Genomic DNA, 56,379 nt, shown 5'->3' on the forward strand with positions numbered 1-56,379 from the left:
GCGCAAGATCATCGTCATCCTCAATGCCATGGTCCGCGACGGCAAGCCCTGGGAGCACGCCACCGGGTAACCTCAACAACATGGTTGCTCCCCCGCTTCGCGGTGGAGGGGGCCGAGCGGCGGAGTTCCCTCCACCGCGAAGCGGGGGAGGGCTAGGGAGGGGGCAACAAGATACCCCTACTCCTCCTCCCCCAGCGACACCAGCGAGGCGTTGCCGCCGGCCGCGGTGGTGTTCACCGTCAGCGTGCGCTCGGCCGCGAAGCGGTAGAGATAGTGCGGGCCGCCGGCCTTCGGGCCGGTGCCGGACAGGCCCTCGCCGCCGAACGGCTGAACCCCGACCACCGCGCCGATCATGTTGCGGTTGACGTAGGTGTTGCCCACCGCCATGCGCTCGGTGATGCGGCGCGCCGTGCGGTCGATGCGGGTGTGGATGCCCAGCGTCAGGCCGTAACCGGTCGCCTCGATGGCGTCCAGCACCGCGTCCAGCCGGTCGCCCTGCCAGCGGATCACGTGCAGGATGGGGCCGAACACCTCGCGCTCCAGCCGGTCGAGGCGGTCGATCTCGAAGGCGTGCGGGGCGACGAAGCTGCCGTGCGCGCAGTGCGGCGGCAGGGTGCCGGCGAACAGCGGCGTGCCCTCGCGGGTCATGCGCTCGGTGTGGCGCATCAGCATGGCCTGGGCGTCCGCGTCGATCACCGGGCCGACGTCGGTGGACAGCAGCCCCGGATCGCCCAGCCGCAGCTCCGCCGCCGCGCCCTGGAGCATGCGGATCACCTTCGGCGCGATGCCGTCCTGCACGAACAGCACGCGCAGGGCCGAGCAGCGCTGCCCGGCCGAGCGGAAGGCGCTGGTCACCACGTCGTCCACCACCTGCTCGGGCAGGGCCGAGTTGTCGACGATCATGGCGTTCTGGCCGCCGGTCTCGGCGATGAAGGGCACCATCGGGCCGCCGCGCTGCATCAGCGTCAGGCCGATGCGCTGCGCCGTCTCGGTCGATCCGGTGAAGGCGACGCCGGCCACCCGGCGGTCGGCGACGAGGCGCCCGCCCACCGCGGCACCGTCGCCCGGCAGCAGGTGCAGCACCTCGGCCGGCACCCCGGCGCGGTGGGCCAGCGCGGTGGCGTGCGCGGCGATCAGCGGAGTCTGCTCGGCCGGCTTGGCGACCACCGCGTTGCCGGCGACCAGCGCCGCCGCGACCTGCCCGAGGAAGATCGCCAGCGGGAAGTTCCACGGGCTGATGCAGACGAAGACGCCGCGGCCGGTGAGGCGCAGCTCGTTGCGCTCGCCGGTCGGGCCGGGCATGAGCTTCGGCTCGAAGTCGGCGCGGGCGCGGGCGGCGTAGTAGCAGCAGAAGTCCACCGCCTCGCGCACCTCGGCCAGCGCGTCGGGGATGGTCTTGCCGGCCTCGCGGACCAGCAGGGCGACCAGCTCGTTGCGCTCCGCCTCCAGAAGGTCACCGAGGCGGTCAAGGCAGGCGGCGCGCTCGGCCACCGGGCGGGCGGCCCAGGCGCGCTGCGCGGCCACGGCGACGGACAGCGCGCGGTCGGCGTCCTCGGCCGTGGCCTCCACCACGTGGCCGACGATGCGGCGGCGGTCGGCGGGATCGTGCAGAGCGGTCGGCAGGCGGTCGGCCGCGAGGCCGGCGACCAGCGGGGTGGCGGACCAGCGGCGCTCCGCCGTCACGTGGTCGAGCAGCGGCGTGGTCTGCGCGGCGTCGCTGAGGTCGATGCCGTCGCTGTTGCGGCGCTCGGCGCCGAACAGGGCCGCCGGCAGCGGGATGCCGGGGTGCGGCTTGGCCGGCAGCGACGCCACGCGCGCCACCGGGTCGGCGACGATGGCGGCGACCGGCACCTGCTCGTCCTGGATGCGGTTGACAAACGACGAGTTGGCGCCGTTCTCCAGCAGGCGGCGGACCAGATAAGCCAGCAGGTCCTCGTGGCTGCCCACCGGCGCGTAGATGCGCACGGGCGTGTCCGGTCCGACGACCTGGTGGTACAGCGGCTCGCCCATGCCGTGCAGGCGCTGGAACTCGTAGCCCTCGTTATCCCCGGCCATCTCGCGCACCGAGGCGACGGTGTGCGCGTTGTGGGTGGCGAAGGCCGGGTAGAAGGCGTCGCGCGCCGCCAGCAGCCGCCGGGCGCAGGCGAGGTACGAGACGTCCGTCGATGCCTTGCGGGTGAAGACGGGATAGCCGTCCAGCCCGCGCTCCTGCGCGCGCTTGATCTCGCTGTCCCAGTAGGCGCCCTTGACGAGGCGCACCATCAGCCGGCGCCCGACCGAGCGCGCGAGATCCTCCAGCCAGCCGACCAGCGGCAGCGCCCGCTTCTGGTACGCCTGCACGGCGAGGCCGAAGCCCTCCCAGCCGTTCAGAGCGGGGTCGCGGAACACCGCCTCGATGAGGTCGAGCGACAGGTCGAGGCGGTCGGCCTCTTCGGCGTCCACGGTCAGGTGGATACCCTGCGCCTTCGCCATCAGCGCCAGGTCCTTCACCCGCGGCAGCAGCTCGGCCATGACACGGTCGCGCTGGGCCAGTTCGTAGCGCGGGTGCAGGGCCGACAGCTTCACCGAGATGCCCGGCGAACGGAACACGTCGCGCCCGTTGCGGGCGCCGCCGATGGCGCCGATGGCCATGGCGTAGAGGTCGAAGTAGCGCTGCGCGTCGTCGGCGGTGCGCGCCGCCTCGCCCAGCATGTCGAAGGAGTGGGTGTAGCCGAGCTTCTCGTCGTCGCGGGCGCGGCCCAGCGCCTCGTCGATGGTGCGGCCGAGCACAAACTGGCGGCCGAGGATGCGCATGGCCTGCATCATCGCCTGCCGGATGATCGGCTCGCCGACCCGGCCGACGAGGCGGTCGAGCACGCGGGTCGGCTCGTCGCCGCCGTCGAGGTTCACCACCCGGCCGGTCAGCATCAGCGCCCAGGTCGAGGCGTTGACGAACAGGCTGTCCGCCTTGCCCAGGTGGCGGCGCCAGTCGGCGGCGCCGATCTTGTCGCGGATGAGCGCATCGGCGGTCTCGGCGTCGGGGATGCGCAGCAGCGCCTCGGCCAGGCACATCAGCGCCACGCCCTCCTGCGAGGACAGGCCGAACTCCTGCAGGAAGGCGTCCAGCACGCCGAACCGGATGCGCGACGCGCGCACGCCCTCGACCAGCCGGGCAGCCTCGGCCTGCACGCGGCGGCGCGCCTCCTCCGGCAGCGCCGCGGCGCGCGCCAGCGCGGTCACGACGGCGGTCTCGTCGGCGCGGTACAGCCGGTCGATGGCGGCGCGGTCGTGGAAGGCGGACGGCTGCGGCAGAGCGGACATGCGGCGGAATTCCCAGGGGTGGACGATATGTTCACCGTAACTGGAGAAACGCCGGATTTGTGATGGATGTGTCGCGCGTTTAACGAATTATCTGCGGCGCAAGCGCGGCTGCGGAAAATTCCCTCTCCCGCCCCGGGAGAGGGTGGTCGCGCAGCGGCCGGGTGAGGGTAAAATCAAGGATCCTTGAACGTACCCTCACCCTCCCGCGCTCCGCGCGGGCCCCTCCCTCTCCTGGGGCGGGAGAGGGGGTAGAGGTCACGGCAGCGGAATCGCCGTGACGTTCTTCACCTCCTCCATCACCGGGTAGGTGTGCGTCTCGCGCACGCCGCGGGTGATGGAGAGGAAGCGGCCGAGGAAGGCGCGGTACTCGCCCATGTCCTTCAGCCGCGCCTTGACCAGATAGTCGAAGCCGCCGGCCACCATGTGGCACTCCATGATCTCCGGCATGCCGGCGATGGCGCGGCGGAAGTCGTCGAAGGCGTCGGGCGTGGTCCGGTCCAGCACCACCTCGACGAACACCAGCAGGCCGGCGTCCAGCTTCGCCGGGTCGAGCAGCGCGGTGAACTGCTGGATGTAGCCCTCGGTGTGCAGGCGCTTGGTGCGCTCCAGGCAGGCGGCGGGGCTGAGGTGGACCCGCTTGGCGAGGTCCACGTTGGTGATGCGGCCGTCCTCCTGCAAGGCCCGCAGGATGTTGAGGTCGATGCTGTCCAGCGGGCGCGTCATGGAACCTGGGAGGCGGAGGGAAACGGCGGCGCCATTATCCCCTCCGCCCGCCCTCGCGGCAACGCCTAGCCGAACGCGTAGTCGCGGCCGGCGGTCAGCCCCGTGCTGTCCACCGTCAGCGCCGAGCCGTCGGTGAACGAGAAGGTCGTCGCCGAGCCCGACACCGAGACGCTGAGGTCGGCCGCCGTGTAGCCGATGAAGGTGATGCGGTCGATGCCGGCCTCGAAGTACGCGATGTCGTCGTGCCCGAAGCCGCCCGCGGCGTGGCGCATCAGGAAGGTGTCGGCGTTGCCGTCGCGGTAGCTGATCATGTGGTCGTCGCCCGCGCCCGGGTCGAAGCGGTCGATGCCGCCGTCGCGCAGCGTGTCGATCAGCGTGTCGTTGCCGTCGGCGCCGATCAGCGTGTCGTTGCCGGTGCCGCCGTTGATCGTGTCCTGCCCCGCCCCGCCGTCCAGCGAATCGTTGCCCACCCCGCCGTACAGGTGGTCGTTGCCCCAGCCGCCGTACATGCGGTCGTCGCCGGCGTCCCCGGCGTAGGGGTCGCCCAGCCAGTCGTCGCCGTTCCCGCCGTACAGCGTGTCGTTGCCGGCCCCGCCGATCAGGGAGTCGTTCCCGTCCTCGCCGTACAGGACGTCGGCGCCGCCCTGGCCCTGGATCCAGTCGTCGCCGGCGCGGCCGTAGATGGTGTCGGCCACCTCCGTCCCGGTCAGCCGGTTGTTGCTGCTGTTTCCCCAGAAATTCGGCATGCGACCCTCCAATAAGACACTGACGGGATGCTGCACGCGGACAAATCCCAAAATCGAATCAGCATTCGGGTTAAATCCGAGGGAGTCGATGGAGTCGGTAGCCTATGCCTCGACACAATTTCTTCGGCTCACACCAGAGATCGCTCGCCATGGCGACTCACCGATTACTTTCAAGAATCAAAGCAGTGACAAATTTGCGGCGACGTCGAGAGACCGCGGCAGGGTGACGCGGCGGAGTACCGGGGGGCGGCGGGGCCGGTCTATACTCGGGCCGAACCAGGGCGGCGGGGCGACGTGTTCGAGGACGGCTTCATCGGCAAGATCGAGATGCTGCGGCAGCGGGCCATGCCCTCGCTGTTCGAGGCCATGGAGCGGCAGTCCCAGGGAACCGTGGCGGTCGACCGCGACGCCCGCATCGTCTGGATGAACGAGAAGTACGCGCGCATGCTGGGCGTCCCCGACGCCGCGTCGGCGCTGGGCCACGACGTCGAGGACATCATCCCGAACAGCCTGCTGCGCCAGGTGGTCACCACCGGGCAGCCGATCCTGCTCGACGTCATGTACTTCGGCGCGCAGCGGCTGGTGGTGTCGCGCTTCCCGCTGACCGACGAGGACGGCGGCATCATCGGCGCGGTGGGGTTCGTGTTCTACGACAACCTGCAGCGCCTCAAGCCCCTGCTGAGCGAGCTGTCCCGCCTGGAGGCGGAGTTGGAGACGGCCCGGCGGCGGCTCAACGAGAACCGGCAGCCGCGCTACACGCTGCAAAGCTACGTCGGCGAGAGCCCGGCCTGCCTGGAGGTGAAGCGGCGCGCCCGGCTGGCGGCGCACCACGACGCGCCGATCCTGCTGCTGGGCGAGACCGGCACCGGCAAGGAGCTGATCGCCCAGGGCATCCACGGCCTGTCGGCGCGCGCCGGCAAGCCCTTCGTCGGCGTCAACGTCGCCGCCATCCCCGACACGCTGCTGGAGGCGGAGTTCTTCGGCGCGGTGCCCGGCGCCTACACCGGCGTCGACCGGCGCGGCCGCGAGGGGCGGTTCAAGAGCGCCGACGGCGGCACCCTGTTCCTCGATGAGATCGGCGACATGCCGCTGGCGTTGCAGGCCAAGCTGCTGCGCGCGCTGCAGGAGCAGGAGATCGAGCCGCTCGGCTCCGACCGGCCGGTCAAGGTGGACGTGCGGGTGATCGCCGCCACGCACGTGGACCTGGAGCAGCGCATCCGCGACGGCCGCTTCCGCTCCGACCTGTACTACCGGCTGAACGTGCTGACCATCCGCCTGCCGTCGCTGCGCGAAATGGGCCGCGGGCTGGAGGCCATCGCCGAATCCATCCTGCAGGAGATCGCGCTGCGCACCGGCATGCCGGGCCGGGCGCTGACCCCCGACGCGGCGGAGGTGCTGGCCCGTCACCCCTGGCCCGGCAACGTGCGCGAGCTGCGCAACGTGCTGGAGCGGGTGTGCATGCTGACCGACAACCTGCGGTTGACCGTGGACGATCTGGCCGAGGCGCTGCCGGCCATGCGGCTGGTGGAGGCGGGGGAGCCCGCCGCGCCGGTCCCGGCGGTTCCCGCGACGGCGGTGCGGCCCTACGAGGAGGCGTTCGCGGCGTTCGAGCGCGACCTGCTGCAACAGGCGCTGGAGGCGTCCGGGCAGCGCGCCAGCGAGGCGGCGAAGCGGCTGGGGATCTCGCGGGCGGCGTTCTACAAGAAGCTGGCGAAGGCGGGGTTGCGGGCAAAATAAAGCCCCTCTCCCTTGAGGGGAGAGGGGTTGGGGAGAGGGTGGCTTACGGCTCGGGAGAGCCGGAAGAGAATGGCTTCATCAGCGTCCTGCCGGGCGCCGTTCCCCCTCTCCCCAACCCCTCTCCCACAAGGGGAGAGGGGCTTATGGAAAGCGCGCGCCTTACCGCGCCAGCCAGCCGCCATCCATGTTGATCGCGGCGCCGCGCATGTTCGAGCCGGCGTCGGAGCACAGGAAGACCGCCAGCTCGCCCAGCTGCGCCGGGGTGACGAAGGTCTGCGACGGCTGCTTCTCGCTCAGCAGCTCGCGGCCGGCCTGCTCGTTGCTCCAGCCGTTCTTCTCGGCCAGGGCGTCGATCTGCTTCTGCACCAGCGGGGTCAGCACCCAGCCGGGGCAGATGGCGTTGCAGGTGACGTTGGTCTGCGCGGTCTCCAGCGCCACGGTCTTGGTCAGGCCGACGACGCCGTGCTTGGCCGCCACGTAGGCCGACTTGTTGACCGAGGCCACCAGCCCGTGCACCGAGGCGATGTTGACGATGCGGCCCCAGTTGCGCGCCTTCATGCCCGGCAGCGCGTAGCGCGTGCCGTAGAAGACCGCCGACAGGTTGATGGAGATGACCCGCTCCCAGGCCTCCTCGGGGAACTCCTCCACCGGGGCGACATGCTGGATGCCGGCGTTGTTGACCAGGATGTCGACCTTGCCGAACGCGGCTTCCGCGGCGGCGACCATGGCCTTGATCTCGGCCGGCTTCGACATGTCGGCGGCGTCGTAGCCGACGCGCACGCCGAACTCGCGGCCGAGGTCCTCGCACAGCCTGGCGATCTCGCCCTGGTCGCCGAAGCCGTTGAGCATGACGTCGGCGCCCTGCGCCGCCAGGCAGCGGGCGATGCCCAGGCCGATGCCGCTGGTGGAGCCGGTGACGATCGCCGATTTGTTCTTGAGCATTCCTGTTCCCCCCTTACAGCGGCATGACCGGCACGTCGGCCGGGACGATCAGTTCGGCGGCGGTGTTGGCCAGCACCTGCTCGACGGTGACGCCGGGCGCGGTCTCCCTGAGCAGGAGGCCCTTGTCGGTCGGCTCGATGACCGCGAGGTCGGTGACGATCAGGCTGACGCGGCGGACCGAGGTCAGCGGCAGCGTGCAGCGCTTGACGATCTTCGACTCGCCCTTGGCGGCGTGCTGCATGGCGACGATCACGCGCTTGGCGCCCGTCACGAGGTCCATGGCGCCGCCCATGCCCGGCACCATCTTGCCCGGCACCATCCAGTTGGCGAGCTTGCCCTCCTCATCCACCTGCAGGCCGCCCAGCACGGTCACCGCCAGATGGCCGCCGCGGATCAGGCCGAAGGACATGGCGCTGTCGAAGGACGCCGCACCGGGCAGCGCGCTGATCGGGTTGCCGCCGGCGTCCGACAGGTCCGGGTTTTCCGCCCCGGCGATCGGGCCGGACATGCCGAGGATGCCGTTCTCCGACTGGAAGAACACGTGGCGGTCGGACGGCACGTAGCGCGCCACCAGCGTCGGCAGGCCGATGCCGAGGTTGACGAGGTCGCCGTCGTTCAGCTCCAGCGCGACGCGCTTGGCGATCAGGGTTTTCTCATCCATTGCGCTTCTCCTGCGCGACGACGTAGTCGACCAGGACCGACGGGGTCACCACCGCGTCCGGCGGGATGACGCCCAGCGGCACGATGTCGTCGGCCTCGACGATGACGGTCTCGGCCGCCATCGCCATGATCGGGTTGAAGTTCCGCGCAGTCAGCGCGTAGGCGAGGTTGCCGTAGTAGTCGGCCTGCTTCGCCTTGATCAGCGCGAAGTCGGCCTTGACCGGCGTCTCCAGCAGGAAGGTGCGGCCGTCCACCTCGACGGTCCGCTTGCCCTCCTCCACCACGGTGCCGACGCCGGTCGGCGTCAGCACGCCGCCCAGGCCGAAGCCGGCGGCGCGGATGCGCTCGGCCAGCGTGCCCTGCGGGCACAGCTCGACCTGGATGTCGCCCTCGATCATCTGCTTCTGCGTCTCGGGGTTCAGGCCGATGTGGGTGGAGATCACCCGCGCGACCCGCTTCTCGACGATCAGCTTGCCGATGCCCTGGTGCGGGCGGGCGGTGTCGTTGGCGATGATCGTCAGGTCCCTCTTGCCCTGGCGGATCAGCTCGTCGATGACGCGGAGCGGGCTGCCGACGGCCATGAAGCCGCCGATCAGGAGCGAGGCGCCGTCGGGAATCTTCTCGACGGCCTCGGCCAACGGGATGATTTTCTTCATGTCAGACGATCCCGGTCAGGTAGTACAGGGCAATGACGACGAACACCGCCATCGTCTTGATGCAGGTGATGGCGAAGATGTCGCCGTAGGACTGGCGGTGGGTCAGGCCGGTGACCGCCAGCAGGGTGATGACCGCGCCGTTGTGCGGCAGCGTGTCCATGCCGCCCGACGCCATGGAGGCGACGCGGTGCAGCACTTCCATCGGGATGCCGGTGGCGTTGGCGGCGGCGACGAACTGGTCGGCCATGGCGGCCAGCGCGATCGACATGCCGCCCGAGGCCGAGCCGGTGATGCCGGCCAGCGCGGTGACCGAGATCGCCTCGTTGACCAGCGGGTTCGGGATGGCCTTCAGGCCGTCGGCGATGACCAGGAAGCCCGGCAGCGCCGCGATGACCGCGCCGAAGCCGTACTCCGACGCCGTGTTCATGGAGGCGAGCAGCGAGCCGCCGATGGCCGCCTTGGTGCCCTCGGCGAACTTCGCGGTCACCGGCTTCCAGGCGAAGGCCAGCACGGTCAGGATGCCGGCGAGCAGCGCGCCCTCCACCGCCCAGATGGCGGCGATGGACGAGACCTGGGTGGTCAGCGGCTTCGCCCCGGCGGTCAGCGCGACGTTGCTGGTGGCGCCGTAGAAGCTCGGGATCAGCAGCGTGAACACCTTGTTCAGCACGCCGACCATGACCAGCGGCAGGACGGCGATGGCGGCGTTCGGCAGGTTGGTGTCGGCGACCGGCTCCGGCTCGTTGGTGTGGCCCTCGCCGTAGCCCTCGTCACCGGCGGCGCGGCGGCGCCACTCCAGGTACAGCAGACCCATGGCGATGATGAACAGGCCGCCCAGCGTGCCCAGAATCGGAGCCGCCCAGGTGTCGGTCTTGAAGAAGGTGGTCGGGATGATGTTCTGGATCTGCGGCGTGCCGGGCAGCGAGTCCATGGTGGCGGTGAAGGCGCCCAGCGCGATGGTGCCGGGGATCAGCCGCTTGGGGATGCCGCCCTGGCGGAACATCTCGGCCGCGAACGGATAGACGGCGAACACCACCACGAACAGCGACACGCCGCCGTAGGTCAGCAGCGCGCAGACGAGCACGATGGACATCATCGCCCGCTCGCGCCCGACCAGCTTGATGACGGCCGAGACGATCGCCTTGGAGAAGCCGGACAGCTCGATCACCTTGCCGAACACGGCGCCCAGCAGGAAGACCGGGAAGTACAGCTTCACGAAGCCGACCATCTTGTCCATGAACAGGCCGGTGAAGATCGGCGGCACGGCGGACGGGTCGGTCAGCAGGACGGCGCCGAGCGCCGCGACCGGCGCGAAGAGGATGACGCTGTAGCCGCGGTAGGCCACGAACATCAGGAACGCGAGCGCTCCCAGACAGATGAGGAAGCTCATTGGACGATCAACTCCCGGTATGATGTGCATTGGGGCCGTGGGGAAGCCCGGCCCTGGCTGTCGTGTCATCCGCGCCGACAGGGTCGGCGAGGAGGGTGAAGAGGGTGTCGAAGCCGGCCTGGTAGAGGCGGCGGATGAAGGCTTCCGCCTCCTCCTCGCCGACGCCGGCCGGCTGGAAATTCGCGGTCCAGACCAGGGTGGCGCGGCCGTCCGCGTCGTGCGGCAGCACGCGGACCTGCGCCAGGCACCCGGCGACGGGATAGGGGCCGTCGATGATCGAGTAGGTGTAGGCGTCCTCGATCCGGCTGAGGTGGTCGAGGCGCTGGACGAGGTCCGCTCCGTCGCGCAGCCGCAGCCGGCGCAGGGCGCCCTTGGCGGTGCCGGCCACCTCGCACGCCACCGCGCCGGGGTACCAGTCCAGCCAGCGGCCGTCCCAGCGCACCAGCGGCCACAGCCGCGGTGCGGTGACGGGAAGCAACGCCTTCATGGTGACCCGCGCCATGACCCTTGGCCCTATGCCGTTCGTTCGAACGCCATCTGTTCAGCAAGGGCCGTGCCACCCGGCCACGGCGAGTGGATATGCGGGTTTGGCGGATTGTGCAGGTGCGAAGAAGTCTCGATTGGGAGACACAATGCGGGATCGAACGTCTCCACTCGGAGACGCTGTCTCGATTGGGAGACGCTGGACCTACATCGCCGTGAGGAAGATGCGGACGTTTTCCAGCAGGACGAACACGCCGACCACGCCGCAGCCGGCGACGGCGAGGTTGGTGGTCAGCACGCGGCCGAAGTCCGGGGCGTGCTGCTCGCGGGCGACCTGGATGCGGGTCAGCGGCAGCGCGATGGCGAACACCACCCAGGCCGCGAAGGCCACCACCTTGCCGGCCGCGGTCAGCAGCAGGAAGAGCCAGTAGGCCGCCGTGACCATCATGCGCGCTCCTCCGCCGGGGCTTCTCCCAAAGACGTGGTCCTTCCGCAGCCCCCCGGCAACCGGCATAGGGGCCGTCCTAACCGGAAGCGGCAACTGGACGGCTCCGGCCGCGAATGCGATATTCCCGCCCATGGACACACGCGACGGTGGAGGGAGCCCATGGGCGTGTCCGGGGTGTCTGATGTCCATGTCCTCGTGGTGGACGACGAGCCGCTGGCGGTCGCCGCGCTGCGCGACATGCTGGAGTGGCGCGGCCTGCGCGTCACCACGGCGGAGAACGGCGAGGCGGCGTTGCGCGCCTTCGCGGAATCGCCGGCCGACCTGCTGCTCACCGACCTGAAGATGCCCCGCATGGACGGCGCGACGCTGATCCGCCGCCTGCGCGAGACGCACCCCTGCCTGCCGGTGATCGTGATGACCGGCCAGCCGCCGGCCGGCGGCGCAGCGACGCTCGATGGCACGGCGCATGGCGCCACCCTGCTGCTGCTGAAGCCGATCAGCCCGCAGGCGCTGCTGAAGGACATCGAGGCGATGACGGAGGCCCGCGGCTGCCCCGGCGCGCCGGATCGCCCGGCCCTCGCGCCCGGCCAGCCGGGGCGGATCTAGGCCGTCACACGTCGCTGCACCGGTCCCCCACCCATCCCTCCCCCACTCTCGGCGGATCCGGAGGATCCGCCTGTCGCGTCAGCGCAAGCTTCGCTTGCGCGAGAGCTTCGCGGGGGAGGGGGCAGTACGGCGGAGTTCCTCCCCCCGTCGCAGATGGGGGAGGTCAGGAGGGGGGACCGGCGCGGAGGCCCCGTCACCCGCTGTTGCGCAGCCCCGCCGCCACGCCGTTGATGGACATCAGCACGCCGCGCTTCACGCGGTCGTCGGTGCTGCCGCCGCGGTGGCGGCGGATCAGCTCGATCTGCACGTGGTTCAGCGGGTCCATGTACGGGAAACGGTTGCGGATCGAGCGCACCAGCAGCGGGTTCTCCGCCAGGAAATCGCTCTGCCCCATGATCGCCAGCAGGTGCCGCTTGGTCAGCTGCCACTCGTCGCGGATGCAGCCGAAGATGCGCTCGCGCAGCTCGGCGTCGTCCACCAGCTCGGCGTAGCGGGACGCGATGGCGAGGTCGCTCTTGGCCAGCACCATGTCCATGTTGGACAGCAGCATGCGGAAGAACGGCCACGCCCGGTGCATGCGCTGCAGCAGCTCAAGCCCGTTCGGCTCCTCCTTCAGCCACGCCTCCACCGCGCTGCCGAAGCCGTACCAGCCCGGCAGCATCAGGCGGCACTGCGCCCACGAGAACACCCAGGGGATGGCGCGCAGGTCCTCGATGCGGTCGGACTTGGTGCGGGAGGCCGGGCGGCTGCCGATGTTCAGCGTCGAGATCTCGGAGATCGGCGTCGCCTGCCGGAAGTACTGGGTGAAGCCCGGCGTCTCGTAGACCAGCCCGCGGTAGGACTCGAAGGCCAGCTGCGACAGCCGCTCCATGGCGGCGTAGAAGCCCTCCGCCGGCTCGACGTTGTTCTCGACGTCGAGCAGCGTCGCCTCCAGCGTCGCGGCGGTCAGGACCTCCAGGTTGCGGCGGCCGACCTCGGGGTTGGAGTACTTGGACGCGATCACCTCGCCCTGCTCGGTGATGCGGATCTGGCCGGACACGGCGCCCACCGGCTGCGCCAGGATCGCCTGATAGCTGGGACCGCCGCCGCGGCCGACCGAACCGCCGCGGCCGTGGAACAGCCGCATGCGCACCTTGTGCCGGGCGAACAGCTTGGCCAGCTCGATCTCCGCCTTGTACAGCTCCCAGCCCGAGGTAAGGAAGCCGCCATCCTTGTTGGAGTCGGAATAGCCCAGCATCACCTCCTGCTCGTCGCCGCGCGAGCGGACCAGGGAGCGCCAGTTCGGCAGGGTGAACAGCCGCTCCATGGTGGCCGGGGCTTGCTGCAGGTCGCCGATGGTCTCGAACAGCGGCACGATGTTCATGGCCATGGCGGGCTCGGCCCCCGGAGTCAGCAGGCCGGTCTCCTTGAGCAGCAGCGCCACCTCCAGCAGATCCGACGCGCCGTCGGTCTTCGAGATGATGCAGGTCGGCAGCGCCGCGGGGCCGTAGGTGCGGCGGATCTCGCGGGCGGTGTCGAGGATCGCCAGCTCGCCGGCGGTCTCCTCCGAATAGCTGTGGAAGGGTGAACGCAGCGGCCGGGGATAGCCGATCTCCTTGGCCAGCAGCGCGATGCGCTCGTCCTCCGACAGCGCCTTGTAGTCGGTGCAGCGGCCGGCGACCGCCAGCAGCTCGGCCACGGTGCGCTCGTGCACGTCGGAGTTCTGGCGCAGGTCGATGGGCGCCAGATGGAAGCCGAACACCTGCACCGCCTTGATCAGCCGGCGCAGGCGGCCGTTCGCCAGCTTGGCGGCCCCCATCGCCTTGAGCGCCGAGGCCATCACCTCCAGGTCGGCCAGCAGCTCGGCCGAGGAGGCGTAGGGCTCCGCCTCGGCCACCGCGTGGCGCAGCGCCTCGTGCCGGTCGAGCTGGCGGGCGGTGGCGGCGGTGCGGGCGTAGACGCCGCTGAGCGCGCGGCGGAACGGCTCGTCCTCGCGGTGCGGCGACGTGTCGGGCGAGCGCGCCGCCAGCTCCGCCAGCCCCGGCGCGATGTCGTGCAGCAGCTTGGACAGCGGCAGCTCGCCGCCCAGCTCGTGGATCTCGGTCAGGTAGTGGTCGAAGGCGGCGGCCGACTGGCGGCGCACCGCCTCGCGCAGGATGGGGGCGGTGACGAACGGGTTGCCGTCGCGGTCGCCGCCGATCCACGAGCCGATGCGGAAGAACGCCGGCAGCTCCCATTCATGCTCCGGATAGCGGCGGCACAGCAGGTCCTCGAACCGGCAGTACAGCTTCGGCAGCTCGGTGAAGAAGGTGTCGGTGTAGTAGGAGATGCCGTTCTTCACCTCGTCGATCACCGCAAGGCGCTGCGGGCGCAGCATGCGGGTGCGCCACAGCGTCAGGATGGCGGCCTGCAGCGCCTCGTCGTTCTCCGCCGCCTCCTCCGGCGTCAGGCGCGAGCGGTCGCGGGCGTCGAGCAGAGCCGCCACCTTGTGCTCCAGGCCGAGGATGCTCTTGCGCTGCACCTCGGTCGGGTGGGCGGTCAGCACCGGGCTGACCAGGGCGTGGCGGACGAACTCGGCCAGCTTGCCGGTATCGACGCCGGCCTGCTCCAGTCGGTCGAGGGCGTGCGGCAGCGTGCCCTCGCGCGGCGGCGAGCCGGCCATGGCGTGCTCGCGGTTGCGGCGGATGTGGTGCTGGTCCTCGGCGATGTTGGCGAGGTGCAGGAAGTAGGAGAAGGCGCGCACCACCGACATCACGGTGTCGCGCGGCAGCCCGTTGAGGATCTCCGCCATCTCGCGCCCGGCCGAGGCGTCGTCGTCGCGGTTGAAGCGGACCGAGGCTTGGCGCACCCGCTCGATCACGCCGAAGACCTCGTCGCCCTCCTGCTCGCGCACGGTGTCGCCGAGCAGCCGGCCGAGCAGCCGGATGTCGTCGCGCAGCGGGCCGTCCTTGTCGGAATCGTCGACAGCCAGGGGAGCGGCGGACGGGGCGGAATTGAGCAGGGTCTGGGACATGGCGGTCGCTCTGGCGTGGGCAGGGTGTAATACGGAGAGTTATCCGTGTGCGGCAGAATGTCACGTGCTGCATTGCAGTGAGCAGCCATCTTTTTACGGTGTGGTGCGCCGCCGTGCTACGCTCGCCGCATGATCGACACCGCCGACGACGATGGAACCCGGACGCGCGGCCGGCTGGCGGCCTTCGGCGGCGGCGCCGTCATCGGCGCGCTGGGCGGGCTGATCGGGCTGGGCGGGGCGGAGTTCCGCCTGCCGCTGCTGATCGGCGCCTTCCGCTTCGCGGCGCTGGAGGCGGTCATCCTCAACAAGGCGATGAGCCTCGTCGTCGTCGCGGTCGCCCTGCCCTTCCGCATGGGCGCGGTGCCGCTGGACGCGGTGGCGGCGCGCTGGGACGTTGTCGCCAACCTGCTGGCCGGCAGCCTGCTCGGCGCGTGGTGGGGGGCCGGCTGGGCGACGCGGCTGCACAGCGGGACCCTGTACCGGGTGATCGCCGCGCTGCTGGTGCTGATCGCCGGGGCGCTGCTGTTCGGGCACGGCGGCGCCGGCGGCGCGGCGCTGCTGGACGGCTGGGCGCAGGCGGCGGCCGGCGTCGCCGCCGGGCTCGGCATCGGCGTCGCCGCCTCGCTGCTCGGCGTGGCGGGGGGCGAGCTGCTGATCCCCACCCTGGTCCTGCTGTTCGGCGCCGACATCAAGCTGGCCGGCAGCCTGTCGCTGGCGGTCAGCCTGCCGACCATGCTCGCCGGCTTCGCCCGTTACAGCCGCGACCGCAGCTTCGCCGTGATCGGCCGCAACCGCGGCTTCGTCCTGGTGATGGCGGCGGGGTCGGTGCTCGGCGCCTTCGTCGGCGGCCGGCTGCTGGGGATGGTTCCCGGCGCCGTGCTGTTGCCGGTGCTGGCGGCGATCCTGCTGCTCTCCGCCGCCAAGATCTGGCGCCACGCCCAACCACGGAGACCCTGATGCTGTCCGACGCCCGCCTCGACGAGCTGCTGCTCCAGGACGCCCCGCACGGCGACCTGACCACCGAGGCGCTGGGCATCGGCGGGATCCGGGGGCGCATCACCTTCGCGGCGCGCGCCGACATGGTGGTCTGCTGCGGCGAGGAGGCGGCGAGGATGCTGGAACGCTGCGGCGCCACCCCCGGCGCGGTGGCGGCGAGCGGCACGGCGCTGGCCGCGGGCGACGTCTTCCTGACCGCCGAGGGGCCGGCGGCGGCGCTGCACTGCGCCTGGAAGGTGGCGCAGACGCTGGTCGAGTACGCCTCGGGCATCGCCACGCGCACGCAGCGCATCGTCGCGGCGGCGCGCGCCGTCGCGCCGGACGTCGCCGTCGCCTGCACCCGCAAGAACTTCCCCGGCACCAAGGACGTCGCCGTGCGCGCCGTGCGGGCCGGCGGGGCGCGCATGCACCGCCTGGGGCTGTCGGAAACGCTGCTGGTGTTTCCCGAGCACCGCGCCTTCCTCGATCCCGCCGACGGCGACTGGCTGCGCGCCCTCAAGGCCCGCGAGCCGGAGCGCAAGGTGGTCGTCGAGGTCGCGGACGCCCACGACGCGCTGGACCTGCTGCGCGCCGGGGCCGACGTGCTGCAGCTGGAGAAGCTGGCGCCCGACGCGGTGGCCGCCGTGGTGGCGCTGACCCGCGACCGGATGCCGCCGCCCATCGTCGCCGCGGCCGGCGGCATCGACGAGGGCAACGCCGCCGCCTACGCCGCCACCGGCTGCGCGGTGCTAGTTACCTCCGCTCCCTTCTTCGCCCGGCCGAGCGACGTGAAGGTCACGCTGACCGCCGCCTGATTCCCTTCGCACACCTCCCTTTGCGCTTGCATTGCCGCCCTGTTCGCGGTAAGTGCGATTGAGAGTTATTCTCAATAAACAAAGGGAGAGGCGAGACATGCGGAAGACGACGACGAAGCTGTGGATCGGGATCGGCACCGTGGCGCTGCTGGGCGCCGGGGCGGCCCAGGCGGCGACTATGGGCGCGGCGGACCACGGAACGCACCACCCGGCGGCGCAGGCGCCCTACCAAATGGCGGCCACGCAGGGCGGCGAGGGTGGCGAAGGCGGTGAGGGCGGCGAGGCCGGCCACGAGCACGACGTCTTCTCCAAGGTCTCGGCCGACGAGGCGCTGGTCGGGCGGCTTCTGATGCTGAAGGGCCATCTGCAGGTGGGCTGGAGCCTGTACGAGGCCGGCCGGCCGGACGACGCGGCGCCGCACTTCCTGCACCCGGCCGAGGAGATCTACAAGGACATCAAGAAGCCGCTGTCCGGCAAGAAGATCCCGCAGTTCGAGAAGGAACTGGGCGCGCTCGCCACCCTGGTCAAGCAGAAGAAGCCGGCGGCCGAGGTCGCGCCGAAGCACGCGGCGGTGCTGGAAACCGTCAACAAGGCGATCGGCAAGGCCGGCAAGGACAACGCGCGCTTCGTGATGAACGTGGTCCCGGCGGTGCTCGACCAGGCGCAGGACGAGTACAAGGAGGCGCTGGAGGGCGGCCGCATCGCCAACGCGGTCGAGTACCAGGATGCCGGCGGCTTCGTGCTCGCCGCCCGCGACTACGCGAACGGCCACGCCAAGGCGCTCGGCGCCAAGGACGCGGCGGCGCAGGGCAAGCTGACCGAGTACCTGGGCGAACTGGCGAAGGCCTTCCCCGCCGCCGTGCCGCCGCAGGCCCCCGTCATGGAGCACGGCGCCTTCCAGGCCACCGTGTCCCGCATCGAACTGCTGAAGGGGTCGTTCCGCTGAACCGTCGGACCACCTGTAGAGCCCCTCTCCCCTTGCGGGAGAGGGGTTGGGGAGAGGGGAAAAAGCTCCTCTCATCCCGGGACCGGGTCACCACGAAGACACGAAGGCACGAAGGCGGCGGGCCCGCGCTCCCCACCTTCGTGCCTTCGTGTCTTCGTGGTGAAAGAGGTCTTCGGCGCTCCACGCCGCTTCTCTCCGCCCTACACCTCCGCCCAGCGGCGCAGGAGGTTCGCGAGGCTCTTGGAGATCAGGTCGAACTCGGCCGTCTTGCCCTGCGCCTGGAACAGCGCGCGCCGCGCGCGGTCGATGTCGAACAGGATCTCACGCTGGCCGGCGTCGCGGACGTAACTCTGCGCCCAGCCGACCACCACCAGCCGCTCGCCGCGGGTCACCGGGGCGACGCGGTGCAGCGCGCCGGACGGGTAGACGATGCCGGCGCCGGGCGGCAGCTTGTAGGCCTCCTCCCCGGCGCTGGTCTCGATCACCAGCTCGCCGCCGTCGTAGCTGTCGGGATCGTTGAGGAAGATGGTGAACGACACGTCGGTGCGCAGGCCGTGCATCACCGCGTCGTCCACGTGCGCGCCGTACTGCATGCCTTCCTTGTAGAGCGAGACGATCACCGGCGTCAGCGCCTTCGGCCGCACCGCCAGCTCGAACAGCTCGTGCCGGCGCACGGTGTCGGTCAGGTGCGCGCGCAGGTCCGCAATCGTCTTGTCGGCGCTGGAGAGCTGCAGGTTCTCCTTCACCAGCCGGGCGTGCCAGCCCGCCGTGCTGCGGCCGTCGACGAAGGGCGCGTCGGCCAGCGCCTCGCCCAACGCTTGTACCTCGCCCGGCGGCAGGAGATCGGCTATGCACAGGATCATGGGTCCTCCTCGATCGGGGGGCGAGCATTCCACGCCGCCGGCGCCGCCGCAACGCCGAAGCATCCACCGTTGACGTCCAGGTTCATCGCATGAAGCGCGCCCTGCTCCCCCTCGCCGCCCTGCTGCTGGCCAGCACCGCCATGGCCGCCGACCTCGCCGCGCTGCGGCGCCCGGCGACCGTGCCCTTCCCGGCGGAGACGCCCTATTCCGCAACGGTGATCCGCCTGGGCGAGCGGCTGTTCCACGAGCCGGCGCTGTCCGGCGCCGGCGACCGCTCCTGCGCCACCTGCCACGAGCCGGCCAAGGGCTTCCACGACGGCCGGCGCAGCGCCGACGGGCTGGACGGCAAGCCGCTCGACCGCCGCACGCCGTTCATCGCCGATCTCGCCTGGGGCGAGCGCTTCTTCTGGGACGGCCGCGCGGCGAGCCTGGAGGAGCAGGCGCTCGGCCCCGTGCAGAACCCGCGGGAGATGAACCAGACGCTCGACGGCATGGTCGCCGCGCTGTCGGCCAATCCCGCGTACAAGGCGCTGTTCGCCACCGCCTTCCCGGACGAGCCGCGCGTCACCCCGGGCACCGTCGCCCGCGCGCTCGCCGCGTACGAGCGCACGCTGGTGTCGGGCGTCGCGCCGTTCGACCGCTGGGCGGCCGGCGACGAGGGCGCGGTGCCGGAGACCGCCAAGCGCGGCTTCGCGCTGTTCAGCGGCAAGGCCGGCTGCGCCAACTGCCATTCCGGCTGGGCCTTCACCGACCACGCCTTCCACGACATCGGCCTGCCCGGCGACGGCCGAGGCCGCGGCGCCGTGCTGGGCGAGGCGAAGCTGAACCACGCCTTCAAGACACCGGCGCTGCGCGACGTCGGCCGGCACGCGCCCTACATGCACGACGGCTCGCTCGCCACACTGGAGGCGGTGCTGGACCACTACGCCGGCCGCTTCGTCGAGCGCCCCACCCTGTCGCCCGACCTGCCGCGGCTGACGCTGACCGCGGCGGAGAAGGCCGACCTGCTGGCCTTCCTGCGCAGCCTGGACACCGACGCGCCGCCGCCGGTCCTGGTGCCGGAGACCGCCACGGCGACCGTCGCGGCGCTGACCGCGCCGCCGGAGATCGGCCAGCGCGACAAGCGCTTCAGCCTGTCCGAGGTGCGGATCAAGGCCGGGCAGGCGCTGCGGGTGCACAACAACGACGTGCGCGACCACAATGTCCGCTACGAGCGCGACGGCCGCGAGTTCAACAGCGGCATCCAGGAACCGGGGCAGAGCGTGTCGGTGCCGTTCACCGAGGCCGGCACCTACCGCGTGTTCTGCGGCATCCATCCGAAGATGAAGCTGCGGGTTGACGTGGAGTGACAAATGCCCCTCTCCCTCGAGGGGAGAGGGGCTTCTTCCTGGTCGGGGCAAGCGCGCTCACCGCAGCGCGAACTCCACCGGCACCACCAGCTCGATGCGGTCGGACGCCATCTCCGGCGGCGGCGCGGGGAGCGGCGAGGCGCGGCGCACCATCTCCTCCGTCTCGCCGTCGAGGATCGCGTGCCCCGAGCCGCGCTCCAGCCGCGCCGACAGCACGGTGCCCTGGCGGTCGAGCACGACGCGGACCTGCGCCACCCCCTCCAGCCGCTGCAGTTGCGCCGAGCGCGGGTAGCGCTTGTAGCGCTCCAGGTGGCGCAGCAGCGCGCCGCGCCAGGACGCGACCACCGAGGCCGGTGGGCTGGCGGGCGTCGCCGCGGGGGCCGGGGCGGCCGGCGCGACGGGAGCGGCGGGCGCGGCCGGCACGGGCGGCGTCTCCACGCGGCGGAGCGGCGGTTCCTTGACCGGCGGCGGGCGGCGCTCCACCGGCTTCGGCTTGACCTTGGGCGGCGGCGGCAGCGGCACCTCGACCTCGGCGACCGGCGGCGGCTCGGTCAGCGGCAGCGGCTCCGGGATGGGAACCGGGACCGGCTCCGGCGGCAGCGGCTCGGGTTCCGGCAGGGGATCCGGCGGAGGCGGCTCGGGCGGCGGGGGCTCGACGACCGGCTGGGGCACCGGTTCGGGCACCGGCTCCGGCGCGGGCTCGGGAGCGGGCGGCGCCGGGGCCGGTTCGAGGTCGAGCATGATCGCCTCCGCCGCTTCCGGTGGGAGCGGCGGCGCGGCGTGCCACGTCGCCAGCCCGGCCGCCGCGGCGGCGTGCAGCGCCAGCACGGCGCACAGGCTGGCGGTCCAGCGCCCGCGGCCCGGCGGCTCCAGGTCGGGCTTTTCGAGGTCGGACAGCGCCAGGGTCACGGCGGCGTCCCGGCGTCCAGGCCGACCAGCGCCACCTTGAGGTAGCCGGCGGCGCGCAGCGCGTTCATCACGTCCATCAGCGCGCCGTAGTCGACGCTGCGGTCGGCGCGCAGGAACACCCGCTGGCCGCGGTCGCTGTTCGTGGTCTGGTCGAGCGTGGCGCCCAGCGCCGCCCGCTCCACCGGCGCCTCGCCGAGCACCAGCGACTGGTCGGCCTTCACCGTCAGGAACAGCGGCTTGTCCGGCCGCGGCTGCGGCGTGGCGGTGGAGGCCGGCAGGTCGACCGGCGTGTCCACCGTCGCCAGCGGGGCCGCCACCATGAAGATGATGAGCAGCACCAGCATCACGTCGATGAACGGCGTGACGTTGATCTCGTGGGTCTCGGCGAGGTCGCCGTCGCCGTGGTCGAGGCGCACGCCCATGCCGCTACTCCGCCGCCTTGAGGTGGCGCAGCGCGCCGCGGTCGAGGTCGCGGCTGACCAGCCGCAGCACCGCCGCAGCCGTGTCGCCGAGCTGCCCGCGGTAGCCGGTGATCGACCGCGCGAAGACGTTGTAGACGACCACCGCCGGGATCGCCGCCACCAGGCCGAAGGCGGTGGCGAGCAGCGCCTCGGCGATGCCCGGCGCCACCACGGCGAGGTTGGTGGTCTGCGTCTTCGCGATGCCGACGAAGGCGTTCATGATGCCCCACACCGTGCCGAACAGCCCGACGAACGGCGCCGTCGAGCCGATGGTGGCCAGCACGCCGGTGCCGCGCGTCATGCGCCGCCCGGCCTCCGCCTCGATGCGCTCCAGGCGCGAGGCGACGCGCTCCTTCAGGCCATCGCCGTGGGCGCCGGCCGACAGGTGCGCCTCGGCCACCGCGGCGCGCACGAAGGCGGCGGCCGGGCCGCCGGCGAAGCCGACGCGCTCGGCCGCGTCGGCGAGGCCGCGCGCCTCCTCCAGCAGCGCCAGCGCGGCGCGCGCCCGGCGCTTGGCCGCGCGCAGCTCCAGCCCCTTCGCCAGCCACACGGTCCAGGTGGCGACGGAGCACAGCGCCAGCCCGACCATCACCGACTGGACGATGAGGTCTGCGGCCAGGAACATGCCCCAGGGCGACAGGTCGGAATGCGGTTCGATCACGGAAATCATCCTCGGTTACTGCAACGTCATGGTGGAAGGCGCCCAGTGCGCCAGCCCGGTCCCGGGCATCGAACGGACCCGCCCGCCCGTCAGGCGGACGCCGCAGGCCAGCAGCGCCATCGCCAGCGCGTGCAGCCCGGGGCCGAGCAGCCGCGCCCCGCTGGGCGGCAGCAGCAGGCGGGTCAGGAACAGCGCCGCCCCGTCCTCGCCGCGCTGGTGCTGCGCCAGGACGTCGAGCAGCAGCCGCTCCTCGTCGCCCAGGCAGCGGCACCAGGGGTGGTGGAAGACGTTCACGCCGGCGGCGTGCAGCAGCGCCATGGTGGAATCGAGCGTCGGCACCACGGCCTCGGCGCCCAGGTCGGCGAAGGTGCGCGTCAGCGCGCTGGTCACCGGCACCTCGGCCTTCACGCCCGCCATCCAGGCGCGCATGCCCCAGAGCACCAGCCGCTCGTTGCCGTTCAGCGCGGCCGACGCGGCCGTGCGTTCGATCACGAATTCCCTCATGCGGCCCCCGCCAGATCGAGTCCCGCGGAACCGAGGGCGCGCGCGTAGTCGGCGCAGTGGCGCTGCACGGTGCCGCACACGTCGGGACGGAACATCGGCCGCAGCATCAGCCGCCCGTCCACCTGCCCGCCGGCCTGCGCCACGGCCAGCGCGCGCAGCAGCAGCGCCTCGTCGTCCGACAGCGAGGGCTGGTTCACCGGCGCCAGCCTGACCGGACGGGACGGCAGGTCGTCGACGCAGCGCATCAGCCGGTCGAGCGCCAGCCGCGCCTCCGGCACGCCGGCGACCGCGAAGGCGGCGGCGCACCGGCCGCACGCGGTCTCGTCGCCCATCCGCTCGGCCAGCCAGAGGCGCAGGCTCCACACCGCGAAGCGCTGCGCGAAGGTCAGGTCGTCCCACCGCATGCCCATGGCGTCACTCCGGCACGTAGAGCATGGAGCCGTCCTTCAAGCGGTAGGCGACGCCGGCCTTGGTGCCCTCGCCCTGGCCGACACTGCCGCTGGACTTGTAGCGTTCGAGCTTCTCGCCATCCTTCACGACGATCTCCATGTCCGGCTGGCCGGGGTTCTTGATCATGGTGACCTTGTCGGCGCTGAACGGATTCATCGGGTTGTTCGCCGCCGCCAGCAGCAGCGCCGCGATGATCACCAGGAACACGTCGATCAGGTTGACGACGGAGAGGATCGGGTCGTCCGCCTCCGCCTCCTCCAGCAGCTTCTGGCTCACGTCGCATCCCCCTGGGCCAGGGCGTAGACGGCCTCGGGCGCGTCGTTGGCGGTCTGGATGTCGGGGCGGCCGGTGCGGCGGTGCTCGATCTCCAGCAGTTCCTCGGCGTACCAGCGGCGGCGGACGTTGACGATCAGGTAGGTGATGGAGGCCGCCAGCAGCGCCAGGATCACCGCCGAGAAGGCGACGGTCAGGTTGGCGCTGACCGCCGCCAGCTGCCCGTCGGCCAGCGACTTCAGCGCCGGACCCATCGGGATCATGGTGGCGACGAGGCCCAGCATCGGCGCCACGCGGGTGGCGATGCGCGGCGCCTCCAGCCGCTTGAAGGCGAGGGTCTCCAGCTCGGTGGCGGTCAGGCGGTGGTCGTCGCACCAGGTCGCCAGCAGGTCGAAGCCGGCCCCCTCCCCCGCCCAGCGCTGCCGCGCCTGCCAGAGGAACGCGCCCAGCGCGTAGAAGGCGTAGAGGAACAGCACGACCACCGCCAGCAGCACCGGCAGCATGAACAGCTGGCTGGCCTGGTACAGGATGGTCTCGATGGAGGCTTGCATGGGCTCAGAGTCCTTGTGAGACGAAGACGCGCGAGGGGCGGCGCGACTGGTGGCGCGCGCCGGCGACGAAGGCCAGGAGGGTGATCAGCACGGCGGCGGGCATCGACCAGGGGAAGGGCGCCGGATCGGCCGCCTGCTCCTGCTTCTCCAGCTTCTGTCCCTGCACGGGCTGGGCTTGCGGTTGGGGCTGGGACTGGGCGGCGGGCTCCGGGGCCGGAGGCGCCGCCTCCGCCGGGGGTGCGGCGTCGCTCAGGCCGAAGCCGGCGGCCTGGGCGACGAAGGCCTGGAACGTCTTGTTGTCGGTGGTGACGTCGTAGCGCTCCGCCAACTCCTGCCAGCGCTGCGCCAGCTGGGCGACGTCCTTGGGGTCGGCGTGCCAGTACTCCTTGCGGGCGGCTTCCAGCATGCGCTCGATGACCTGGGCCTGGGCGTGCGGGTTGTTCTTCTCGAACCACTCCTTGATGCCGAGGTTCAGCTTGTCATCGACGTAGACGGCCTTCAGCTCGTCCCACTGGTCGTCGCGCACCACCTCGGGCGCGGTCGCCTGCCAGCCCCACAGGTTGTTGACGGTGTCCAGGATCTCCAGCGTGCCGCTGTAGCCCTGCTTTTGCATCTCCGAGATCCAGCCGGGGTGGAAGTAGCGGCTCTTCATCTCCTTGGCGAGGAAGCCGGCGGCGGTCTCGGTGCGCGGGTTGCCGGACTCGCGCAGGTTGGAGATGTACAGCTCCGGCGACTTGCCGGTGAGCTGGCGCACCGCCAGCCCTATGCCGCCCAGATACTGGAACGGGTCGTCGGTGGTGAGCATGCCGTAGAGGTTGGAGCTGCGCGACAGCAGCGCGCCGTCCACGCCCTTCAGATGCTCGGCGAAGGCGTTCACCGGGGGCTTCTCGCCCCACTTGGACTCGTCCGGCCCGTAGGCGAACTGCATGCGGTTCAGGTAGAGGTTGGCCAGCTTGCGGTCGCCTTCGGCGCGGTCCTCCTTGCCGTCCTTGCCGGTGCCCCAGGTGTCCGAGGCCAGCGTGGCGTTGTCCAGCCCGGTGCCGTAGGCGCCGGACTCCGAGGAGAACACGCGCGTCTGCGCCAGCCGCTTCGCCTCCGCCGCCGGCACGCCCTGGCCGAGCAGCGCGGTCTCAATCCGGCGGGCGTTGGCGGCGACGGCGTTGCCGGGCTCGTCCAGCTCCGACGCCTTCTTGGCGGCCTCGGCCAGCATCTTCATGACGTTCGGGAAATGGTCGCGGTAGAGGCCGGTGGCGGAGATCACCGCGTCCACCCGCGGGCGCTTCAGCTCGGCCGCCGGGATCGCCTCGACGCCGGTGATGCGGCCGCCGGCGTCCCAGGTCGGGCGGAAGCCCATCACCGCCAGCGCCTGCGCCTCCAGCATGCCGAAGTGGCGCATGGTCTCCACCGACCACAGGGAGAAGGCCAGCTTCTCCGGGTAGCGGCCGTTGGCCTGCCGGTGCTGCTCGATCAGCTTCTCGGCGGCCTCGCGCCCGGCCTCCCAGGCCTGCTTGGTGGGCACGCGCGACGGGTCGAAGCCGTAGAGGTTGCGGCCCGTCGGCAGGCTGTCCGGGTTCTTGATCGGGTCGCCGCCGTAGGAGGTCGGCACCAGCCGCCCGGCGAGGCCGGCCAGCAGCCCCTCGTTCTCCTGGTTGCCGGCCAGCGCCAGCCAGAAGCCGCGGCCCTTCTCCAGCAGATCCGCCACCGCGGGGTTGCCGGCGTACGACTCGCCGTTGCGGACGTGGCGGTCGAGCAGGCGCCACGCCTCGGTGTCGCGCAGCTTGGTGTAGTCGGTGACGACCATCTCCTCCGGGTCGTCGGGCATCAGCGCGGTCAGGAGCGGCCGGCCGAGCATCTGCATCACGGTGAACAGCCGCAGGTCGGATTCCGCCGGCTGTCCAAAGGTGGCGAGGCCGAGCGGCTGCTGTTGCAGCGCCAGATCGTGCAGGTGGTTGTGCAGGGAATCGACGAACGCCCGCAAATCGCGGTCGATGGCCGCCGGGTCGATGCCCATGTCCTTGTCGATCTTCAGCTCGATCACGAGGGCGCGGAGGTCGGCGGCGGTCTTCGCCTTGACCTCGCCGTCGTCCATGTTCAGCCACGTGTGCAGCATGTCGTGCAGGCGGTTGATGTCGCCGTGCAGCCCGGCCGGCGCGAAGGACGGCGTGGCGTGCGAGATGGTGACCGCCCGGCCGCGCCGCTTGGTCTGCAACGCCTCGCCGATGTTGTCGACGATGTACGGGTAGAGCACCGGCGTGTCGCCGAGCACGAGGTAGGGGAAGTCGACCACCGACAGCCCACGCTCCTTGCCCGGCTGCCACTCCTCGGTGCCGTGGGTGCCGTAGTGGATCAGGGCGTCGGCGCCGAACTGCTCGCGCGCCCACAGGTAGGTGGCGAGGTAGAAGTGCGAGGGCGGCACCTTGGTGTCGTGGTACATCGCCTTTTCGCGGTCGTCGAACTTCTCGCCGCGCGGCGGCTGCGGCAGGATGGTGACGTTGCCGAGCTTCAGGCGCGGCACCACGAACACGCGCTCACCGTCCACCTCGGCGGCCATGGCGGACGTCTCCGGGTCGCCGAAGCGGCCGGTCACCGCGGCGCGCACGTCCTGCGGCAGGGCGTCGAACCACGCGCGGTAGCGGGCGATCGGGAACGCCTCGGCCAGCCCGCGCTTCAGCAGATCCTCCAGCTCGTCGTCGTGGTAGAAGGGCGACAGCAGCGCGGTCAGGTCCTCGACCAGCGCCTCCTCGCCGCGCGTGTCGACGCGGTAGCCGGCGGCGTTCAGCGCGTCGAGCGTGCTCTCCAGGCTGCGCGGCAGGTTGAGGAAGGAGGCGCCGAGGTTCTTCTCGCCCGGCGGGTAGTTCCAGAACAGGATCGCCGCCTTCTTCTCGGCGTTCGGCGTCCGCTGCAGGCGGGTCAGCGCCAGCGCCTTGTTCACCACCGCGCGCGCCTGCGCGTCGATGGTGACGATGTCGCCGTCCGCCTTGCGGGTGAAGGCGGCCATGATCGGATCGCTGATGCCGGCGTATTCCGGCTGCGCCAGATAGAAGGGGATGTCGGTGGTGGAGACGCCGGCGGTGTCCTGCTCCCAGTCCGCCTGCTCGCCCTTGCGGTAGGGCATGGCCTGCAGGACGGGGATGCCGAGCCGCTCGAACTCCGCCTTGCGGCCCTCGGCGTTGAGAACGATCTGCGTGTTGATCAGCACGTCGGCGACCCGGGCGTCGCCCACCGACACCAGCCGCGTGATGTCGCCGTTCCCCATCGCCGGCGTGTAGAGCGGCAACGCGACCGCGCCGGTCGCCTCGATGCGGCGCACCATGTCGTCGAGGAACCCGGTCAGCTCGGCGCCGAGATAGGCCTGGTGGAAGAGGATCGCCACCACCGGCGGCCGGGTGGCCGGGTCGATCCCCTTCCACGCCAGATAGGCCTTGAGATCGGGGAAGACGCGGCCGGGATGATCGGGGTGGTAGATGGCGGCGTCGGGGAACTCCTGCGGCGGCGCGCACGCCGCCCGCTCCGCGCGGAAGACCGTCCGGTCGATCTGGCACAGGAAGCCGCTGAAGTTCGCCCGCCCGCCGTTCATGTAGTAGGTGCGCAGGAGCTGCGCCATGTCCTCGGGCACGCCGCTGGATTCGACGGTCTTCGACTGGATCCACAGCCAGGGCGCGGTGATCCCCTTCATCACCGGCCCCAGCCTGGCCTGGGCGGCCCCAAGCGCCGCCCCGTACGGCGCGTCGATGACGACGAGGCCGTAGCGGGACAGCTCGGCCGCCCCGACGTCCGGAGGCAGCGTCTCGACGAAGCGGTACTCGACCTCCAGCCCCATCTCGGCCGCCAGCGGTTGAATGCGCTGGAACTTCCCGGCCTGGGTCGGCTGGGCGGCGAGGAACAGCACGCTCTTGCCCCACGCGGGCGAGGCCAGGGACAGCAGGGCGGCGAGGAGGACAACCAGACGGGTCATGGCATCACCAGCGGATGGTGGCGTTGACGCCGACCGTGCGGCCGGGCCGGGCGAAGCGGTCGAGGTCGGCCCGGTTCGCGGCGACGCCGGTCACGTCGCGGTAGCCGAAGTACTTGCGGTCGAAGATGTTGAAGACGCCGGCGTTGATGGTCACCGTCGGGTCGTACTCGTAGGACACGGTGGCGTCGGCGACGACGTAGCTGGGCGTCTGGAAGTAGGACGGCTGGCTGACGCGCTCGTGCTTGGCGGCGCCGCGGCCGATCACCTCCGCCCCGAAGCCCGAAGCGTGGTCGTAGCGCACGCCGAGAACGCCGGTGAGCGGCGCCACGCTGTCCACCGGCAGGCCGGTGCTGGTGTCCTTGCCGCGGGCGTAGGCGGCGGTGCCGAACACCGCCCATTCCGGGGCCAGGCGCCACTCGCCGCGCGCCTCCAGGCCCCAGATCTCGACCTGCGGCAGGTTGCGGTACTGGTACTGCGTGATGCCGCTGCGGGTGCCGATGACCTGGCTGTCGATGAAGTCGTCGTACAGGTTGTAGAAGGCGTTGACGCCGAAGCTGCTGCCGCCGGCGAAGCGGCCGCGCAGGCCGGCCTCGAAGCCGTGGCTGGTTTCCGCCTTCAGGTCGGGGTTGGGCAGCATCTCGTACCGCTGCGGCCCGTTGACGTAGCCGTTGTTGGCGCTGTCGAACGGCGGGCTGCGGAAGCCACGGGCGTACAGGCCGTAGAGCTTGTACTGCTCGGTCAGCGCGTAGGTGACGCCGAGCTTGGGCGACACCGCGAAGTCCGACACCTCCTGCACCGGGCGGTTGGCCGAGTTGCTGGTGCGGAACTCGGCGTCGGGGTGCGGCGTCATCTTGTAGTAGTCGACGCGCACCGCCGGCGTGAAGGTGAAGCGCCCGGCCGCCACCTCGTCCTGCACGTAGGCGCCGGCCTGGATGGTGGTGGTGTCCGGGTAGTTCTTGTTCGGAAACACCTCGGCCGGCACGCCGGGACCGCCGGAGAAGCTGCGCGTCACCGCGCCGGTGGCGAGGTTGGTCTCGTAGCGGTCGCGCGGGCGGCTGGTCTCGGCGCGGTCGAGGCTGGCGCCGTAGGTGAAGGTGTTCTTCAGCCCGAACAGCGTCGCCGCGCTGGTCATCTGCACGTCGCCGCCGACGATGGACTGGCGGAAGTCCAGGTTGGTCATGCGGCGGGACAGCGTGGTGCCGCTGCGGCGCAGCTGCTCGGTGTCCTCGCCGCGGGTGACGCGGGTGGCGTAGAGCCGCCACTCCAGCCGGTCGACGAAGCCGATGGGAGCGGTGTGGACGTGATCGACGCTGACGCGCAGGCGCTTGGTGTCGTCGTCGCCGAAGCTGTTCAGCACGGTGGCGGTGCGCTCGCTCAGCACGTCGGTCTCGGTGCGGCGCTGGAAGGACTCCACGGTGAAGCGCAGCTTGTCGGACTCGCTCGGCCGCACCACCAGCTTGGCCAGCACGTTGTTGGAGCCGAAGTCCTGCGGGTTCGGCGCGACGCTGCCGTTCGGCTTGACCTCATGGCCGTCGCGGCGGGTGTAGGCGACCATCACGTCGGCCCAAGCGGCGCGGGCGGCGGCGATCAGCGTCTTGGACAGGCTGTTGTCGGCGGAGTCGTAGCCGCCCTTGACCACCGCCGCCCAGTCCTTGCCGACGCGCGCCAGATAGTCCTCCGGGTCCTTGGTGACGTAGGCGACGACGCCGCCGATGGCGTCGCTGCCGTACAGGGCGGAGGCCGGGCCGCGCACGATCTCCACGCGCTTCAGCGTCTCTAGGTCGACGAAGTCGCGGGTGTAGGTGCCGGGGCCGGCGTTGGATTCCGGGAAGTCCGGGACGCGCACGCCGTCGATCTGCACGCGCACCCGGTTCTCGCCGATGCCGCGGATCGTGTAGTTGGTGGAGCCCGCCCGCGCCGGCTGGTTGCCGATGTCGATGCCGGGCTCGTAGCGGGTGATGTCGCGCAGGCTGCCCTGGCTGCGGCGCTCCAGCTCCTCCCCGCCGATCACGGTGACGGTCTGCGGCGTGTCGTAGACGGACTTTTCCGAGCGGGTGGCGGTGACCGACACCGGGCCGAGCTGGACGGCGTCATCCGCGGCCAGGGCGGGAGGTGCGAACAGAAGGACGAATGGCAAGGGCGCCAGATACGGCAGCGAGCGCGAAGCGAGCATGGGTCAGGTCCATGAATGAGCGTTGGACGATGGCCTGGCTGGCTCGCGCGGGATGCGCTGGCTGGCTGGGACGGAGTGTGGGAGGCGTTACTTGATCAGAAGCAGCTTGTTGGCCCGCGTGATGCGCAGGCGGTAGTTCTGGCCCGCGTGGCGGATGACGATCTCGTTGGCGCCGCGCAGCAGGTCGGCGGCCTCGACCACCTCCACCGCGCCCGGCTCCGCGCTGGCGTCCCCGCCGGGGCGCTGTGGCCCCGGGTCGGCGTTCTCCGTCGTCACCGTTTTCAATCCCCCGATTTGATTAGTCCGCAACTGATAATCATTCTCATCTACCCGGCGCGGCGGCGCTTGTCAATAACCCTTCGAAGGGTGGTTGATTGGGGATCCGGACTAACGGTTCGCCGGGAAATAGACGTGCAGGGAGATGACGAAGATGGCGACCAGGATGGCGAGCAGCGCGAAGGCGGCGACGTAGCTGTACACCGGGGCGTGGGTGCGGGTGCAGAAGGGCGCGCCTTCCGACGTGCACCCCTGGCAGGAGTATCCCGCCAGCCGCAGCGGGCATGTTTCGTTGGTGGTCACGTTGCCCAACAAACGCGGAAGCTCCGGTCGCGCGCGACCCCCGTCATACCGCGGAACGCCGCCGGGCGCGATGCGGCCGTGGGACGCATCGGACGCTGATGAATGGAAAAAGGCCGGAGGCGTCGCCGCCCCCGGCCCTTCTCCCCCGAACGGTGCGCCAGCTCAGTGCGCCGACGCGGCGGCGGCGCCGATGCCGGTCTGCGAGCGGACGTACTGGTCCTCGTAGGCGGCGATCTCCGCCTTGGCGCGGGCGCTGCTGTCCAGCTTGGAGACCACGATGGTCACCAGGAACGCCAGCGACATGGAGAACAGCGCCGGGTGCTCGTACGGGAAGATCGGCTGCGCGTACCCGATCACCGCGACCCACACCGTCTTCGACAGGATGACCAGCGTCACCGCCGAGATGAGGCCGGCAAGACCGCCCCACAGCGCGCCGCGGGTGGTCAGGCCCTTCCAGTACATGGACAGGATCAGCACCGGGAAGTTGGCCGAGGCCGCGATGCCGAAGGTCAGGCCGACCAGGAAGGCGACGTTCTGCTTCTCGAACAGGATGCCCAGCACCACGCCGATGACGCCCAGCGCCAGCGACGACAGCTTGGACACGCGCATCTCCTGCGCCTCGGTCGCCTTGCCCTTGCAGATGACGCGGGCGTAGAGGTCGTGCGCGATGGAGGACGCGCCGGCCAGCGCCAGGCCCGCCACCACCGCCAGGATGGTCGCGAAGGCCACCGCCGACATGAAGCCGAGCAGCAGGTCGCCGCCCATCGCCTGGGCCAGGTGCATGATCGGCATGTTGTTGCCGCCGATCAGCTTGCCGCCGACCGCGCCGCCCTCGAAGTACTTCGGGTCGGTGCCGACGATGGAGATCGCGGCCATGCCGAGGATGGCGACCACCAGGAAGAAGGCGCCGATCAGGCCCGACGCCACGAACACGCTCTTGCGCGCCTCCTTGGCGTTCGGGACGGTGAAGAAGCGCATCATGATGTGCGGCAGCGCCGAGGTGCCGAACACCAGGCCCAGCGACATCGACACCGTCGACACCGGGTCGGCCAGCAGCGCGCCCGGGCCCATGATCTTGACGCCGGCCTTGTGGGCGGCGGTGGCCTTGGCGGCGATGGTCTCCAGGCTGAAGCCGAACTGCACCAGCACCAGCAGCAGCAGCAGCAGGCCGCCGCCCAGCATCAGGCAGGCCTTGATGATCTGCACCCAGGTGGTGGCGATCATGCCGCCGAAGGTGACGTAGATCACCATCAGCACGCCCACCAGCACCACGGCGATCGCGTAGTCCAGGCCGAACAGCAGCTTGATGAGCTGGCCGGCGCCGACCATCTGCACCACCAGATAGCAGCACACCACGGTCAGCGAGCCCATCGCCGCGAAGGTGCGCACCTTGGATTGATCAAGGCGGTAGGACGCGATGTCGGCGAAGGTGAAGCGGCCCAGGTTGCGCAGGCGCTCCGCCATCAGGAACAGGATGATCGGCCAGCCGACGAAGAAGCTGACGATGTAGGCCACGCCGTCGAAGCCGGTCAGGTACACCATGCTCGACAGGCCGAGCAGCGTCGCCGCCGACATGTAGTCGCCGGCGATGGCCAGGCCGTTCTGAAAGCCGGAGATGCCGCCGCCCGCCGTGTAGAAGTCCGACGCGGTGCGGGTGCGCTTGGCGGCCCAGTAGGTGATGGCCAGCGTCAGGCCGACGAAGGCCACGAACATGGCGATGGCGGTGGGGTTGACCGCCTGCTTGTCGGCGGCGCCCATGTCGCCGGCCGCGAGCGCCGGGCCGGCGGCCAGCAGGGCCGCGGCGAGGGTGCCGAGAAAGGCCTTGCTCATCGCTCGCTCTCCGCCACGATCTGGTTGTTGAGGTCTTCGAACTCGCCGTTGGCGAAGTACGAGTAGACACCGGTCAGCAGCCAGGAGATGACGATGATGACGGCGGCGATCGGGAACCCGATGGAGATGGCCGATCCCTGCCCGACGGGCGTGCGCAGCGCGTCGGGCGCGAAGGCGACGGCCATCATCAGCGCGTAGTAGGACACCAGCACGATCAGCGACAGGACCAGCGCCAGCCGTCCCCGCTTCTGGACCAGCGCCTGGAACTTCGGATTCTGGCGAACCCGCTGGTAGACAGGATCGGACATGTTTCCCCCGAAACTTGGTTTTAATGGGGGATGTTCCTACCAACCCATTGTTTCCTGATTTTCCCCCAATTGTGACGAATTGTGTCGGCTGCAAAAATTTGCGGCAGCGGCCCGAGCCCTCCCCCAGCCCTGCTGGGGGAGGGTTGGGTGGGGGCAGCGGCCTGCCCGAGAGGCCGTAGCCCCCACCCTCCCGCTGCGCGGGTCCCTCCCTCCCCCGCCGGAGGCAGGGGAGGGACAGCATCACCCTTGCCCCATCAAGGCCATCGGGTCCACAGTCCGCCCGTCCGCCTCCGCCGCGTCCGGTGCCATGGCCCACTCCCGCCTGTTCCTCCGCCTGTTCTCCAGCGTGCTGCTGGTGGTCGTGCTGTTCTCCTCCGCCTACTACCTGCTGTCCGTGCCGCTGGTGAAGGAGAAGGCGTACCAGATCGAACTCGACGCCAGCCGCACCATCCTCGACAACGTGCACGAGATGGTCGGCCGCATCCGCTCCAACATCGAGGAGCAGCGCACCACCATCATCGACACCTTCAAGTCGGAGATGCGGGCCCGGGTGACGCTGGCCGCCGGCTACATCGACTACGTCCTCGACCGCCACGAGCGCGGCGAGATCACCCGCGCCGAGGCGGAGCGCCTGATCTACGACGGCCTCCGGGCGTTCAAGACCGGCAAGGACGACTACATCTGGCTGACCAACTACGACGCCGTGCTGCTGTCGCACGCCGACCCCGACTGGATCGGCCAGAGCGCCGCCGAGCTGCAGGACCAGCAGGGGCGCTACATCGTGCCGACCATCATCGAGCGGGCGCGGCGCGAGGGCGAGGGCTACCACACCTATCCCTGGAAGCGGCCCGGCGCCGAGGCGGGCACCGACCCGCGGGCGCAGAAGATGTCGTACTTCCGCGACCTGAAGCGGCACGGGCTGGTGATCGGCGCCGGCGCCTACCTCGACGACATGGACGCGGTGATCGAGCGCCGCATGGGCGAGGCCATCGAGGACCTGCGCCAGGCGCTGCGCAACATCCGCATCGCCCGCACGGGCTACGTCTACATCTTCGATTCCACGCGGCGGATGCTGATCCACCCGAACGCCAACATCGAGGGCACGGCGTTCGGCGACCTGCGCGACCCGTCCACCGGCGCCTTCATCGGCGAGGCGCTGATGCGGGCGGCGCACGAGAACCGCTACCTGCGCTACCTCTGGGACAAGCCGAGCGATCCCAACAACTACGCCTACGAGAAGATCACCTGGGTGCGGCACGAGCCGGGCCTGGACTGGTACATCGCCTCCAGCGTCTACGAGGAGGAGCTGCGCAGCTCCTCGACCGAGCTGGGCAACCGGCTGTTCGCCGTGTCGCTGGTCATCATGGCGGTGGGTGGCGGCCTGGGCTACGTCGGCGCGCGGCGGCTGGTCAGCCCGCTGCGCCGGCTCGCCGACACCGCGGCGCAGGTGCGCGCCGGCAACCTGGACGCCCGGAGCGGCATCGTCCGCAACGACGAGATCGGCGACCTCGCCGCCACCTTCGACGGCATGGTGCGCCGGGTGAAGGACGACATCGCCACCCTCGACAGCCGCGTCAAGGAGCGCACCGCGGCGCTGGAGAACGCCGAGGCGCGGCAGCGCCTGATCCTCGACGCCATCCCCGCCGCCATCGCCTACCTGGACGGCCAGGAGCGGCTGCGCTTCGTCAACCGGCGCTGGTGCGAGCTGCCGCACACACGGCGCGGCCCGGTGCTCGGCCGCCGCCTGCGCGAGGCGCTGACCGCCGACGCCTACGACCACCTCTCGCCCGCCCTGACGCGCGCCCGCACCGGCGAGACGACCACCTTCGAATACACGGTCGCGCTCGGCGTCCGGCCGCTGATCACCCGCAACACGGTGCTGCCGCAGCAGGGTGCCGGCGGCGCCGTGCTCGGCTTCTTCGTGCTGACGCTGGACGTCACCGACGAGACCGAGCGCCAGCGCCACCTGGAGGAGGCGGAGCGGCTGAAGGCGGTCGGCCAGCTGGCCGGCGGGCTGGCGCACGACTTCAACAACCTGCTGACCATCATCCTGGGCAACCTCGCGGTGGCGCGCGAGCGCTTCGCCGACCTGGAGGAGCTGACCGGCTACCTGGAGCCCGCCCAGCGCGCCAGCCGCCGCGGCGCCGACATCACCGCCCGCCTGCTCGCCTTCTCCCGCCGGCAGCCGCTGAAGCCGCAGCCGGTGGAGGTGTGCGCGCTGGTGCGCGAGACGGCGGTGCTGCTGCGCCGCTCCCTGCCGGCCAGCATCGTCCTCGTCACGCCGGGAGCGGAGGACGCCGCCTGGGCGGTGGCCGACCCGACGCAGCTGGAGAACGCGCTGGTCAACCTCGCGCTCAACAGCCGCGACGCCATGCCGGAGGGCGGCACGCTGACCGTCTCTGTGACCCCCTGCGCCGACCCGGCGGCGGGCGGCTTCGACGAGCCGCCGGCCGCCGGCCGCTACGTCGGGATCCAGGTGCGCGACACCGGCAACGGCTTCGCCCCCGGCGCCGCCGCCCGCGCCTTCGAGCCGTTCTTCACCACCAAGGCGCTGGGCTCCGGCCTCGGCCTGTCGATGGTCTACGGCTTCGTCAAACAGTCCGGCGGCTACATCCGCATCGACAGCGCGCCGCGCGCCGGCACGTCCATCACCCTGCTGCTGCCCGAGGCCGAGGCGCCCATCCCCGACGACACGCCCGGCCCGGTCGCGGCGGGCGCCCTGCCCTCGGCCTGCCGCGGCATGCTGGCGCTGGTGGTGGAGGACGACGACGACGTGCGCCTCGTGCTGCGCCAGCAGCTCATCGACCTCGGGCTGTCGGTGATCGAGGCGTCCAACGGCGAGGAGGCGATGGAGCTGGCGGAGCAGATCGACGACCTGCGGCTGGTGGTGTCGGACATCGTCATGCCCGGCGTCTCCGGCCTGACCCTGGCCCGCCACCTGCGCGCGGCGCGGCCCGACGTGCAGGTGATCCTGGTCAGCGGTTTCTCGACCGAGGAGCACGGCGAAGCCGAAGGTCTGGTCATTCTCGGCAAACCGTGGGAAAAGAGCGAACTGGCGGCGGCCATACGTCTTCCGGCCGACGCCTGACAAAAGAAAACCGGGGAAACGCACAAGGCGCATGGCCGCGAAGAAGCTCATCTACGTCGTCGACGACGATCCCGATGTCCGCGATCTGCTGCGCACGACGCTCGGCGCCTTCGGGTACGCTGTGTCGGTCTTCGGGTCCGGCAAGGCCGGGAAGGCGGCGATCCGCCGCGAGCCGCCGGACGTCGCCATCGTCGACCTCGGCCTGCCCGACATGGACGGCCTGACCCTGGTGCGCGAGCTGTGGGAGGACGTGCGCTTCGGCGTCATCGTGCTGACCGGCCGCGGCGATGTGTCCGACCGCGTGCTGGGGCTGGAGCTGGGCGCCGACGACTACATCGTGAAGCCGTTCGAGCCGCGCGAGCTGGTCGCCCGCGTCAACACGGTGATCCGCCGGCGCGAGCAGCTGATGGCCGCCGGCCGCGGCGCGTCCACGGCCAAGGCGCGCTTCGCCGGCTGGACCTTCGACGTCGGCGACCTGACGCTCACATCCGACGACGGCCGCAAGGAGACGCTGACCGCGGCGGAGGCGGCGCTGCTCAGCGCGCTCCTCAAGGCGCCGCGCCGCGTGCTGTCGCGCGAGCAGCTGCAGAGCGAGGAGCTGGACCGCGGCGACCTGCCCTTCGAGCGCGCGGTGGACGTGCGCATCTCGCGCATCCGCAAGAAGCTGGAGCCGGACCCGCGCTCGCCGAAACTGATCCGCACGGTGTACGGGGCCGGCTACCTGTTCGCGGCGGACGTCACCTGGGTGAATTAAAGCCCTCCCCTGCCTCCGGCGGGGGAGGGTTGGGTGGGGGCAACGGGCTTCCCCCGAAGCCGCAGCCCCCACCCTTCCCGCTTCGCGGGCCCCTTCCCTCCCCCCGCGGGGCGTGGGGAGGGAGGAACACAATTCGCAACAATTCGGAGAAACTTGCGCAAACCCGGGCCGCTACCCTCCGGGCCAACGATGCGACCAACGCGTCGACGCTCTGGAGTGAGGAAGCGATACCATGGGTGCTGCCAGCCCGTTCAGCCTGCATCTCGACAAGACCGCCGCCAACCACGTCGCGCTGACGCCGCTGACGTTCCTGGAGCGCGCCGCCAGCGTCTGGCCCGACCGCGTCGCCGTCGTGCACGGCCCGATCCGCCGCACCTGGGCGGACACCTTCGTGCGCGTCCGCAAGCTGGCCTCGGCGCTGACCAAGCGCGGCATCGGCAAGAACGACACCGTCGCCGTGCTGGCCGCCAACACGCCCGAGCTGTTCGAGGCGCATTTCGGCGTGCCGCTGGCCGGCGCCGTGCTCAACGCCATGAACACCCGTCTGGACGCCGCCGCCATCACCTTCATGCTGGAGCACAGCGAGGCGAAGATCCTCCTCTGCGACCGCGAGTTCTCGAAGATCGGCAAGCCCGCCGTCGCCGCCATGAAGGCACCGATCCCGGTCATCGACATCGACGACCCGCAGTACGCGGGCGGCGAGCTGTTCGGCGAATGCGATTACGAGGCGCTGCTGGCCACCGGCGACGCCGACTTCCCGTGGACCATGCCGGCCGACGAGTGGGACGCGATCACGCTGAACTACACCTCCGGCACCACCGGCAACCCGAAGGGCGTCGTCTACCACCACCGCGGCGCCTACCTGAACGCGGTGTCGAACGCGCTGTCCTGGAGCATGGGCGACGGCCCGGTCTACCTGTGGACGCTGCCGATGTTCCACTGCAACGGCTGGTGCTTCCCGTGGACGCTGGCGGTGGTCGCCGGTACCTCGGTCTGCCTGCGCGCCGTGCGCCCCGACGCCGTGCTGGCCGCCATCCGCGACGAGAAGGTCACGCACTTCTGCGGCGCGCCGATCGTGCTGAACATGATCAACAACGCGCCGGCCGAGATGAAGGCCGGCATCGACCACAAGGTGAAGGTGATGACCGCCGGCGCCGCCCCGCCCGCCGCGGTGATCGCCGGCATGGAGCGCATGGGCTGGGAGGTCACCCACGTCTACGGCCTGACCGAGGTGTACGGCCCGGTGACGCTGTGCGTCTGGCATGAGAAGTGGGACGGCCTGGAGATCGACCAGAAGTCGGTGCTGAAGTCCCGCCAGGGCGTGCGCGGCCCGATGCTGGAGGCGGTCATGGTCGCCGACCCAACCACGCTGGAGGCGGTGCCGAAGGACGGCAAGACCATGGGCGAGGTCTTCATGCGCGGCAACAACGTCATGAAGGGCTACCTGAAGAACCAAACGGCCACGCAAGAGGCGTTCTCCGGCGGCTGGTTCCACACCGGCGACCTCGCGGTGTGGCACGAGGACGGCTACCTGGAGATCAAGGACCGCTCCAAGGACATCGTCATCTCCGGCGGCGAGAACATCTCGACCATCGAGGTCGAGGACGTGCTGTACCGCCATCCCGACGTGCTGGAGGCCGCCGTGGTCTCCCGCCCCGACCCAAAGTGGGGCGAGACGCCCTGCGCCTTCGTCACCCTGAAGGACGGCGCGACGGCCACCGAGGCCGACATCATCGCCTTCTGCCGCGAGCACATGGCGCACTTCAAGGCGCCGCGCACGGTGGTCTTCCGCGCCCTGCCGAAGACCTCGACCGGCAAGATCCAGAAATACGTGCTGCGGCAGATCGCCAAGGAGCTCTGAGCATGACCTACACCGCCCCGCTGCGCGACATCCGCTTCACGCTGGACGAGGTCGCCGACATCGCCGCCGTGGCCGCCCTGCCCGGCTACGAGGAAGCCACCGAGGAGCTGCGCGACTCCATCCTGGAGGAGGCCGGCAAGATCGCCGGCGGCCTGCTCGCCCCGCTGAACCGCGTCGGCGACACCACCGGCGCCAAATGGAACGACGGCGCCGTCACCACGCCCGAGGGGTGGCGCGACGCCTGGAACACGCTGGTCGAGGGCGGCTGGAACGGCCTGCCCTTCGACGCGCAGTGGGGCGGCATGGGCCTGCCCAACGTGCTGAACACCGCCGTGCAGGAGATGTGGCACGCCGCCAACATGGCCTTCGCGCTGAACCCCATGCTGACGCAGGGTGCGGTCAACGCGCTCCAGCAGTTCGCCTCGGAGGAGATCAAGCAGACCTACCTGCCGCGCATGGTGTCGGGCGAGTGGACCGGCACCATGAACCTGACCGAGCCGCAGGCCGGCTCCGACCTCGCCGCCATCCGCTCCCGGGCGGAGCCGGCGGGCGACGGCAGCTACAAGGTGTTCGGCCAGAAGATCTTCATCACCTACGGCGACCACGACCTGACGGAGAACATCGTCCATCTGGTGCTGGCGCGCCTGCCGGACGCTCCGGCCGGGGTGAAGGGCATCTCGCTGTTCGTGGTGCCGAAGTTCCTGGTGAACGAAGACGGCTCCGTCGGCGCGCGCAACGACGTGGCCTGCGTGTCGCTGGAGCACAAGCTGGGCATCCACGCCAGCCCGACCGCCGTGCTGTCCTTCGGCGACCAGGGCGGCGCGCGCGGCTGGCTGGTCGGCGAGCCGCACAACGGCCTCGCCTACATGTTCGTCATGATGAACCACGCCCGGCAGTCGGTCGGCCTGCAGGGCCTGTCGATCGCCGAGCGCGCCTACCAGCAGGCGCTGTCCTACGCCCGCGAGCGGGTGCAGGGCACGCCGGCCGGCTGGACGGGCGCCGCCCGCACGCCGATCGTCAACCACCCCGACGTGCGCCGCACGCTGATGAGCATGAAGGCTCGCATCGAGGCGATGCGCGGCATCCTCTACACCGCGGCGGCCGCGCACGACGTCCGCCACCACGCCGCCGACCCGGCCACCCGCGCGTCCGCGGCGACGCTGGAGGAGCTGCTGACCCCCATCGCCAAGGGCTGGAGCACCGAGACGGGGCAGGACATCGCCTCGCTCGGCGTGCAGGTGCACGGCGGCATGGGCTACATCGAGGAGACCGGGGCCGCGCAGCACCTGCGCGACGCCCGCATCACCACGATCTACGAGGGCACCACGGCGATCCAGGGCAACGATCTGGTGAACCGCAAGCTGCTGCGCGACAAGGGCGCCGGCCTCACCGCCTACCTCGACGACGTGGCCAGGAACGCCGAGGCGATGGCGGGATCCGCCGACGCCAACCTCCAGGCGCTGGGCCGCGAGTTGGGCGTCGCCGCCCGCCGCGTCGGCGAGATGGCGGCGTGGATCCTCGCCCACGCGGGGGAGCCGGCGCTGGTCGCCGCCGCGGCGGTGCCGCTGCTGAACGCCTTCGGCCTGGTGGCCGGCGGGCATTACCTGGGCATCGGCGCCCGGGCGGCGCTGCGCAAACTCGCCGAGGGTGCTTCGGACGACGGCTTCCTGGCCGCCAAGCCGGTGACCGCGCGCTTCTACGCCGAGCACCTGCTGGGTCAGGTCGAGGGCTTCCGCGCGTCGGTGGTCGATGGTGCGGCCACGGTGATGGCGCTGGACGAGAGCCAGCTCTAAAGCAAGAAAGCCCCTCTCCCTTGACGGGAGAGGGGTTGGGGAGAGGGTGGCGCCGCTGGAAGCGGCCACGTTTCCTCCCCCTCTCCCCAACCCCTCCCCCGCGAGGGGGGAGGAGCTTTGACCAGTTCTGCGCCGCCGGAGTGGCTCCCCGGCGGACACCGGGCCTTTGCCCGGGCGTTCCCCCCGAGCCTGCCTCGGCGGGGCGGCGGTCGCCGCCGTCCCGCCCCTTCTTTCCAGACGGGGATTCCGGACACATGACGACGCGCACCGACCGGGAAGCGATGGAATACGACGTGGTCATCGTCGGGGCCGGCCCGTCCGGCCTCGCCGCGGCCATCCGGCTGAAGCAGATGGCACCCGACCTGTCGGTCTGCGTGCTGGAGAAGGGCTCCGAGGTCGGGGCGCACATCCTCTCGGGCGCGGTGATGGAGCCGCACGCGCTGGACGAACTCATCCCCGACTGGAAGGAGAAGGGCGCGCCGCTCGACACCCCGGCCGGCGAGGATTCCTTCCTGTTCCTGACGCGCACCGGCTCGTTCCGCCTGCCGACGCCGCCGACGCTGCGCAACCACGGCAACTACATCGTCAGCCTGGGCAAGGTGTGCCGCTGGCTGGGGAGCCAAGCGGAGGAGCTGGGCGTCGAGATCTTCCCCGGCTTCGCCGCGGCCGAGGTGCTGTACGGCGAGGACGGCGCGGTGCGCGGCGTCGCCACCGGCGACATGGGCCTGGGGCGCGATGGCGAGCCGACCTCGCTCTTCACGCCGGGCATGGAGCTGCACGCCCGCCAGACCATCTTCGCCGAGGGCTGCCGCGGCTCGCTGGCCAAGACGGTGATCGCCCGCTTCGCCCTCGATCGCGACAGCGACCCGCAGGTCTACGGCCTGGGCATCAAGGAGCTGTGGGAGATCGACCCGGCCAAGCACAGGCCCGGCAGCATCACCCACACCGTCGGCTGGCCGCTGGACAGCGACACCTACGGCGGCTCGTTCCTCTATCACCTGGGTGAGAATCTGGTGGCGGTGGGGTTCGTGGTCGGCCTCGGCTACGAGAACCCGCACCTCTCGCCCTTCGACGAGTTCCAGCGCTTCAAGACGCACCCCGCCATCCGCCCGACCTTCGAGGGCGGCCGGCGCATAGCCTATGGCGCCCGCGCCATCGCGGCGGGCGGCTGGCAGTCGCTGCCGAAGCTGACGTTCCCCGGCGGCGTGCTGGTCGGCGACACCGCCGGCTTCCTCAACGCGCCGAAGATCAAGGGCAGCCACGCCGCCATGAAGTCCGGCATGCTGGCCGCCGAGGCGGTCGCCGCCCTGCTCACCGACGGGCAGGACCGGTGCGAGGCCGTCGGCTACGAACCGGCCTTCAAGGCGAGCTGGCTGGCCAGGGAGCTGCACGCCGCCCGCAACATCAAGCCAGCGTTCAAGTGGGGGCTGTGGCCGGCGATGGCCTACGCGGCGCTCGACACCTACCTGCTGCGCGGCAAGGCGCCGTGGACGCTGCGCCACGCCGCCGACCACGACCGCCTGAAGCCGGCCAGCGCCTGCCAGCCCATCGCCTACCCCAAGCCGGACGGCGTGGTGAGCTTCGACCGCCTCTCCTCGGTGTACCTGTCGAACACCAACCACGAGGAAAACCAGCCGATCCACCTGCGCCTGAAGGACCCGGAGAAGGCGCTGTCGGTCAACCTGACCTTCTACGAGTCGCCGGAGAGCCGCTATTGCCCGGCCGGCGTGTACGAGATCGTCCGCTCCGGGCCCGGTGGCGATGGCGGCGAGCCGCGGCTGCAGATCAACGCGCAGAACTGCCTGCACTGCAAGACCTGCGACATCAAGGACCCGACGCAGAACATCGACTGGACCTGCCCGGAAGGCAGCGGCGGCCCGAACTACGCGATGATGTGACGGCGCCTCCACCGCCGAACGGGCGGTGGAGGCGCCGCACGGCCTGCGCTACCCTGTCCCCGCGAACGATAGGAGGGGGGATGGGAACGCCATGACGCTGGCCTTGGGCTGCATCGCCGACGACTACACCGGGGCCTCGGACCTCGCCAACACGCTGACGCGCGCGGGGCTGCGCACGGTGCAGACCATCGGCGTGCCGGACGCCGCGCTGGCGCTGCCGGAGGTGGATGCCGTCGTCGTCTCGCTGAAGAGCCGCTCGATCCCCGCCGAACAGGCGGTGGCGCTATCGCTGGACGCGCACCGCTGGCTGACGGCGCGCGGCGCGGCACGGGTGCTGTTCAAGGTGTGCTCGACCTTCGACTCCACCGACCGGGGTAACATCGGCCCGGTCACCGACGCGCTGCGCGCGGCGGCGGGCGGCGGCATCGCCATGGTCACCCCGGCCTTCCCGGAAACCGGACGCACCGTCTACATGGGCCACCTGTTCGTCGGCCCGGTGCCGCTGCACGAGAGCCCGCTGAAGGACCACCCGCTCAACCCCATGCGCGACTCCAACCTGGTGCGCGTGCTGGCGCGGCAGTCGCAAACCGGCGTCGGCCTCGTCGACCGGGCGACCGTCGAGCGGGGCGCCGACGCCGTCGAGGCGCGGCTCGCAGAACTCGCCGCGGCGGGCATGGGCTCCGCCATCATCGACGCGGTATCGGACGGCGATCTGGAGACGATCGGCGCGGTGGCGGCCAAGCGGCCGGTGTCGACCGGCGCCTCCGGCCTCGGACTCGGCATCGCCCGCGCGCTGGTGGCCGCAGGCACCGTGCGGCTGGCGGCGGGGAACGCCGGGGCGGTGCTGGCTCCGGTCGGCGGGCACGCCGCCGTGGTGGCGGGCAGCTGCTCGCGCGCCACGCTGGAACAGCTCGCCGTCGCCGAAGCCAGCATGCCGATGCTGCGGCTGGACCCGGCGCGGCTGCTGGACGGAGACGGGGAGATCGAGCGCGCGCTGGCGTTCGCCGCCGAGCGGCTGCCCTCCGGCCCGGTGGTGATCGCGTCGAGCGCCACGCCCGACGCCGTGGAGGCGCTGCACGCCCGCTTCGGCCGCGAGGCGACCAGCCACCGCATCGAGCACGCGACGGCGGAGATCGTCGCGCGGCTGGTCGCGGCCGGGGTGCGGCGGCTGGTGGTGGCGGGCGGCGAGACCTCGGGCGCCGCGGTGGACCGGCTGGGCATCCCCGCCTTCCTGGTCGGCCCGGAGATCGCCCCCGGCGTGCCGGTGCTGCGCACCACCGGGTCCGGCGACGACCTGCTGATGGCGCTCAAGTCCGGCAATTTCGGCGGGCCGGACTTCTTCGCCAAGGCGCTGGGGCTGATGCGCTGAACGGGGGCGGGTTCGGAAGGCGTCTGCACCGGGCCCCATCCCATCCTTCCCCCACATCGCTCTCGGCGGATCTTCGATCCGCCTGACGCGGCAAGCGGATCCTTCGGATCCGCTGAGAGCGGGGGAAGGGGCAAGGCAGCGGAGTTCCCTCCCCCGTCGAAGATGGGGGAGGGTCTGGGTGGAGGACGGACGAAAGAACGCCGTCGGCACCGAAACACAATCAGATCACGGGAGGACACGACATGAAGGTTCTGATCACCGGCGGCGCCGGCTTCCTGGGCCGCCGGCTGGCCCGCGCGCTGCTGGAGCGCGGCACCCTCGCCGGGCCGGACGGACGGCCGCAGCCCATCGACCGCCTCGTCCTGCTCGACGTCGTCGCGGCGGACGGCTTCGACGACCCGCGCGTCCAGGCGATCACCGGCGACATCGCCGACCCGGCGGTGTTGGAGGGCGCGGTCGACGCCGACACCGCGTCGGTCTTCCACCTCGCCGCCATCGTCAGCGGGCAGGCGGAGGCCGACTTCGACCTCGGCATGCGGATCAACCTCGACGCCTCGCGCCGGCTGCTGGAGGCCTGCCGCGCCGCCGGGCACCGGCCGCGCGTGGTGTTCACCAGTTCGGTCGCCGTCTACGGCGGCGCGCTGCCGGACGTGGTGCAGGACGGCACCGCGCTGAACCCGCAGTCCTCCTACGGCGTGCAGAAGGCGATCGGCGAGCTGCTGCTCGGCGACTACAGCCGCAAGGGCTTCGTGGACGGCCGGGTGCTGCGCCTGCCGACCATCAGCGTGCGGCCGGGCAAGCCGAACAAGGCCGCCTCCTCCTTCGCCAGCGGCATCATCCGCGAGCCGCTGAACGGCGAGGAGGCGGTCTGCCCGGTGCCGCCTGACACGCGGCTGTGGCTGCTCTCCCCCCGCCGCGCCATCGAGTGCCTGATCCGCGGGCACGAGCTGCCCTCCGACGCGCTCGGCACCGCGCGGGCGATCAACCTGCCCGGCCTGTCGGTGCGCGCCGACGAGATGGTCGCCGCGCTGGAGCGCGTCGCCGGACCGGAGGTCGCCGCCCGGGTGCGCTGGCAGGAGGACCCGGCCGTCACCCGCATCGTCGGCAGCTGGCCCGGCGCCTGGGACGTCGCCCGCGCCCGGTCGCTGGGCCTGGAGGGCGACGCCGGCTTCGACGCCATCGTCCGCGCCTACATCGAGGACGACCTGCGGCCGGCCGGTTGACGGGGCGCGGCAGGGGCCAAGATCAGTCGCCGGGCGTCAATCAAGGGAGGCCGACGATGCGGCTTGAAGGCTCCTGCCATTGCGGCGCGGTCCGCTTCTCGGTGGAGGCGTACGCGCCGGTGCCGTACCTGCGCTGTTACTGCTCGATCTGCCGCAAGACGGCGGGCGGCGGCGGGTACGCGATCAACCTCGGCGCCAAGGCCGGCACGCTGACGGTCGAGGGCGCGGAGGCCGTCAGCGTCTTCCACGCCACCGTCGACGGCAAGCCGAGCCCGGGCGAGCGCCGGTTCTGCTCGCGCTGCGGGTCGGCGCTGTGGGTGTGGGACCCGCGCTGGCCCGACCTCGTCCACCCCTTCGCCAGCGCCATCGACACCCCGCTGCCGGAACCGCCGGAGCAGGTGCACATGATGCTCGGCTCCAAGGCCAACTGGGTGCGCGTCGACGCCCGACCGGGCGAGGCGCGCCACGACGAGTACCCGGACGAGTCGCTGGAGGAGTGGCACAAGGCGCACGGGCTGCTGGACGAGGGCTGAACGGCGCCCCGCGGGGCGAGCCATGCCGGCGCCGGCGGTCTGCCCGTGGCTTTTTTGTGCCCTTATGACCTCGGTCCTGGCGCACACTCGGCCGGGCTGGCCATTCTTACGCCCGCGGGCGGGATGCCCGCCCTCCGGGACACCGCCATGACCGTCGAGCCGTTCGCCCTCATCGTCTCCCTGCTGCAGCAGATGTGCGTCTACCTGGTGGTCGCCTACCTGCTGAGCCGGACGCCGCTGTTCATCCCGCTGACCCACGTCACCGTGCGCTGGCCGCACAAGCTGGCCTGCTACGTGATCTTCTCGGTGTTCTGCGTGATGGGGACGTACTTCGGCCTGCAGATCGACGATTCCATCGCCAACACCCGCGCCATCGGCGCGGTGCTCGGCGGCATCCTCGGCGGGCCGTCGGTGGGCGTGTCGGTGGGGCTGACCGGCGGGCTGCACCGCTACTCGCTGGGCGGCATGTCGGCGACCGCCTGCGCCATCTCCACCGTGGTCGAGGGGCTGATCGGCGGGCTGGTGCACCGGCATATGGTCAAGCGCGGCAAGCTGGAGCCGCTGTTCGACCCGGTGCGCGTCGGGGTGGTGACCTTCGTCGCCGAGATCACGCAGATGCTGATCATCCTGGCGGTGGCCCGCCCCTTCCCGGCGGCGCTGCACCTGGTGCAGGTGGTGGCGGCGCCGATGATCATCGCCAACACGCTGGGCGCGGGCCTGTTCATGCGCATCCTGCTCGACCGCCGGGCGCTGATCGAGAAGCAGTCCAGCGCCTTCTCCGCCAAGGCGCTGAAGATCGCCGCGCGGGCCGACGGCGTGCTGCGCAGCGGCTTCAACGAGGAGAACAGCCAGCGCGTCGCCCGCATCCTCTACGAGGAGACCGGCGTCGGCGCCGTGGCGATCACCGACCGCGAGAAGCTGATGGCCTTCATCGGCATCGGCGACGACCACCATCTGCCGGGCACGCCCATCACCTCGGCGCAGACGAAGCAGGCGATCGCCAACAACCAGGTGCTGTACGCCGACGGCAACGAGGTGGCCTACCAGTGCTCCATCGACCCGCGCTGCCGCCTCGGCGCCTCGCTGGTCATCCCGCTGGTCGGCGAGGACGACCGCGTCATCGGCGCCATCAAGCTGTACGAGCCGAAGACCAAGATCTTCTCCACCATCAACCGCACGCTGGGCGAAGGCATCGCCCGGCTGCTGTCCGGCCAGATCCTCGCCGGGCGGTACGAGCAGCAGAGGGCGCTGCTGGCGCAGTCGGAGATCAAGCTGCTGCACGCGCAGGTCAACCCGCACTTCCTGTTCAACGCGCTGAACACCATCTCCGCCGTCATCCGCAAGGACCCGGAGAAGGCGCGCGAGCTGGTGCAGAACCTCTCCACCTTCTTCCGCAAGAACCTGAAGCGCCCCAGCGAGGACGCCTGCCTGGGCGACGAGATCGAGCACGTGAACGCCTACCTGCAGATCGAGCTGGCGCGCTTCACCGGCCGGCTCGGCGTCGACATCGACGTGCCGGCCGAGTTGCGCGGTGTGCGCCTGCCGGCCTTCTCGCTGCAGCCGGTGGTGGAGAACGCCATCAAGCACGGCACCTCGCAGCTCCTCGGCGAGGGCCACGTCCGCATCGCGGCGCGGCGGGACGGCGGCGACCTGCTGCTGACCGTGGAGGACAACGCCGGGCTCTACGAGGAAAAGCCGGGTGGCGACGGCCTGGGCATGGCCATCGTCGACCGCCGGATCCGCAACCGCCACGGCGACGGCTACGGCGTGACCGTCGCCTGCGAGCCGGACGTGTCGACGCGCGTCACGCTGCGCCTGCCGCTGGAGACGGTCCCCGCATGATGGACATCCTCATCGTCGATGACGAACCGCTGGCGCGCGAGGAGCTGCGCCGCCTGCTGGAGAGCGCCCCCGACGTCCGCATCATGGGCGAGTGCGCCAACGCCATCGAGGCCATCGGCGCCATCAACCGGCAGAAGCCGGACGTGGTGTTCCTCGACATCCAGATGCCCAGGGTGAGCGGGCTGGAGATGCTGAGCATGCTCGACCCCGACCGCATGCCGCACATCGTCTTCCTCACCGCGCACGACGAGTACGCCGTGCAGGCCTTCGAGGAGCACGCCTTCGACTACCTGCTGAAGCCCGCCGACCCGGCGCGGCTGGAGAAGACGCTGCAACGCCTGCGCCGCGCGCACGCGCCGCAGGACCTGCGGGCGCTGGCGGGGGCCTCCGAGCTGCGCCAGATCCCGTGCAGCGGCGTCAACCGCGTCACCCTGATGAAGCTGGAGGAGGTGGAGTACGTCGTCTCCCGCGCCGCCGGCGTCTACGTGGTCGGCGCCGACGGGCAGGAGCGCTTCACCGAGCTGACGCTGCACACGCTGCAGGGAAAGAGCCCGCTGTTCCGCTGCCACCGGCAGTTCCTGGTGAACGCGGAGCGCATCACCGAGATCCGCTTTCAGGACGGCGGGCTGGCGGAGATCCTCACCACCGGCGGGCACACGGTGCCGGTCAGCCGGCGCTTCCTGGGGGCGCTGAAGGAGCGGCTGGGGATCGGGTGATCGCGGAAAGGCCTTCCCCGCCGGACGCGAGGGAGGGACCGACCCACCGCCCCAGGAACTCATCCTCCGGCGCCGCCGCCACCGGCCGCTTGGCCGCCATCAGCACCTGCAGCAACGCTGTGTGCAGTTCCGTGCACGCCCCCAGGTCCAGACGCGCGTCCGGCGTCGCCAGCAGCCAGTCGCTGAGCGGCAGCGCCTCCTCCACGCCGCACGCCCCCTCGAAGCGGGCGACGGCGCCGTCGTAGCGGATCGGCATCACAGCAGCTCCCTCAGGTTGATCACCGGCAGCAGCCGGCCGTCGGACAGCTCGGCCGTGCCGCTGTAGCCGCGCAGCGTGGCGAGCACGCCCGACAGCGGCTTCAGCACCGCGTCGAGCCGGTCGCGGATGCCGTCCACCAGCAGCCCGACCGGCTCGCGGTCGAGGCGCAGAACCAGCACGGTGGCGGTCCCGCCCCCGCCCTCGCCGTCCGGCAGCGCCAGCAGCCGGCGCAGGCGGAACACCGGGATCAGCTGGCCGCGCAGCACCACGCTCTCCGCGTGCTTGACCCGCTGGATCTCCGCGGCGGGCACCTTCGCCACCTCCGTCACCGCGGAGGTCGGGACGCCGAACAGGCCGTCCGCCGCCTCCACCACCATCAGCGGGGTGATGACCATGGTCAGCGGCAGGACCAGCCGCACCCGCGTGCCCTGCCCCAGCTCCGAGGCGATCTCCACCCGCCCGCCGGCCAGCTCCACCGCGCTGCGCACCGCGTCCATGCCGACGCCGCGGCCGGAAACGTCGGTCACCGCCTTGGCGGTGCTGACCCCGGGCAGCAGGATCAACGGCAACGCCTCGGCGTCGGACAGCGCGGACGCCCGCTCGGCGTCGATGACGCCGTTCTCCACCGCCTTGCGCCGCACCGCCGCGGCGTCGATGCCGCCGCCGTCGTCAGCGATATCGATGACGACGCTGTCCTTGTCCTGGTGGGCGCCGATGCGGATGGTGCCCGCTTCCGGCTTGCCCGCGGCGGCGCGGCGCTCCGGCGCCTCGATGCCGTGGTCCACCGCGTTGCGGACGAGGTGGATCAGCGGCTCGCCCAGCACGTCCAGCACGTCCTTGTCGGCCTCCGTGCTCTCGCCGCTGACCTGCAGGTCGATCCGCTTGCCGAGCCGCTGGGCGAGGTCGCGCACCATGCGCGGCAGCGGCTGCAGCACCGTCGCCAGCGGCAGCATGCGCAGCCGCAGCACGGCGTTCTGCAACTCGTCGGACAGGCCGTCGATGGCGTCGGTCACCTCGCGCAGGGTGCGCGCCAGCGCTCGGTCGCCCTCAGCCTGCCGAACCAGCGGCGGCAGGCGGTTCTTCGCCACCGCCAGCTCGCCGACCAGCGCCAGCAGGCGGTCCACCCGCTCCGGCTCGACGCGCAGCGCGCGGCGGGCAGCGCGGGGTTCGGCGTGTTCGTTCAGCTTGGCCTCGGTCGCCTCGGCGGCCACAACGGCGAGCAGCGTGGCGAGGTGGTTGGCGAGCGGCCTCGGCCGCCCGACCGCGCGCGCCGACGCCGCGGCGGCCTGAACCGCCGCCCCCTCGGCCGCGCGGCCCAGCGCCGTCAGCACGTTGACCGCCGTCCGCTCCACCGAGGCGAGCCGCCCCTCCAACTCCCCCGGCGCGGGGTCCAGCGCCAGGATGCGCCGCTGCTCGCCGAGGATCGCCTCGGCCATCGCCGCGGCGCCCGGAGCCGGGGCGGCGGGCGGCGGCGCAGGGGCCGGGCCGACGAGGTCGGCGGGCACCGGGGCGACGCGCACCTGATCGGGCGCGGTGCGGAACACCACCGCCACGTCGCCGGCCGGCGCGGCGCTCACCGCGCGGAAGCGCAGCAGGCAGCGGTAGGGATCCAGCGCCGCGAGGTCCGGCAGCGGCTCCGCCGCCTCGACGCGCAGCAGCACGAGGCGCGGGATGCGCCGGCACAGCGCCAGCGGGTCGTCGCCGTTGAAGAAGCACTCGGGGTCGGGATCGTAGGCGACGGCGGTCAGCGCCGGCCCGGCGGCGCGCAGCGCCTCGCGCTCCTCGCGCGACAGGTCGCGCAACCAGCCGAACGCGTCCGGCAGGGCGGTGTCCGGCGCCGCCTCGCCGGGCACGGCGCGCAGGCGTTCCTCCAGCACGCGGGCCCGTTCGCCGGCGTCGGCGGGCAGGCCGCCGTGCTCCGCGATGTGGTCGATCCAGCGCGCGCTCTGGTCGGCCACCGCGAACAGCCGGTCGATGAGGTCCGCCGTCGCCGCCACGTCGCCGGAGCGCACGGAGGCCAGCAGGTCCTCCGCCGCGTGCACGAGGTGGGTGAACGCCGGCCAGTCGAACAGCGCGGTGCCGCCCTTCAGCGTGTGGAAGGCGCGGAACAGCTCGTTGACCGTCGCCTTGTCCTCCAGGCTGCGCTCCAGCCGCAGCAGGCCGGCGCCGATGGCGTCCAGCAGCTCTCGCGATTCGATGAGGAACTGGTCGAACAGCTCGCTCATCGTCCGATCTCCATGGGCGCGCTCCCGGCCACCGGGCGCCCGGTCAGCAGGCGCGCCGCCAGGGTCAGGGCGTCGGGGCGCGCCGGCTTCACGAGGTACCAGTTGGCGCCGGAGGCCAGCGCCTTCCGGCGGTCGGACTCCTTCGCCTCGGTGCTGACCATCAGGGCGGGGATGGCGCGCAGGCTCTCCTCGCGGCGCACGGCGCGCAGCATGGTGTAGCCGTCCATCTTCGGCATGTTGACGTCCACCAGCAGCAGGTCGGGCGGGTTGAGCAGCGCCCGCTCCAGCCCCTCGATGCCGTTGACCGCCTCCTCCACCACGAAGCCGTCGGCCTCCAGCACCTGGCGCGTGTAGGCGCGCACGGTGACGGCGTCGTCCACCACCAGGACCCGGCGGGTCGCCTCGCTCATGCCTTTTGGCCCTCCCCATGGCCCCTCTGGTAGACGATCGCCTCCGGGAACCGGCGCGGCACGTACAGCGACGACATGCGGGCCATGCTCTCCGAGTGGCCGAGGAAGACGAAGCCGCCCGGCGCCAGCGCGTCCCAGAATCCGGCGGCGACCTCGCGCCGCCCGAGATCGTCGAAATATATCAGCATGTTCCGGCAGAAGATGACATCGAGATTGCGGAAGCGCCCCACCTGATCCGGATCCCGCAGGTTGAGGTGCGAGAAGTCGATGGAATCGCGCAGATCCTGCATGATCCGCCAGCGGCCCGGCGCCTCCAGCGTGAAGTACTTCGACACGAGGTGCGGCGGGAGGAACTGCAGCGAGCGCTCCTCGTACACGCCGGCGCGGGCGGCATCGAGCACGCGGCTGTCAATGTCGGAGGCGTGCAGCTCGATCTCGAACTCGTCCACCCGCTTCCAGAACTCCAGCAGCATGATGGCGATGGAGTACGGCTCCTCGCCGGTCGAGCAGCCGGCCGACCAGATGCGGATGCGGTCGCCCGGCCTGCGGTCGCGCACGATCTCGTCCAGCACCGAGTTCACCAGGCAGTCGAACTGGTACTTCTCGCGGAAGAAGTACGTCTCGTTCACCGTCATCTGGTTGACGAGCAGTTGCAGCTCCTCGCCCGACGCCTGGAAACGCAGCAGGTTCAGGTAGTCGCGGAAGTCCGTGGCGCCCACGGCGGCCATGCGGTCGACCACGCGGCGCTCGACGTAGTAGCGCTTGTTCTCCCCGAACGACAGGCCGGTCCGCTGGCGCAGGAAGTCGCACAGCGTCTCGTACTCCTCCGGCGTGGCGCCGGAGGACGGTTTGTTTCCCTTGGCGTCGCGCGGGGCCAATCGGCTCAGCCCTGCGCGAAGCGGCGGTGCGCCGCGTCCACCGAGAAGGCGACCACCGGGTCGTCCGGGAAGCGCGCCTTCAGCCGGTCGAGCGCCGGCAGCGCCTCCGGCCGCCCGACCTCGACCACGCCTTCCACGGCAGCGAGGCAGACGTTGACGTGCGGCTCGTGGTCCAGCACGGCGGTGAGGCGCTCCAGGCGCTCGGGGTGCGGCAGCTTGGCGACGAGCTGCACGGTGAAGATGCGCACGTCGGAATCCTCGTGCGCCAGCAGGGCGCCGACGTGCGGCAGCACGAGGTCGGGCGGCATCTGCTGCAAGGTCTCGATGGCGGCGTTGCGCAGGCCGGCGTCCTCGCTCTCCAGGAACGGCAGCAGGCCGGGCACGGCGTCCGGCGGGTGGCCGCGCAGCAGCGCGGTGAGGATCGCCTCGCGCACGCTCAGGTCGTCCTCGCGCGCGAGGCGGGCGCACAGCGGCGCCGCGGCGCCCGGACGGGAGGCGAGCTGGTGCGCCGCGCGGCGGCGGTCGGCGGGGTCGCGGCTCTCCAGCAGCTCCAGCGGATCGCCGGAGGGCGGCGGCGCGGCGGCGGCGGAGTCCTTCTTGGCCTTGATCAGTCCCATGCTCTCCACCTTCTTTTGTTGTTTCCGTCATCCCCGCGAAAGCGGGGATCCATAACGTCCAAAGCTGCACGTCACGGGACTTATGGATCCCCGCCTACGCGGGGATGACGGCCAAAAAACGAACTAGCTCCGCGCCACCGGCCGCAGCCAGCGGATGAGCTGCCCCGCCACCTGCTCGGCCGGCAGCACCACATCGGCGGCGCCGCGGCGGATCAGGTCGGCGGGCATGCCGAAGACCACGGCGCTCGCCTCCGATTCCGCGATGGTCCGGCCGCCGCGGGCGTGCATCTCGGCCATCGCGGCGCCGCCGTCCACCCCCATGCCGGTCAGCAGGACGCCGACCAGCCGGGACGCCTCGACGTGCTGCACGGCGCTCTGCACCAGGCGGTCGACGCTGGGGTGCCAGGGCCATGCCGGGTCGGCCGGCACCGGCTGCACCACCAGCCGGCCGGCGCGGCGAGTCAGCACGACGTCGGCGCCGCCACGGGCGATGCAGACCATGCCGGGCTCCAGGACCGTCGGCTGCGCCGCCTCGACCACGGTCAGCGCGCAGATGTCGTTCAGCCGGCGCGCCAGCGTGGCGGTGAAGGTCGGCGGCATGTGCTGCGCCACCACCAGCGGCCAGGGAAAGTCCGCCGGCAGGTGCGGGATGATCTCCTCCAGCGTGCTGGGGCCGCCGGTGGACACGCCGATCAGAACCACGCCCGGTCCGGCGGAGTCGGGCGGCGGCACCTCGGGCGGCTCGCCGGGCTGGGGTACGGCCGGCGCCGGCAGTTCGCGGTCGCCGACGATGCTGGCACGGGCGCGCTGCAGGCGCTCGCGCAGGCCGTGTGCGCGGCGCAGCTTGGCACCGGCCGCGCCCTGGACGATGCGCACCAGCTCGTCCGCCATGCGGCGCAGGCCGACGCCGGCCACGCCCTGCTTGTGCACCACCTCCACCGCGCCCAGGCGCAGCGCCTCCATGCTGGTCTCGGCGCCGGCCTCGGTGAGGGCGGAGATCATCACCACCGGGCGCGGGCTCTCGGCCATGATGCGCTTCAGGCAGGACAGGCCGTCCATCTCCGGCATGGCGACGTCGAGCGTCACCACGTCCGGCTGGAAGCTCGCCACCAGCGCCAGCGCCTCGGCGCCGTTGCGGGCGGTCTCCACCCGCATGCCGGCGGTGGCGAGAATGTCGGTGAGCTGGCGGCGCATCAGCGCCGAATCGTCCACCACGAGCACCTTCATGCCGGACTCCTCAGGCGGTTTCGAGGAGGGCGGCCAGATGCTCCATGTCGAACAGGGCCTCGACCTCCAGCAGCAGCACCATGCGCTTCTGGCCGTCGAGGGTGGCGACGCGGCCGATCAGCTGGCGCTGCGCCTCGGTCACCGTGGGCGCCGGCTCGATGGAGTCCGCGGGAATGCGCAGCACGCCGCTGGTGGAATCGACGATCAGCCCGGCGCGGAATTCGCGCACCGCCAGGACGACGACGCGCTGGCGCTCGTCCCGCACCGCCTCGCCCAGGCGCAGGATGCGGCGCAGGTCCACCACCGGCAGCGCCGCCCCGCGCAGGTTGACCAGACCGGCGACGAACTCCGGCGCCTTGGGCAGCGGCGACAGCGTCTTCGGCCGGCGCTGGATCTCCTGCACGGCGGAGACCGGCAGCCCGTACTCCGCCTCGCCCAGGCGGAAGACGACGAACGGCTCGTCGGACCCGCCGGCGCCGCGCTCGGCCATGGTTGCCTCCCCTCCGCTGTGCTCCTCCAGCGCCGCCGCCACATCGGCCGCGTGCGCCAGCATGCGCTCCGCCGACAGCACCGACACCAGACGCTTGCCGCCCTGCAGGCGGACGATGGACTGGATGTCCTCGAACTCGGCCTCGCGGGCGAGGATGGCCGGGACCGGGGCGACCAGAGCCGGATCGACGCGCAGGATCTCGCGCACGCCGTCCACCGCCAGCCCGACCTGCGCCCCGTCGCCCAGCCGCGCCACCACGACCCGCCCCTGTTCGGCCGTGGAGCCGCCAAGGCCGAACAGCTCGCGCAGCCCGACCAGCGGCAGCAGCCCGTCGCCCAGCGCCATGACGCCCAGCAGATGGGCGCGCGCCTTCGGCATGCGCGTCACCTCGGCGGGATGCGGCACGATGCGCTCGACGTCGGAGATCGGCAGCGCGAACTCCTGCCCGGCGACGGCGAAGGTGACCAGCCCGACCGTCGCCGCCGCCTTGGCCTGGGCCGCGACGGCGGCGACGCCGTCGTGCGCCGCGGCGCGCTCGGCGGCGGGGCGGACCAGATCGGCGAACTGCCGCTCGACCAGCGGCCCGGCGTCGAGGATGGCGGCGACGGCCCCGCCCTTGGGGTCGCGGATCACGCCGGCCAGCAGCGCGGCATCGACGCCCGCGTCCCCGGCGTCGCGGTCGATGCGCGCGCCGGCGACGGAGACGATGCCCTCGACGCGGTCGACCGCCAGCCCGACCGGCTGCCCCCGGTGGCCGACCACCACGACGCGCGCGTCCTTGTCGACAGCCGCGCCGGGCAGGCCGAGCACGCTGCGCAGCCCGATCACCGGCAGCACCACGCCGTGCCGCCGCGCCAGCCCTTCCAGGCTGGGCGGGCTCAGGGGGATGCGGACGATCTCCGGCCGCCGGACGATCTCCCGCACATCGGCCAGCGGCACCGCCAGCACGCTGTTGCCGACGCGCAGCGTGACGAAGCGGGCGGCGCCCGCCGCCGACGCGGCGGCGCCCTGCGGGTCGGGGGCCGCGCGGGCAGCCTTCTTGCGCGGAGCGCGGGTCGCCATCACGCGGCGCCCTGCAACTCGTCGGCCATGATGGCGATCTCCTCGATGGCCGCGGCCAGCTCCTCCGACCCCTTGGCCTGCTCGCGCGCCGCCTTGGCGGCTTCGCCGGCGGCCATGTTGGCCTCGGCCGCGCCGGCGGCGATCTGCTCGACGCCCGCCTGCGTCTCCCGCACGGCGCTCATCATCTCATCGGCGCTGGCCAGGATGTCCTGGTTGCCGGTCACCACGCTGCCCAGCTCGCCGGCCGCGGCGGCGAGGCTGGCGGCGAACTCCTGGTGCCGGGCGGCCTCGGCCAGCGAGGACGCGGCGATCTCCTCGATGTCGCGGCGCACGCGGGTCACCTGGTCCTGGATGCCCTTGACCAGATCCTTCACGCGGTCGGCGTTGTCCGAGGCGTCCTGCGCCAGGGCGCGGATGTCGGAGGCGACGACGTTGAAGCCGCGCCCGAACTCCCCGGCGCGCGCCGCCTCGACCGAGCCGGTGACCGCCAGCATGCTGGTCTGGATGCCGATGACGGTGATGGCGTCGACGATCTTGTCGATGCGCCGCGCGACCAGCTCCAGCCCGCCGATCTGCTCGGCGCTCTTTCGCCCGGCCTCGACCGACTGCGACACGCCGGCCGCCAGCTGGGTGATCGACTCCCGCATCCCGTCGAGCTGCGCGGCCATGGTGCGGCTGCGCTCCAGCGCGTCGGTGGCGCGGCCGACGCTCAGCTTGGCGCTCGCCTCGATCTCGGCGATGGCGGAGGACGACTGCTGCGTCGCCGCCGACTGCGATTCCGCGGCGCGGGCGATCTGGGTGATGGCGATGGTGATCTGCGCGGCGGCGCGGTTGATCTCCTCGATGGCGGCGGACAGCTCCTCGGCGGCCGACCCCACCTCCTCGGCGCTGCGGCGCACGTCGGTGCTGGCGGTCAGCTCGTCGGCGATCTCCGACAGCTGGGAGGCGGCGGCCTCGCTCTGGCCCAGCGCCTCGGCCTGCTGGCCGACGGTCTTCAGCGCCTCCTCGGCGGCGGCCGACTGCTCCTCGGCCGCAGCGGCGATGTTCTCGGCGCCGCGCTGCGCCTCGCGCACCGCCTGCTCGGCCTCGATGGCGGCCTTCACCGTCTCCTGGCTGCCGCGGGCGACGGCGGCCATGTCGCCGCGCACCCGCTCCAGCTGCCCGGCGACCTGCCGGCCGCGCTCGACCTCGGCCTTGGCGGAGGCGGCGGTGCCGACGATGCCCTGGGCGATGGCGCCGACCGCCGCCTGGATCTGCGCCACGAGGTCCTGGATGTCGCGGGTGCAGCGCTCCGACCGCTCGGCCAGCGCCTGCACCTCGTCGGCGACGACGGCGAAGCCCTTGCCGGCCTCGCCGGCGCGGGCCGCCTCGATGGCGGCGTTGAGGGCCAGCAGGTTGGTCTGGTCGGCGATGGCGGCGACGCCCTGGACGATCTCGCCGATCTCGCCGGCCTGCCGCTCCAGCCGCTCGACCAGCGCCACCGCGCCCTCTTGCCGCTCGGCGGCGCGGACGATGGCATCCACCGAGCCGAGGATGCGGACGGCGATGCCGCCGATCAGCGCCTCCAGCGCCTCGACCCGCGCGATGGACGCCTCGGCGCTGGCGCGGGCCCGCCCGACATGCTCGGCCGAGCGGTCGATGGCGCGCTGCGACTGCTGGGTGGCGGCGGCGGCTTCGTCCGCGCTCGCCGCCACCTGCTCCATCGCCTTACGCAGCTCCTCGGCCGCGGCGGCGGCCTGGGCGACGCCGCCGGCCAGCTGGGCGGAGGCCGCGGCGATGCCCTCGGCCGCCTTGCGGCGGCGGGTGGTGGCGCGCACGCGGCGCTTCTGCGCCTCGGCGTTCGTCGCGTCCG

48 protein-coding genes (1 of these 48 only partly in view) are annotated in these 56,379 nt (G+C 71.6%); 16 read left to right on the plus strand and 32 right to left on the minus strand.

The annotated features are described in order from the left end of the window. Positions 1-177: 177 nt before the first annotated feature. The 3 genes from putA to ACRWK7_RS33970 all read right to left on the minus strand — a co-directional run bounded on the left by putA (position 178) and on the right by ACRWK7_RS33970 (position 4,769). Positions 178-3,300, minus strand: a complete 3,123-nt coding sequence (putA, locus tag ACRWK7_RS33960; protein ID WP_431862081.1) for a bifunctional proline dehydrogenase/L-glutamate gamma-semialdehyde dehydrogenase PutA — start codon at positions 3,298-3,300, stop codon at positions 178-180. A 255-nt stretch (positions 3,301-3,555) separates the two neighbouring features. Then, on the minus strand, positions 3,556-4,023 hold the full coding sequence (locus tag ACRWK7_RS33965) for an Lrp/AsnC ligand binding domain-containing protein (RefSeq protein ID WP_431862083.1): 468 nt from the start codon (positions 4,021-4,023) through the stop codon (positions 3,556-3,558). Positions 4,024-4,088: 65 nt separating this feature from the next. Next, a complete protein-coding gene (locus tag ACRWK7_RS33970; protein ID WP_431862084.1) occupies positions 4,089-4,769 on the minus strand; it encodes a calcium-binding protein in 681 nt (226 codons plus the stop codon). 294 nt (positions 4,770-5,063) lie between these two features. On the opposite strand from ACRWK7_RS33970, the gene ACRWK7_RS33975 reads away from it, so the two are divergent. Beyond that, positions 5,064-6,506 (plus strand): sigma-54 interaction domain-containing protein, encoded by a 1,443-nt coding sequence (locus ACRWK7_RS33975; RefSeq protein WP_431862086.1) that lies wholly within the window; start codon positions 5,064-5,066, stop codon positions 6,504-6,506. 159 nt (positions 6,507-6,665) lie between these two features. On the opposite strand, the gene ACRWK7_RS33980 is transcribed toward ACRWK7_RS33975, so the two are convergent. From ACRWK7_RS33980 to ACRWK7_RS34005, 6 genes are all read right to left on the minus strand, one after another. Next, positions 6,666-7,448, minus strand: coding sequence for a 3-hydroxybutyrate dehydrogenase (locus ACRWK7_RS33980; RefSeq protein ID WP_431862088.1), 783 nt, complete (start codon positions 7,446-7,448; stop codon positions 6,666-6,668). A gap of 13 nt (positions 7,449-7,461) precedes the next feature. After that, positions 7,462-8,109, minus strand: coding sequence for a 3-oxoacid CoA-transferase subunit B (locus tag ACRWK7_RS33985; protein ID WP_109121786.1), 648 nt, complete (start codon positions 8,107-8,109; stop codon positions 7,462-7,464). Beyond that, on the minus strand, positions 8,102-8,764 hold the full coding sequence (locus tag ACRWK7_RS33990; RefSeq protein WP_431862090.1) for a CoA transferase subunit A: 663 nt from the start codon (positions 8,762-8,764) through the stop codon (positions 8,102-8,104). Before ACRWK7_RS33990 ends, ACRWK7_RS33985 begins: the two co-directional genes overlap by 8 nt. A 1-nt stretch (position 8,765) precedes the next feature. Beyond that, positions 8,766-10,151, minus strand: a complete 1,386-nt coding sequence (locus ACRWK7_RS33995; protein ID WP_431862092.1) for a GntP family permease — start codon at positions 10,149-10,151, stop codon at positions 8,766-8,768. A 7-nt stretch (positions 10,152-10,158) separates the two neighbouring features. After that, positions 10,159-10,653 (minus strand): SRPBCC family protein, encoded by a 495-nt coding sequence (locus ACRWK7_RS34000; protein WP_431862094.1) that lies wholly within the window; start codon positions 10,651-10,653, stop codon positions 10,159-10,161. 186 nt (positions 10,654-10,839) lie between these two features. Further along, positions 10,840-11,082 (minus strand): hypothetical protein, encoded by a 243-nt coding sequence (locus ACRWK7_RS34005; protein WP_431862096.1) that lies wholly within the window; start codon positions 11,080-11,082, stop codon positions 10,840-10,842. Positions 11,083-11,241: 159 nt separating this feature from the next. Here ACRWK7_RS34005 and ACRWK7_RS34010 point away from each other — a divergent pair, with 159 nt between their 5' ends. Continuing rightward, positions 11,242-11,688 (plus strand): response regulator, encoded by a 447-nt coding sequence (locus ACRWK7_RS34010; protein ID WP_431862098.1) that lies wholly within the window; start codon positions 11,242-11,244, stop codon positions 11,686-11,688. Between the two features lie 193 nt (positions 11,689-11,881). On the opposite strand, the gene ppc is transcribed toward ACRWK7_RS34010, so the two are convergent. After that, positions 11,882-14,680: a phosphoenolpyruvate carboxylase gene (gene ppc / locus ACRWK7_RS34015; RefSeq protein ID WP_431862100.1), complete on the minus strand. Its 2,799-nt coding sequence runs from the start codon at positions 14,678-14,680 to the stop codon at positions 11,882-11,884. A 129-nt stretch (positions 14,681-14,809) separates the two neighbouring features. Here ppc and ACRWK7_RS34020 point away from each other — a divergent pair, with 129 nt between their 5' ends. The 3 genes from ACRWK7_RS34020 to ACRWK7_RS34030 all read left to right on the plus strand — a co-directional run bounded on the left by ACRWK7_RS34020 (position 14,810) and on the right by ACRWK7_RS34030 (position 17,416). Further along, on the plus strand, positions 14,810-15,637 hold the full coding sequence (locus tag ACRWK7_RS34020) for a TSUP family transporter (RefSeq protein WP_431862102.1): 828 nt from the start codon (positions 14,810-14,812) through the stop codon (positions 15,635-15,637). Next, positions 15,637-16,470: a ModD protein gene (gene modD, locus ACRWK7_RS34025; RefSeq protein WP_431862104.1), complete on the plus strand. Its 834-nt coding sequence runs from the start codon at positions 15,637-15,639 to the stop codon at positions 16,468-16,470. Before ACRWK7_RS34020 ends, modD begins: the two co-directional genes overlap by 1 nt. Before the next feature lie 97 nt (positions 16,471-16,567). Beyond that, positions 16,568-17,416 (plus strand): hypothetical protein, encoded by an 849-nt coding sequence (locus ACRWK7_RS34030; protein WP_431862106.1) that lies wholly within the window; start codon positions 16,568-16,570, stop codon positions 17,414-17,416. A gap of 200 nt (positions 17,417-17,616) precedes the next feature. Here the strand turns inward: ACRWK7_RS34030 and ACRWK7_RS34035 are convergent, their stop codons facing one another. Continuing rightward, positions 17,617-18,279, minus strand: a complete 663-nt coding sequence (locus ACRWK7_RS34035) for a Fe2+-dependent dioxygenase (RefSeq protein WP_431862108.1) — start codon at positions 18,277-18,279, stop codon at positions 17,617-17,619. Between the two features lie 89 nt (positions 18,280-18,368). On the opposite strand from ACRWK7_RS34035, the gene ACRWK7_RS34040 reads away from it, so the two are divergent. Continuing rightward, entirely contained in the window at positions 18,369-19,628 is a 1,260-nt protein-coding gene (locus tag ACRWK7_RS34040) for a cytochrome c peroxidase (RefSeq protein WP_431862110.1), read from the plus strand. Between the two features lie 57 nt (positions 19,629-19,685). Here the strand turns inward: ACRWK7_RS34040 and ACRWK7_RS34045 are convergent, their stop codons facing one another. The 13 genes from ACRWK7_RS34045 to ACRWK7_RS34105 all read right to left on the minus strand — a co-directional run bounded on the left by ACRWK7_RS34045 (position 19,686) and on the right by ACRWK7_RS34105 (position 32,282). Then, on the minus strand, positions 19,686-20,537 hold the full coding sequence (locus tag ACRWK7_RS34045) for an energy transducer TonB (protein WP_431862112.1): 852 nt from the start codon (positions 20,535-20,537) through the stop codon (positions 19,686-19,688). Next, positions 20,534-20,959 (minus strand): TonB system transport protein ExbD, encoded by a 426-nt coding sequence (gene exbD, locus ACRWK7_RS34050; RefSeq protein WP_431862114.1) that lies wholly within the window; start codon positions 20,957-20,959, stop codon positions 20,534-20,536. The genes ACRWK7_RS34045 and exbD overlap by 4 nt, the downstream gene beginning before the upstream one ends. Positions 20,960-20,963: 4 nt before the next feature. Continuing rightward, positions 20,964-21,659 (minus strand): tonB-system energizer ExbB, encoded by a 696-nt coding sequence (gene exbB, locus ACRWK7_RS34055; RefSeq protein WP_431862116.1) that lies wholly within the window; start codon positions 21,657-21,659, stop codon positions 20,964-20,966. Between the two features lie 15 nt (positions 21,660-21,674). Beyond that, on the minus strand, positions 21,675-22,151 hold the full coding sequence (locus tag ACRWK7_RS34060) for a hypothetical protein (protein WP_431862118.1): 477 nt from the start codon (positions 22,149-22,151) through the stop codon (positions 21,675-21,677). A gap of 8 nt (positions 22,152-22,159) precedes the next feature. Continuing rightward, positions 22,160-22,573 (minus strand): hypothetical protein, encoded by a 414-nt coding sequence (locus ACRWK7_RS34065; protein WP_431862120.1) that lies wholly within the window; start codon positions 22,571-22,573, stop codon positions 22,160-22,162. A 4-nt stretch (positions 22,574-22,577) separates the two neighbouring features. Further along, complete coding sequence (locus ACRWK7_RS34070) at positions 22,578-22,889, minus strand: DUF2149 domain-containing protein (RefSeq protein WP_431862122.1); 312 nt, start codon at positions 22,887-22,889, stop codon at positions 22,578-22,580. Further along, complete coding sequence (locus ACRWK7_RS34075) at positions 22,886-23,437, minus strand: MotA/TolQ/ExbB proton channel family protein (protein WP_431862124.1); 552 nt, start codon at positions 23,435-23,437, stop codon at positions 22,886-22,888. Before ACRWK7_RS34075 ends, ACRWK7_RS34070 begins: the two co-directional genes overlap by 4 nt. Before the next feature lie 4 nt (positions 23,438-23,441). Continuing rightward, positions 23,442-27,392 carry a cobaltochelatase subunit CobN gene (cobN, locus tag ACRWK7_RS34080; protein WP_431862126.1) on the minus strand — a complete coding sequence of 1,317 codons (3,951 nt, stop codon included), beginning with the start codon at positions 27,390-27,392 and terminating at the stop codon, positions 23,442-23,444. 4 nt (positions 27,393-27,396) lie between these two features. Then, positions 27,397-29,565 (minus strand): TonB-dependent hemoglobin/transferrin/lactoferrin family receptor, encoded by a 2,169-nt coding sequence (locus ACRWK7_RS34085; RefSeq protein WP_431862128.1) that lies wholly within the window; start codon positions 29,563-29,565, stop codon positions 27,397-27,399. 87 nt (positions 29,566-29,652) lie between these two features. Next, positions 29,653-29,841 carry a hemin uptake protein HemP gene (hemP, locus tag ACRWK7_RS34090; RefSeq protein ID WP_431862130.1) on the minus strand — a complete coding sequence of 63 codons (189 nt, stop codon included), beginning with the start codon at positions 29,839-29,841 and terminating at the stop codon, positions 29,653-29,655. 111 nt (positions 29,842-29,952) lie between these two features. Next, a complete protein-coding gene (locus ACRWK7_RS34095) occupies positions 29,953-30,144 on the minus strand; it encodes a hypothetical protein (protein WP_431862132.1) in 192 nt (63 codons plus the stop codon). Positions 30,145-30,306: 162 nt separating this feature from the next. After that, positions 30,307-31,974, minus strand: a complete 1,668-nt coding sequence (locus tag ACRWK7_RS34100) for a cation acetate symporter (RefSeq protein ID WP_431862134.1) — start codon at positions 31,972-31,974, stop codon at positions 30,307-30,309. Continuing rightward, positions 31,971-32,282 carry a DUF485 domain-containing protein gene (locus ACRWK7_RS34105; RefSeq protein WP_431862136.1) on the minus strand — a complete coding sequence of 104 codons (312 nt, stop codon included), beginning with the start codon at positions 32,280-32,282 and terminating at the stop codon, positions 31,971-31,973. Before ACRWK7_RS34105 ends, ACRWK7_RS34100 begins: the two co-directional genes overlap by 4 nt. Before the next feature lie 307 nt (positions 32,283-32,589). On the opposite strand from ACRWK7_RS34105, the gene ACRWK7_RS34110 reads away from it, so the two are divergent. The 10 genes from ACRWK7_RS34110 to btsR all read left to right on the plus strand — a co-directional run bounded on the left by ACRWK7_RS34110 (position 32,590) and on the right by btsR (position 47,359). Continuing rightward, positions 32,590-35,370, plus strand: a complete 2,781-nt coding sequence (locus ACRWK7_RS34110; RefSeq protein ID WP_431862138.1) for a cache domain-containing protein — start codon at positions 32,590-32,592, stop codon at positions 35,368-35,370. Positions 35,371-35,401: 31 nt separating this feature from the next. Further along, positions 35,402-36,124 (plus strand): response regulator transcription factor, encoded by a 723-nt coding sequence (locus tag ACRWK7_RS34115; RefSeq protein WP_431862140.1) that lies wholly within the window; start codon positions 35,402-35,404, stop codon positions 36,122-36,124. A gap of 232 nt (positions 36,125-36,356) precedes the next feature. After that, positions 36,357-37,985, plus strand: a complete 1,629-nt coding sequence (locus ACRWK7_RS34120; protein WP_431862142.1) for an acyl-CoA synthetase — start codon at positions 36,357-36,359, stop codon at positions 37,983-37,985. A 2-nt stretch (positions 37,986-37,987) separates the two neighbouring features. Beyond that, the gene (locus ACRWK7_RS34125; protein WP_431862144.1) at positions 37,988-39,778 is read left to right on the plus strand and encodes an acyl-CoA dehydrogenase family protein; all 1,791 of its coding nucleotides are present in this window, start codon (positions 37,988-37,990) and stop codon (positions 39,776-39,778) included. Positions 39,779-40,032: 254 nt separating this feature from the next. Next, entirely contained in the window at positions 40,033-41,676 is a 1,644-nt protein-coding gene (locus tag ACRWK7_RS34130) for an electron transfer flavoprotein-ubiquinone oxidoreductase (RefSeq protein ID WP_431862146.1), read from the plus strand. Positions 41,677-41,767: 91 nt separating this feature from the next. Beyond that, on the plus strand, positions 41,768-43,045 hold the full coding sequence (gene otnK / locus ACRWK7_RS34135; protein ID WP_431862148.1) for a 3-oxo-tetronate kinase: 1,278 nt from the start codon (positions 41,768-41,770) through the stop codon (positions 43,043-43,045). 242 nt (positions 43,046-43,287) lie between these two features. Continuing rightward, on the plus strand, positions 43,288-44,268 hold the full coding sequence (gene denD / locus ACRWK7_RS34140; RefSeq protein ID WP_431862149.1) for a D-erythronate dehydrogenase: 981 nt from the start codon (positions 43,288-43,290) through the stop codon (positions 44,266-44,268). Positions 44,269-44,324: 56 nt separating this feature from the next. Next, a complete protein-coding gene (locus tag ACRWK7_RS34145) occupies positions 44,325-44,801 on the plus strand; it encodes a GFA family protein (RefSeq protein ID WP_431862151.1) in 477 nt (158 codons plus the stop codon). 147 nt (positions 44,802-44,948) lie between these two features. Continuing rightward, positions 44,949-46,643, plus strand: coding sequence for a LytS/YhcK type 5TM receptor domain-containing protein (locus ACRWK7_RS34150; protein WP_431862152.1), 1,695 nt, complete (start codon positions 44,949-44,951; stop codon positions 46,641-46,643). Beyond that, on the plus strand, positions 46,640-47,359 hold the full coding sequence (gene btsR, locus ACRWK7_RS34155; RefSeq protein WP_431862154.1) for a two-component system response regulator BtsR: 720 nt from the start codon (positions 46,640-46,642) through the stop codon (positions 47,357-47,359). Before ACRWK7_RS34150 ends, btsR begins: the two co-directional genes overlap by 4 nt. On the opposite strand, the gene ACRWK7_RS34160 is transcribed toward btsR, so the two are convergent. From ACRWK7_RS34160 to ACRWK7_RS34195, 8 genes are all read right to left on the minus strand, one after another. Beyond that, complete coding sequence (locus tag ACRWK7_RS34160; protein WP_431862156.1) at positions 47,310-47,615, minus strand: hypothetical protein; 306 nt, start codon at positions 47,613-47,615, stop codon at positions 47,310-47,312. The two genes, btsR and ACRWK7_RS34160, sit on opposite strands and share 50 nt — an antisense overlap. After that, positions 47,615-49,843: a chemotaxis protein CheA gene (locus ACRWK7_RS34165; RefSeq protein ID WP_431862157.1), complete on the minus strand. Its 2,229-nt coding sequence runs from the start codon at positions 49,841-49,843 to the stop codon at positions 47,615-47,617. Before ACRWK7_RS34165 ends, ACRWK7_RS34160 begins: the two co-directional genes overlap by 1 nt. After that, positions 49,840-50,253, minus strand: coding sequence for a response regulator (locus ACRWK7_RS34170; RefSeq protein ID WP_431862159.1), 414 nt, complete (start codon positions 50,251-50,253; stop codon positions 49,840-49,842). Before ACRWK7_RS34170 ends, ACRWK7_RS34165 begins: the two co-directional genes overlap by 4 nt. Then, positions 50,250-51,131, minus strand: a complete 882-nt coding sequence (locus tag ACRWK7_RS34175) for a CheR family methyltransferase (protein WP_431862161.1) — start codon at positions 51,129-51,131, stop codon at positions 50,250-50,252. The genes ACRWK7_RS34170 and ACRWK7_RS34175 overlap by 4 nt, the downstream gene beginning before the upstream one ends. 5 nt (positions 51,132-51,136) lie before the next feature. Beyond that, positions 51,137-51,748, minus strand: coding sequence for a HEAT repeat domain-containing protein (locus ACRWK7_RS34180; protein WP_431862163.1), 612 nt, complete (start codon positions 51,746-51,748; stop codon positions 51,137-51,139). Between the two features lie 123 nt (positions 51,749-51,871). Next, positions 51,872-52,975: a chemotaxis-specific protein-glutamate methyltransferase CheB gene (gene cheB / locus ACRWK7_RS34185; RefSeq protein ID WP_431862165.1), complete on the minus strand. Its 1,104-nt coding sequence runs from the start codon at positions 52,973-52,975 to the stop codon at positions 51,872-51,874. A gap of 10 nt (positions 52,976-52,985) precedes the next feature. Beyond that, entirely contained in the window at positions 52,986-54,527 is a 1,542-nt protein-coding gene (locus tag ACRWK7_RS34190; RefSeq protein ID WP_431862167.1) for a chemotaxis protein CheW, read from the minus strand. After that, positions 54,527-56,379, minus strand: the 3' portion of a protein-coding gene (locus tag ACRWK7_RS34195; RefSeq protein ID WP_431862169.1) for a methyl-accepting chemotaxis protein. The gene runs 82 nt beyond the window's last position; only the last 1,853 of its 1,935 coding nucleotides appear in the window; its start codon lies off the right edge, out of view; its stop codon occupies positions 54,527-54,529. The genes ACRWK7_RS34190 and ACRWK7_RS34195 overlap by 1 nt, the downstream gene beginning before the upstream one ends.

This window comes from Azospirillum sp. (assembly GCF_050789165.1).

What these genes read in the sequence shown, in the direction of transcription:
- cobN (WP_431862126.1), bottom strand. Translation starts at nt 27,392, where the DNA reads ATGACCCGTCTGGTTGTCCTCCTCGCCGCCCTGCTGTCCCTGGCCTCG.
- putA (WP_431862081.1), bottom strand. Translation starts at nt 3,300, where the DNA reads ATGTCCGCTCTGCCGCAGCCGTCCGCCTTCCACGACCGCGCCGCCATC.
- ACRWK7_RS33995 (WP_431862092.1), bottom strand. Translation starts at nt 10,151, where the DNA reads ATGAGCTTCCTCATCTGTCTGGGAGCGCTCGCGTTCCTGATGTTCGTG.
- ACRWK7_RS33980 (WP_431862088.1), bottom strand. Translation starts at nt 7,448, where the DNA reads ATGCTCAAGAACAAATCGGCGATCGTCACCGGCTCCACCAGCGGCATC.
- cheB (WP_431862165.1), bottom strand. Translation starts at nt 52,975, where the DNA reads ATGAAGGTGCTCGTGGTGGACGATTCGGCGCTGATGCGCCGCCAGCTC.
- ACRWK7_RS33985 (WP_109121786.1), bottom strand. Translation starts at nt 8,109, where the DNA reads ATGGATGAGAAAACCCTGATCGCCAAGCGCGTCGCGCTGGAGCTGAAC.
- denD (WP_431862149.1), top strand. Translation starts at nt 43,288, where the DNA reads ATGAAGGTTCTGATCACCGGCGGCGCCGGCTTCCTGGGCCGCCGGCTG.
- ACRWK7_RS34150 (WP_431862152.1), top strand. Translation starts at nt 44,949, where the DNA reads ATGACCGTCGAGCCGTTCGCCCTCATCGTCTCCCTGCTGCAGCAGATG.
- ACRWK7_RS34075 (WP_431862124.1), bottom strand. Translation starts at nt 23,437, where the DNA reads ATGCAAGCCTCCATCGAGACCATCCTGTACCAGGCCAGCCAGCTGTTC.
- ACRWK7_RS34120 (WP_431862142.1), top strand. Translation starts at nt 36,357, where the DNA reads ATGGGTGCTGCCAGCCCGTTCAGCCTGCATCTCGACAAGACCGCCGCC.
- ACRWK7_RS34160 (WP_431862156.1), bottom strand. Translation starts at nt 47,615, where the DNA reads ATGCCGATCCGCTACGACGGCGCCGTCGCCCGCTTCGAGGGGGCGTGC.
- ACRWK7_RS34035 (WP_431862108.1), bottom strand. Translation starts at nt 18,279, where the DNA reads ATGATCCTGTGCATAGCCGATCTCCTGCCGCCGGGCGAGGTACAAGCG.
- ACRWK7_RS34145 (WP_431862151.1), top strand. Translation starts at nt 44,325, where the DNA reads ATGCGGCTTGAAGGCTCCTGCCATTGCGGCGCGGTCCGCTTCTCGGTG.
- ACRWK7_RS34100 (WP_431862134.1), bottom strand. Translation starts at nt 31,974, where the DNA reads ATGAGCAAGGCCTTTCTCGGCACCCTCGCCGCGGCCCTGCTGGCCGCC.
- ACRWK7_RS34085 (WP_431862128.1), bottom strand. Translation starts at nt 29,565, where the DNA reads ATGCTCGCTTCGCGCTCGCTGCCGTATCTGGCGCCCTTGCCATTCGTC.
- exbD (WP_431862114.1), bottom strand. Translation starts at nt 20,959, where the DNA reads ATGGGCGTGCGCCTCGACCACGGCGACGGCGACCTCGCCGAGACCCAC.
- ACRWK7_RS33970 (WP_431862084.1), bottom strand. Translation starts at nt 4,769, where the DNA reads ATGCCGAATTTCTGGGGAAACAGCAGCAACAACCGGCTGACCGGGACG.
- modD (WP_431862104.1), top strand. Translation starts at nt 15,637, where the DNA reads ATGCTGTCCGACGCCCGCCTCGACGAGCTGCTGCTCCAGGACGCCCCG.
- ACRWK7_RS34105 (WP_431862136.1), bottom strand. Translation starts at nt 32,282, where the DNA reads ATGTCCGATCCTGTCTACCAGCGGGTTCGCCAGAATCCGAAGTTCCAG.
- ACRWK7_RS34130 (WP_431862146.1), top strand. Translation starts at nt 40,033, where the DNA reads ATGACGACGCGCACCGACCGGGAAGCGATGGAATACGACGTGGTCATC.
- ACRWK7_RS34180 (WP_431862163.1), bottom strand. Translation starts at nt 51,748, where the DNA reads ATGGGACTGATCAAGGCCAAGAAGGACTCCGCCGCCGCCGCGCCGCCG.
- ACRWK7_RS34165 (WP_431862157.1), bottom strand. Translation starts at nt 49,843, where the DNA reads ATGAGCGAGCTGTTCGACCAGTTCCTCATCGAATCGCGAGAGCTGCTG.
- btsR (WP_431862154.1), top strand. Translation starts at nt 46,640, where the DNA reads ATGATGGACATCCTCATCGTCGATGACGAACCGCTGGCGCGCGAGGAG.
- otnK (WP_431862148.1), top strand. Translation starts at nt 41,768, where the DNA reads ATGACGCTGGCCTTGGGCTGCATCGCCGACGACTACACCGGGGCCTCG.
- ACRWK7_RS34125 (WP_431862144.1), top strand. Translation starts at nt 37,988, where the DNA reads ATGACCTACACCGCCCCGCTGCGCGACATCCGCTTCACGCTGGACGAG.
- ACRWK7_RS34030 (WP_431862106.1), top strand. Translation starts at nt 16,568, where the DNA reads ATGCGGAAGACGACGACGAAGCTGTGGATCGGGATCGGCACCGTGGCG.
- ACRWK7_RS34020 (WP_431862102.1), top strand. Translation starts at nt 14,810, where the DNA reads ATGATCGACACCGCCGACGACGATGGAACCCGGACGCGCGGCCGGCTG.
- ACRWK7_RS33965 (WP_431862083.1), bottom strand. Translation starts at nt 4,023, where the DNA reads ATGACGCGCCCGCTGGACAGCATCGACCTCAACATCCTGCGGGCCTTG.
- ACRWK7_RS34115 (WP_431862140.1), top strand. Translation starts at nt 35,402, where the DNA reads ATGGCCGCGAAGAAGCTCATCTACGTCGTCGACGACGATCCCGATGTC.
- ACRWK7_RS34065 (WP_431862120.1), bottom strand. Translation starts at nt 22,573, where the DNA reads ATGGGCATGCGGTGGGACGACCTGACCTTCGCGCAGCGCTTCGCGGTG.
- ACRWK7_RS33990 (WP_431862090.1), bottom strand. Translation starts at nt 8,764, where the DNA reads ATGAAGAAAATCATCCCGTTGGCCGAGGCCGTCGAGAAGATTCCCGAC.
- ACRWK7_RS34010 (WP_431862098.1), top strand. Translation starts at nt 11,242, where the DNA reads ATGGGCGTGTCCGGGGTGTCTGATGTCCATGTCCTCGTGGTGGACGAC.
- ACRWK7_RS34000 (WP_431862094.1), bottom strand. Translation starts at nt 10,653, where the DNA reads ATGGCGCGGGTCACCATGAAGGCGTTGCTTCCCGTCACCGCACCGCGG.
- ACRWK7_RS34170 (WP_431862159.1), bottom strand. Translation starts at nt 50,253, where the DNA reads ATGAGCGAGGCGACCCGCCGGGTCCTGGTGGTGGACGACGCCGTCACC.
- ACRWK7_RS34040 (WP_431862110.1), top strand. Translation starts at nt 18,369, where the DNA reads ATGAAGCGCGCCCTGCTCCCCCTCGCCGCCCTGCTGCTGGCCAGCACC.
- ACRWK7_RS34190 (WP_431862167.1), bottom strand. Translation starts at nt 54,527, where the DNA reads ATGGCGACCCGCGCTCCGCGCAAGAAGGCTGCCCGCGCGGCCCCCGAC.
- ppc (WP_431862100.1), bottom strand. Translation starts at nt 14,680, where the DNA reads ATGTCCCAGACCCTGCTCAATTCCGCCCCGTCCGCCGCTCCCCTGGCT.
- ACRWK7_RS34110 (WP_431862138.1), top strand. Translation starts at nt 32,590, where the DNA reads ATGGCCCACTCCCGCCTGTTCCTCCGCCTGTTCTCCAGCGTGCTGCTG.
- ACRWK7_RS34005 (WP_431862096.1), bottom strand. Translation starts at nt 11,082, where the DNA reads ATGATGGTCACGGCGGCCTACTGGCTCTTCCTGCTGCTGACCGCGGCC.